The organism is Acinetobacter yuyunsongii, assembly GCF_041021915.1.
In the GTDB taxonomy this organism is placed as follows: Bacteria; Pseudomonadota; Gammaproteobacteria; order Pseudomonadales; family Moraxellaceae; genus Acinetobacter.
This window is the reverse complement of record NZ_CP157435.1, coordinates 2,133,841-2,191,511: the sequence shown is the minus strand read 5'-3', so window position 1 is coordinate 2,191,511 and position 57,671 is coordinate 2,133,841. Positions and strand designations below refer to the sequence as shown.

Annotated in this window: 50 protein-coding genes, 1 tRNA gene and 1 pseudogene (2 of these 52 only partly in view); 32 read left to right on the top strand and 20 right to left on the bottom strand. The window is 38.9% G+C overall.

What is annotated here, in order from left to right; genetic code table 11:
• The 3 genes from ABLB98_RS10480 to ABLB98_RS10470 all read left to right on the top strand — a co-directional run.
• On the top strand, window positions 1-17 hold the end of the coding sequence (locus ABLB98_RS10480) for a DUF1176 domain-containing protein (protein ID WP_348882261.1). The gene continues 1,060 nt to the left of window position 1, outside the view; the window shows 17 of its 1,077 coding nt (coding positions 1,061-1,077); the start codon falls outside the window, past its left edge; the stop codon is at window positions 15-17.
• Window positions 18-53: 36 nt separating this feature from the next.
• Complete coding sequence (locus tag ABLB98_RS10475; RefSeq protein ID WP_087543224.1) at window positions 54-824, top strand: hypothetical protein; 771 nt, start codon at window positions 54-56, stop codon at window positions 822-824.
• Window positions 825-951: 127 nt separating this feature from the next.
• The gene (locus tag ABLB98_RS10470; RefSeq protein ID WP_087548367.1) at window positions 952-1,470 is read left to right on the top strand and encodes a hypothetical protein; all 519 of its coding nucleotides are present in this window, start codon (window positions 952-954) and stop codon (window positions 1,468-1,470) included.
• Window positions 1,471-1,688: 218 nt separating this feature from the next.
• Here the strand turns inward: ABLB98_RS10470 and ABLB98_RS10465 are convergent, their stop codons facing one another.
• The 4 genes from ABLB98_RS10465 to gatC form a co-directional block, all read right to left on the bottom strand.
• A complete protein-coding gene (locus tag ABLB98_RS10465; protein WP_208727987.1) occupies window positions 1,689-2,747 on the bottom strand; it encodes a hypothetical protein in 1,059 nt (352 codons plus the stop codon).
• 82 nt (window positions 2,748-2,829) lie between these two features.
• Window positions 2,830-4,299, bottom strand: a complete 1,470-nt coding sequence (gatB, locus tag ABLB98_RS10460) for an Asp-tRNA(Asn)/Glu-tRNA(Gln) amidotransferase subunit GatB (RefSeq protein WP_348882260.1) — start codon at window positions 4,297-4,299, stop codon at window positions 2,830-2,832.
• Window positions 4,299-5,777, bottom strand: coding sequence for an Asp-tRNA(Asn)/Glu-tRNA(Gln) amidotransferase subunit GatA (gatA, locus tag ABLB98_RS10455; protein WP_348882259.1), 1,479 nt, complete (start codon window positions 5,775-5,777; stop codon window positions 4,299-4,301). Before gatA ends, gatB begins: the two co-directional genes overlap by 1 nt.
• Before the next feature lie 53 nt (window positions 5,778-5,830).
• A complete protein-coding gene (gene gatC, locus ABLB98_RS10450; RefSeq protein WP_004664595.1) occupies window positions 5,831-6,148 on the bottom strand; it encodes an Asp-tRNA(Asn)/Glu-tRNA(Gln) amidotransferase subunit GatC in 318 nt (105 codons plus the stop codon).
• Window positions 6,149-6,281: 133 nt separating this feature from the next.
• Here gatC and ABLB98_RS10445 point away from each other — a divergent pair, with 133 nt between their 5' ends.
• The 6 genes from ABLB98_RS10445 (at window position 6,282) to ABLB98_RS10420 (ending at window position 11,034) form a co-directional block, all read left to right on the top strand.
• Complete coding sequence (locus ABLB98_RS10445; RefSeq protein WP_004664594.1) at window positions 6,282-7,322, top strand: rod shape-determining protein; 1,041 nt, start codon at window positions 6,282-6,284, stop codon at window positions 7,320-7,322.
• Between the two features lie 17 nt (window positions 7,323-7,339).
• Complete coding sequence (gene mreC / locus ABLB98_RS10440; protein WP_005161943.1) at window positions 7,340-8,197, top strand: rod shape-determining protein MreC; 858 nt, start codon at window positions 7,340-7,342, stop codon at window positions 8,195-8,197.
• On the top strand, window positions 8,184-8,675 hold the full coding sequence (mreD, locus tag ABLB98_RS10435; RefSeq protein ID WP_348882257.1) for a rod shape-determining protein MreD: 492 nt from the start codon (window positions 8,184-8,186) through the stop codon (window positions 8,673-8,675). The genes mreC and mreD overlap by 14 nt, the downstream gene beginning before the upstream one ends.
• Complete coding sequence (locus tag ABLB98_RS10430) at window positions 8,663-9,223, top strand: Maf-like protein (RefSeq protein WP_348882255.1); 561 nt, start codon at window positions 8,663-8,665, stop codon at window positions 9,221-9,223. The genes mreD and ABLB98_RS10430 overlap by 13 nt, the downstream gene beginning before the upstream one ends.
• 48 nt (window positions 9,224-9,271) lie before the next feature.
• Window positions 9,272-10,726, top strand: a complete 1,455-nt coding sequence (gene rng / locus ABLB98_RS10425) for a ribonuclease G (protein ID WP_348882254.1) — start codon at window positions 9,272-9,274, stop codon at window positions 10,724-10,726.
• A gap of 134 nt (window positions 10,727-10,860) precedes the next feature.
• Window positions 10,861-11,034, top strand: a complete 174-nt coding sequence (locus ABLB98_RS10420) for a PA1571 family protein (protein WP_004664584.1) — start codon at window positions 10,861-10,863, stop codon at window positions 11,032-11,034.
• Window positions 11,035-11,074: 40 nt separating this feature from the next.
• Here ABLB98_RS10420 and ABLB98_RS10415 read toward each other — a convergent pair whose 3' ends face one another.
• Window positions 11,075-12,460 carry a wax ester/triacylglycerol synthase family O-acyltransferase gene (locus tag ABLB98_RS10415; RefSeq protein WP_348882251.1) on the bottom strand — a complete coding sequence of 462 codons (1,386 nt, stop codon included), beginning with the start codon at window positions 12,458-12,460 and terminating at the stop codon, window positions 11,075-11,077.
• Between the two features lie 183 nt (window positions 12,461-12,643).
• Window positions 12,644-13,378 (bottom strand): phosphoadenylyl-sulfate reductase, encoded by a 735-nt coding sequence (locus ABLB98_RS10410; RefSeq protein ID WP_348882249.1) that lies wholly within the window; start codon window positions 13,376-13,378, stop codon window positions 12,644-12,646.
• 172 nt (window positions 13,379-13,550) lie between these two features.
• Here ABLB98_RS10410 and thrH point away from each other — a divergent pair, with 172 nt between their 5' ends.
• Window positions 13,551-14,168 (top strand): bifunctional phosphoserine phosphatase/homoserine phosphotransferase ThrH, encoded by a 618-nt coding sequence (thrH, locus tag ABLB98_RS10405; RefSeq protein ID WP_087543234.1) that lies wholly within the window; start codon window positions 13,551-13,553, stop codon window positions 14,166-14,168.
• Between the two features lie 86 nt (window positions 14,169-14,254).
• Here the strand turns inward: thrH and ABLB98_RS10400 are convergent, their stop codons facing one another.
• Entirely contained in the window at window positions 14,255-15,529 is a 1,275-nt protein-coding gene (locus tag ABLB98_RS10400; protein WP_348882248.1) for a transporter, read from the bottom strand.
• Between the two features lie 297 nt (window positions 15,530-15,826).
• Complete coding sequence (locus tag ABLB98_RS10395; protein WP_348882247.1) at window positions 15,827-17,053, bottom strand: outer membrane protein transport protein; 1,227 nt, start codon at window positions 17,051-17,053, stop codon at window positions 15,827-15,829.
• 487 nt (window positions 17,054-17,540) lie between these two features.
• Here ABLB98_RS10395 and kdpA point away from each other — a divergent pair, with 487 nt between their 5' ends.
• Genes kdpA through ABLB98_RS10370 form a run of 5 tightly spaced genes read left to right on the top strand, consistent with a single transcriptional unit; the run spans window position 17,541 to window position 25,289 of the window.
• On the top strand, window positions 17,541-19,238 hold the full coding sequence (kdpA, locus tag ABLB98_RS10390; RefSeq protein ID WP_348882246.1) for a potassium-transporting ATPase subunit KdpA: 1,698 nt from the start codon (window positions 17,541-17,543) through the stop codon (window positions 19,236-19,238).
• A 16-nt stretch (window positions 19,239-19,254) separates the two neighbouring features.
• Window positions 19,255-21,267 (top strand): potassium-transporting ATPase subunit KdpB, encoded by a 2,013-nt coding sequence (gene kdpB, locus ABLB98_RS10385; RefSeq protein WP_348882244.1) that lies wholly within the window; start codon window positions 19,255-19,257, stop codon window positions 21,265-21,267.
• 9 nt (window positions 21,268-21,276) lie between these two features.
• On the top strand, window positions 21,277-21,912 hold the full coding sequence (kdpC, locus tag ABLB98_RS10380; RefSeq protein WP_348882242.1) for a potassium-transporting ATPase subunit KdpC: 636 nt from the start codon (window positions 21,277-21,279) through the stop codon (window positions 21,910-21,912).
• A 12-nt stretch (window positions 21,913-21,924) separates the two neighbouring features.
• Window positions 21,925-24,573: a sensor histidine kinase KdpD gene (locus tag ABLB98_RS10375; RefSeq protein ID WP_348882241.1), complete on the top strand. Its 2,649-nt coding sequence runs from the start codon at window positions 21,925-21,927 to the stop codon at window positions 24,571-24,573.
• A gap of 11 nt (window positions 24,574-24,584) precedes the next feature.
• Window positions 24,585-25,289 (top strand): response regulator transcription factor, encoded by a 705-nt coding sequence (locus tag ABLB98_RS10370; protein ID WP_348882240.1) that lies wholly within the window; start codon window positions 24,585-24,587, stop codon window positions 25,287-25,289.
• A gap of 52 nt (window positions 25,290-25,341) precedes the next feature.
• On the opposite strand, the gene ABLB98_RS10365 is transcribed toward ABLB98_RS10370, so the two are convergent.
• Window positions 25,342-26,802, bottom strand: a complete 1,461-nt coding sequence (locus ABLB98_RS10365) for a coniferyl aldehyde dehydrogenase (RefSeq protein ID WP_348882239.1) — start codon at window positions 26,800-26,802, stop codon at window positions 25,342-25,344.
• A gap of 128 nt (window positions 26,803-26,930) precedes the next feature.
• On the opposite strand from ABLB98_RS10365, the gene ABLB98_RS10360 reads away from it, so the two are divergent.
• The 4 genes and pseudogenes from ABLB98_RS10360 to ABLB98_RS10345 all read left to right on the top strand — a co-directional run bounded on the left by ABLB98_RS10360 (window position 26,931) and on the right by ABLB98_RS10345 (window position 30,866).
• Window positions 26,931-27,995 carry an AraC family transcriptional regulator gene (locus ABLB98_RS10360; RefSeq protein WP_348882238.1) on the top strand — a complete coding sequence of 355 codons (1,065 nt, stop codon included), beginning with the start codon at window positions 26,931-26,933 and terminating at the stop codon, window positions 27,993-27,995.
• 112 nt (window positions 27,996-28,107) lie between these two features.
• Complete coding sequence (locus tag ABLB98_RS10355; protein ID WP_348882237.1) at window positions 28,108-28,671, top strand: phosphatase PAP2 family protein; 564 nt, start codon at window positions 28,108-28,110, stop codon at window positions 28,669-28,671.
• 132 nt (window positions 28,672-28,803) lie between these two features.
• A complete protein-coding gene (locus ABLB98_RS10350) occupies window positions 28,804-30,216 on the top strand; it encodes a glutamine synthetase family protein (RefSeq protein WP_348882236.1) in 1,413 nt (470 codons plus the stop codon).
• Between the two features lie 291 nt (window positions 30,217-30,507).
• Window positions 30,508-30,866, top strand: a pseudogene (locus tag ABLB98_RS10345) (hypothetical protein).
• Window positions 30,867-30,952: 86 nt separating this feature from the next.
• Here ABLB98_RS10345 and ABLB98_RS10340 read toward each other — a convergent pair.
• Window positions 30,953-31,028, bottom strand: a tRNA-Arg gene (locus ABLB98_RS10340).
• Between the two features lie 70 nt (window positions 31,029-31,098).
• Complete coding sequence (locus ABLB98_RS10335) at window positions 31,099-32,457, bottom strand: amino acid permease (RefSeq protein WP_249570624.1); 1,359 nt, start codon at window positions 32,455-32,457, stop codon at window positions 31,099-31,101.
• 368 nt (window positions 32,458-32,825) lie between these two features.
• Here ABLB98_RS10335 and prpF point away from each other — a divergent pair, with 368 nt between their 5' ends.
• The 3 genes from prpF to ABLB98_RS10320 all read left to right on the top strand — a co-directional run bounded on the left by prpF (window position 32,826) and on the right by ABLB98_RS10320 (window position 35,505).
• Window positions 32,826-34,013 carry a 2-methylaconitate cis-trans isomerase PrpF gene (gene prpF, locus ABLB98_RS10330; protein ID WP_178882954.1) on the top strand — a complete coding sequence of 396 codons (1,188 nt, stop codon included), beginning with the start codon at window positions 32,826-32,828 and terminating at the stop codon, window positions 34,011-34,013.
• A gap of 163 nt (window positions 34,014-34,176) precedes the next feature.
• Window positions 34,177-35,088, top strand: coding sequence for a polyprenyl synthetase family protein (locus ABLB98_RS10325; protein ID WP_348882235.1), 912 nt, complete (start codon window positions 34,177-34,179; stop codon window positions 35,086-35,088).
• Window positions 35,089-35,196: 108 nt separating this feature from the next.
• Entirely contained in the window at window positions 35,197-35,505 is a 309-nt protein-coding gene (locus ABLB98_RS10320) for an MmcQ/YjbR family DNA-binding protein (protein ID WP_348882303.1), read from the top strand.
• Between the two features lie 47 nt (window positions 35,506-35,552).
• On the opposite strand, the gene ABLB98_RS10315 is transcribed toward ABLB98_RS10320, so the two are convergent.
• From ABLB98_RS10315 to ABLB98_RS10300, 4 genes are all read right to left on the bottom strand, one after another.
• A complete protein-coding gene (locus ABLB98_RS10315; RefSeq protein ID WP_348882234.1) occupies window positions 35,553-36,404 on the bottom strand; it encodes an SPFH domain-containing protein in 852 nt (283 codons plus the stop codon).
• Window positions 36,405-36,422: 18 nt separating this feature from the next.
• Window positions 36,423-36,884: an NfeD family protein gene (locus tag ABLB98_RS10310; RefSeq protein ID WP_004664545.1), complete on the bottom strand. Its 462-nt coding sequence runs from the start codon at window positions 36,882-36,884 to the stop codon at window positions 36,423-36,425.
• A gap of 153 nt (window positions 36,885-37,037) precedes the next feature.
• Window positions 37,038-37,955 (bottom strand): patatin-like phospholipase family protein, encoded by a 918-nt coding sequence (locus ABLB98_RS10305; protein ID WP_348882302.1) that lies wholly within the window; start codon window positions 37,953-37,955, stop codon window positions 37,038-37,040.
• Between the two features lie 62 nt (window positions 37,956-38,017).
• Window positions 38,018-38,644, bottom strand: coding sequence for a 1-acyl-sn-glycerol-3-phosphate acyltransferase (locus ABLB98_RS10300; RefSeq protein ID WP_178882957.1), 627 nt, complete (start codon window positions 38,642-38,644; stop codon window positions 38,018-38,020).
• Window positions 38,645-38,788: 144 nt separating this feature from the next.
• On the opposite strand from ABLB98_RS10300, the gene ABLB98_RS10295 reads away from it, so the two are divergent.
• The 5 genes from ABLB98_RS10295 to ABLB98_RS10275 all read left to right on the top strand — a co-directional run bounded on the left by ABLB98_RS10295 (window position 38,789) and on the right by ABLB98_RS10275 (window position 45,471).
• Window positions 38,789-40,036 carry an MFS transporter gene (locus ABLB98_RS10295; RefSeq protein ID WP_348882233.1) on the top strand — a complete coding sequence of 416 codons (1,248 nt, stop codon included), beginning with the start codon at window positions 38,789-38,791 and terminating at the stop codon, window positions 40,034-40,036.
• Between the two features lie 335 nt (window positions 40,037-40,371).
• Window positions 40,372-41,502 carry a porin gene (locus tag ABLB98_RS10290; protein ID WP_348882232.1) on the top strand — a complete coding sequence of 377 codons (1,131 nt, stop codon included), beginning with the start codon at window positions 40,372-40,374 and terminating at the stop codon, window positions 41,500-41,502.
• 304 nt (window positions 41,503-41,806) lie between these two features.
• Window positions 41,807-43,447, top strand: a complete 1,641-nt coding sequence (locus ABLB98_RS10285; protein ID WP_348882231.1) for a phosphoethanolamine--lipid A transferase — start codon at window positions 41,807-41,809, stop codon at window positions 43,445-43,447.
• Window positions 43,448-43,461: 14 nt separating this feature from the next.
• The gene (locus ABLB98_RS10280) at window positions 43,462-44,139 is read left to right on the top strand and encodes a DNA-binding response regulator PmrA (RefSeq protein ID WP_004664536.1); all 678 of its coding nucleotides are present in this window, start codon (window positions 43,462-43,464) and stop codon (window positions 44,137-44,139) included.
• Window positions 44,140-44,145: 6 nt separating this feature from the next.
• Window positions 44,146-45,471: an ATP-binding protein gene (locus tag ABLB98_RS10275; RefSeq protein ID WP_348882230.1), complete on the top strand. Its 1,326-nt coding sequence runs from the start codon at window positions 44,146-44,148 to the stop codon at window positions 45,469-45,471.
• A gap of 42 nt (window positions 45,472-45,513) precedes the next feature.
• Here ABLB98_RS10275 and ABLB98_RS10270 read toward each other — a convergent pair whose 3' ends face one another.
• From ABLB98_RS10270 to ABLB98_RS10260, 3 genes are all read right to left on the bottom strand, one after another.
• Complete coding sequence (locus ABLB98_RS10270; protein WP_348882229.1) at window positions 45,514-46,317, bottom strand: serine/threonine protein kinase; 804 nt, start codon at window positions 46,315-46,317, stop codon at window positions 45,514-45,516.
• Window positions 46,318-46,378: 61 nt separating this feature from the next.
• Window positions 46,379-47,095, bottom strand: a complete 717-nt coding sequence (locus tag ABLB98_RS10265; protein WP_178882961.1) for a phosphatase PAP2 family protein — start codon at window positions 47,093-47,095, stop codon at window positions 46,379-46,381.
• 113 nt (window positions 47,096-47,208) lie between these two features.
• Window positions 47,209-48,396, bottom strand: a complete 1,188-nt coding sequence (locus tag ABLB98_RS10260; protein WP_348882228.1) for an ammonium transporter — start codon at window positions 48,394-48,396, stop codon at window positions 47,209-47,211.
• Between the two features lie 414 nt (window positions 48,397-48,810).
• On the opposite strand from ABLB98_RS10260, the gene ABLB98_RS10255 reads away from it, so the two are divergent.
• The 3 genes from ABLB98_RS10255 to ABLB98_RS10245 all read left to right on the top strand — a co-directional run bounded on the left by ABLB98_RS10255 (window position 48,811) and on the right by ABLB98_RS10245 (window position 52,103).
• Entirely contained in the window at window positions 48,811-50,481 is a 1,671-nt protein-coding gene (locus ABLB98_RS10255; protein WP_348882227.1) for a diguanylate cyclase, read from the top strand.
• A 108-nt stretch (window positions 50,482-50,589) separates the two neighbouring features.
• Window positions 50,590-51,609, top strand: a complete 1,020-nt coding sequence (locus tag ABLB98_RS10250) for a molecular chaperone DnaJ (protein WP_348882226.1) — start codon at window positions 50,590-50,592, stop codon at window positions 51,607-51,609.
• A 128-nt stretch (window positions 51,610-51,737) separates the two neighbouring features.
• Window positions 51,738-52,103, top strand: coding sequence for an endonuclease domain-containing protein (locus ABLB98_RS10245; protein ID WP_348882301.1), 366 nt, complete (start codon window positions 51,738-51,740; stop codon window positions 52,101-52,103).
• 197 nt (window positions 52,104-52,300) lie between these two features.
• Here ABLB98_RS10245 and ABLB98_RS10240 read toward each other — a convergent pair whose 3' ends face one another.
• Window positions 52,301-53,155: a hypothetical protein gene (locus ABLB98_RS10240; RefSeq protein ID WP_348882225.1), complete on the bottom strand. Its 855-nt coding sequence runs from the start codon at window positions 53,153-53,155 to the stop codon at window positions 52,301-52,303.
• 137 nt (window positions 53,156-53,292) lie between these two features.
• Window positions 53,293-56,193, bottom strand: coding sequence for a valine--tRNA ligase (locus tag ABLB98_RS10235; RefSeq protein ID WP_348882224.1), 2,901 nt, complete (start codon window positions 56,191-56,193; stop codon window positions 53,293-53,295).
• 404 nt (window positions 56,194-56,597) lie between these two features.
• Here ABLB98_RS10235 and ABLB98_RS10230 point away from each other — a divergent pair, with 404 nt between their 5' ends.
• Window positions 56,598-57,260, top strand: a complete 663-nt coding sequence (locus ABLB98_RS10230) for a hypothetical protein (RefSeq protein ID WP_178882429.1) — start codon at window positions 56,598-56,600, stop codon at window positions 57,258-57,260.
• An 18-nt stretch (window positions 57,261-57,278) separates the two neighbouring features.
• Window positions 57,279-57,671, top strand: partial view of an SDR family NAD(P)-dependent oxidoreductase gene (locus tag ABLB98_RS10225; RefSeq protein WP_348882223.1) — the beginning only. Its footprint extends 414 nt past the window's final position; the window shows 393 of its 807 coding nt (coding positions 1-393); the start codon lies at window positions 57,279-57,281; the stop codon falls past the right edge of the window.

Below are 57,671 nucleotides of genomic sequence, written 5' to 3'. Positions count from 1 at the left end.
AAGCCGTTGTAAAATAAAGCGTTACGCCAATAAAAATAGCCTAAGGAAATATCATGCTGAATCATAAAATTCATTTACGTGGGCTGATTTTAACGGTTTCATTCAGTTGTTTTAGCACTTCAATTATTGCTGCGCCGTTGCAAATTTTAGAATTTAAAAAAGGGCAACTCAGCCAAACGGAACAGACACAGCTATGTGAACAGGTGAAAGACTTATGTCAGCAGCGTGCGCAATGGCGTAGTTTAAAAGCTACTGACCAAAGTTTATGGTTATTGTCAGATGGAAATGTTGCTCAATTTGGCATCTCGACCACTGGATTTAAATTGTTGCAACAGTGGCATATTCAATTATCTCCTGCGGATGAAATGGCAAGATCGGGGCAATATGTTTTTCCTAAGCTATTTCCTATGGATCCAAATCGTTATGCCATTGCAGTGATTGATACCTTTTCGGAAATGTATTCGGGTGGTGGAGCAGGAATTGAACGTGCCAGCTTTTACGAGTTAAAGGAATCAGGCAAAACACATCGTTTTATTGAAAATTATCCGTTTAGTTTTAATCGTATGATTCGGGCGTGTTTCTCAGAACAGGATTATGAAAGTTCTAGAGGCAAATGCCATGATGAAGATAGTTTGAGTCTGGATATTCGTCCAATTAAGCCGATGCTTTGGCAATTCCGTTATCGTTATAGTTTGGATGTATCGCCTGCATCGGATTCAGGTGAGAAATCATTTAAGGGTAGCCGAAATCTCAATATTGACTTAAACAAAGTATCAAAGCAGCCAAATATTCCTGCAAACTGGGATTATCAAGGGCAAGGCTAAGTTAATTCGGTTTTAGATTTTGCTAAAGCTTTAAGTCCGTGGACTTATGCAATTTACAGCGTCATAACAGATGATTTGTATAGTGCGTGGTACACAAAGAGACTGATTGCTTTTTGGAACTGTGCTTATGTCTCATACTATTTATACCTCATCTCGCCGTAAATTTTCTCATTTGAGCCGTTCTGTAATCATGGCTGCGGCTGTGTTGGGAACAACCCAAGTGGCAATCGCAGGGCCAACCGTTGATCAACTGAGTGATTGTTTGGTGAAAGCCACGACGGCAGCGGATAAAACCACAGTTTTACAATGGACGTTTACCGCTTTGGCAGCGCATCCTGATTTAAAGGGTTTTAGTAGCGTTACACCTGAGCAGAAAACGCAGTTGGACCAGAAGTTAGCACAGGTGTTACAGCGTGTGATTGTGGATCAGTGTTCGACACAGACTAAGTCTGTGATTCAGGCTGAGGGGATTCAAGCGGTTGGAGAGGCTTTTCAACAGTTAGGGCAAAGTGCGGGTGAGGATATTGTCAAAGATCCAGCGGTCAGACAGCAGTTGCAAGGTACCTTGCGTTATATTGATTTAAATAAATTGGTCACCACATTTTTAACGCCTGATATTTGGAATAAGTTGGGTTTGGTGAGGTAGTATCTATTCTAATGGGAAAAGTTTTTAATCACGTATAAAAGATTTAGAAAGTTGGATACATTCTAAGTCTTCGAGTTTGGTGATAGAGTGCTATCTTTGATAGTTATATTGTTAGGGGGTTAAGTATTTGAGTTAATTATGATTTTTTAAGCCCCTTACTAAAAGAAAGATAGCTAACGCCACTTTGTAAGTAAGGGGGAGATAATATGTAAAATTAGTTAATATTTAGGATTTACATTGACTTGTATTTCAATAGATTTCGCAAATTCATTTAGCTTTTCAATTAACTCAAGAATATTATCTTTCGATATGTTTAATTTTTTCCCATTAATGTCATAGCCTGCCCTATGTGCACAATCATGTCGAATTTTTACAGCATCAATCAACCAACTTAAATTTTCAGGAAGTGTGCAGTTTAAAACGTTTATAAAAAGAGGCATCACTGCTTCAATGTTATGGAATGACATTTCTTCTAATGATTTTTTTACTTTTTCCTTTAATGTATTTTGCCAATTAGGTAATTCTTCAATCTTAAATTTCGTATCCTTAACTTTGCCATCACGGGTTGCTTGTTTGAGAATAAGTTCATTATCACCTAATACTGTTTTAATAAATGTTGTTGATAAATAGTTTTCTAACGTAGCTATCAAGAATCCATGTAGCATAATAAATACATCTTCATTAAGAAAACCGTTATATTTAATAGATACTATTTTATTAGCTTGAGAGATTTGTTCTTGAAAAATTTTCATAGGGCGTGTTTGGTGATATAGCCATAAAAACTCTTCGTGAGACAAAAAACAAAATGTTCTTTGAAAGGATGATTTGAAAAAATCTTCGGTTGTAATTTTCGTTTGTAGATTATTTTTTAATGTTTCTCTAATTTTCATATAAAAATTGGTAATTAAAGCCTCATCATTTGAAAAATAGTTTTCAATATCTTGATAAAAGCTATCATATTCAGGTAAAGAAAAGAAATTATTAGGTAGTTTGTCTAATAAACGACCTTCTATATCTCGGGAAAAATATTCTGTATAAAATTGACCTGAAATTGGCGAGGATGACGGTTTTTGTCCAACAAAACCTACTTTAACTTGTCCTATAGTTCGTGCGGTAGGACTAGTTGTAGAATAATTAACAAGAGATAAATTAAAAGTTGATTTAAAACCGTAATCATCCCATTTTGTCGGTGTAAATACTGCTAAATAACCATTAAATAGTGATAGGTTTGGAAATTCTTTTTCATTTAAATCATTAAAATATAATTTGATACTCATTATTTTATTCCTTTAGTTAATATTATAAAACCCCACATTAAGTGAGGTTTTATATCATGAAATTAATTAACTAGCCAATAAATCAACCAATCAATTTCTTCATTAATTCATTCACTTGAGCTGGGTTAGCTTTACCTTTTGCAGCTTTCATGACTTGACCAACCAGACCGTTAAAGGCTTTTTCTTTACCAGACTTGTACTCTTCAACCATTTTTTCATTGGCTGCAAGCACTTCTTTGATAATCGCTTCAATCGCACCTGTATCAGTTTCTTGCTTTAAGCCTTTTTCAGCAATAATATCATCCGCAGATTTTCCTTCTGCTTCCCACATAAAGCCAAACACTTGCTTCGCGATTTTGCCGTTAATGGTGTTATCGACAATACGTGCGATCATGCCACCCAATTGCTCAGCAGAAACAGGAGAGTCTGCTAAATCTAGACCTGCTTTGTTTAAAGCACCTGAGAATTCACCCATCACCCAGTTTGCAGAAACTTTACCTTGCTTCGCACCGCCTGCGGCAGCCACAACCGCTTCGTAGAAGTCCGCCATTTCGCGTGACAGCGTCAATACATGTGCATCGTATTCAGTCACGCCGAAGTCAGCAATAAAACGGACACGACGTGCAGCAGGCAATTCTGGCAGGGCAGCGCGTGCCGCTTCGATTTGCTCATTTGAAATGATCACTGGTAACAAGTCAGGGTCAGGGAAGTAGCGATAGTCGTTCGCTTCTTCTTTTGAACGCATTGAGCGAGTTTCCATCTTGTTTGGATCGAACAAACGAGTCTCTTGATCAATTTCGCCGCCGTATTCCAAGATTTCCATTTGACGTTCAATTTCAACATTGATCGCTTGCTCAATGAAACGGAATGAGTTGAGGTTTTTCAACTCGCAGCGTGTACCAAAAGGTTGACCCGGACGACGGAGTGACACGTTACAGTCGGCACGGAATGAGCCTTCTGCCATGTTGCCGTCAGAAATACCTAACCAGCGTACAAGCGTGTGAATCGACTTGATATAAGCAACCGCTTCTTCAACCGAACGCATATCTGGTTCAGATACGATTTCAAGCAATGGCGTACCCGCACGGTTTAAGTCGATACCTGACATACCTTCGAATTGGTCGTGGATCGATTTACCTGCATCTTCTTCAAGATGGGCACGGGTCACACCAATGCGTTTGGTCGTACCATCTTCCAGTTGAATGTCGATATGCCCCAAGCCCACAATCGGATTGTCCATTTGGCTGATTTGATAGCCTTTTGGCGAATCTGGGTAGAAGTAGTTCTTACGTGCAAACACAGATGCTTGATCTATATAGGCATCAATACCTAAACCAAAGCGAATTGCAAGATCAACCACTTCAGCATTCAGTACTGGCAATACGCCCGGCATGGCTAAATCAACAAGGCTGGCCTGTGTATTTGGGTCTTGACCAAATTCAGTCGATGAACCTGAGAAGATTTTAGACTTTGTGGCAAGCTGAGTATGGATTTCGATCCCGATAACGACTTCCCAACCGTCAATTAACTTTAACTTTTGAGCTTCAGTCATTATGCATTCTCCTCAGCAATTGCCGCACGTTTGGTATGCCAGTCTGTATTTTGTTGATATTGATGCACAATCGAAAGCAATTGTGATTCTGACCAGTAGTTACCGATCAACTGTAAGCCCACAGGCAAGCTGTCTTTATCGAAACCAACAGGTGCGTTGATCGCAGGCAGACCTGCCAAGTTAACTGCAAGGGTATAGATATCACCTAAATACATTTCAGTCGGACTGAGGTTTGCACCGATCTTATAGGCTGTGGTTGGTGCAGATGGTGCAGCAATCACGTCAACATTTTCAAATGCTTTCAAGAAATCTTGCTGAATCAAACGACGTACTTTTTGTGCTTTGACATAGTAGGCATCGTAGTAACCCGCAGACAGGGCATACGTCCCGATCAGGATACGACGTTGTACTTCAGCACCAAAACCTTCTGAACGTGAGCGTTTGTACAAGTCCATTAAATCCACTGGATTTTCACAACGGTAGCCATAGCGTACACCATCAAAACGTGACAGGTTCGAAGAAGCTTCCGCAGGGGCGATCAGGTAGTAAGTCGGAACGTAGGCTTCAGTCATGTTGAGATCAATCTCAACCAAAGTCGCACCCATCTCTTCAAGTTTTTTTAATGATTCTTCAACACGTGCTTTTACATCGGCGTCTAAACCTGCCACATTGAAGTATTGCTTTGGAATACCAATGCGTAAGCCTTTGACTGCTGTGCCATTCAAGTTAGCAACGTAATCGTCAACCTCTTTATTCACCGAAGTTGAGTCTTTGGCATCATGACCTGCAATCACATTCATCAAGTAAGCACAGTCTTCCGAAGAACGTGCCATTGGACCGCCTTGATCCAGTGAGGATGCATACGCAATCATACCGAAGCGTGATACACGACCATAGGTCGGTTTTAAGCCTGTTAAGCCGCAGAATGAAGCTGGTTGGCGAATTGAACCACCAGTATCCGTACCTGTTGCAATCGGAGCTAAGTCCGCAGCAACAGCCGCAGCGGAACCACCTGATGAACCACCTGGGACATGATCTAATGCCCACGGGTTACCTGTCGCGCCAAAATATGAACTTTCAGAGGTTGAACCCATTGCGAATTCATCCATATTCACCTTACCTAAAGTCACAAGACCTGCAGCTTTGGCTTTGGCAACGACGGTCGCATCGTAAGGTGAAATGAAGTTATCCAACATTTTTGAACCGGCAGTTGTTTTAATGCCTTGGGTACAAAAAATGTCTTTGTGTGCAAGAGGAATACCTGCCAACGCATGTGCATGACCTGACTTAAGTGCAACATCAGCAGCATCAGCTTCAATAAGTGCTTGTTCTGCTGTCACCGTTACATAACTTTTTACTTTCGGGTCAATTTTGGCAATACGTTTTAAATAATGTTCGGTCAATTCGCGTGATGAAAATTGAGCTTGTTTTAGCCCTTCAGAGAGTTCACGGATTGATAAGCGATGTAAATCTGTCATATGAAAAATTTCTTTACATTCTAAATATAAAATATTGATTAATCGAATAGAAATTATTCAATTACGCGAGGTACAAGGTACAAGCCTGCTTCTGTTGCAGGAGCGACCGCTTGATATTCATCACGATGGTTGCTTTCACTTACAATATCAGCACGTAAAGGTTGCGGATTATCAAAAGGACTTTTCAAAGGCTCAACGTTATCGGTATTAATGCCTTTTAGGCTTTCCATCATGCCAAGAATTTTATTTAAACTTTGAGCATATTCAGTAGATTGCGTGTCATTTAGAGACAAGCGAGCAAGATGTGCAATCGCTGAAACGGTCTGTGCATTTAAGTCCGTTGTCTGCTGAGCATCTGATGATGTAGACATAACTTTACCTAATTCAGTATCAAAAAATTGCAAAATATCGTGCGTTATAATAAGCGATTGACTTGTTCAAAGCATCACATTTCGTTAAAGTTGCCACCTTGCATCCATACAAAGTTTAATTGAGAACGCCCCCGTGATTCTAAAACGACTAATTGGCTTGTTTTCGCCGGATTTAGCCATTGATTTAGGTACGGCAAATACACTTATTTATGCACCAGGCCGTGGCATTATATTAAATGAACCGACTGTTGTGGCGATTCGTCATAGCGGTTCGCAAAAAATTGTTGCTGCTGTTGGTCTTGATGCTAAACAAATGTTAGGTCGTACACCAGCGAATATTTCAGCGATTCGTCCGATGAAAGACGGTGTGATTGCCGATTTTGAAGTCACTGAGACCATGTTGAATCAGTTTATCGGTAAAGTACATGAAAAGCGTTTATTTCCACCAGCACCGCGTGTTGTGGTGTGTGTCCCATGTAAATCGACTCTAGTTGAACGTCGTGCGATTCGTGAGGCTGTATTTAATGCAGGCGCACGTGATGTGCGTTTGATTGAAGAGCCAATGGCGGCAGCGATTGGTGCAGGTATGCCAGTCGAACAAGCATGTGGTTCGATGGTGGTTGATGTGGGTGGCGGTACGACCGAGATTGCGATCATTTCATTACAAGGCTGTGTTTATGCCGATTCATTACGTATCGGTGGCGATGTATTTGATGAGCAAATTATCAATTATGTGCGTAAAGCGCATGGTTGCGTGATTGGGGAAACCACAGCAGAAACCATTAAGAAAGAAGTGGGTATGGCTGTGACTGATGGCAAAACCCTTCAAATCGAAGTTCGTGGTCGTAATTTGGCAGAAGGTGTGCCACGTGCGATTACCGTCACTTCTGATGAAATCTCACAAGCGATTGCTGACCCATTACAAAGCATCGTGAGTGCAGTAAAATCTGCTTTAGAACAAACTCCACCTGAACTTTCTTCGGATATTGCAGAGCGCGGTATTGTGTTGACTGGTGGCGGCGCATTATTGCGTAACCTTGATAAACTGCTGGCGCAAGAAACAGGTCTACCTGTGATTGTTGCGGATGATCCTTTAACTTGCGTCACGCGTGGTGGCGGTAAAGTCTTAGAGTTCTTTGATAATCCGAACCATGACATGCTTTTTGTTGGCTAAATCATAAGGACTAGGCGGTGCAACCGAATCTTTTTTCAAGACAACCGCCATCTTTTCGCTCATTTATTATTGCGGTTATTTCATGTTTGGTGGTGCTTTTCTTTGATTGGCGCATGCCCTATGTGATTCAACCTGCAAGAGATGTCTTGTATGCAGCGTATAATCCAATTTATGCGCTGGCAAGTTATCCTGTATTGTCGCGAGAATGGCTGAACCAACAAACCAAATCTGAAACTCAATTGCGCCGTGAAAATACCGCAATGCAGGCTGAACTCCTTCAAGCTCAAGTTCGACTCCAAAAACTTTCAGAACTCTCCGCGGAAAATAACCGTTTAAGGGGGCTTTTGGATACGCCATTGATTATTGATGGTCGTATGCAAATTGCAGAAGTGATTGGAACCGATGCCGACCCATTACGCCATATTATTATCATTAACCGTGGCTCTGTGGATCACTTAAAAGTTGGACAAACTGTTCTCGATGATAAAGGGATTATGGGACAACTGATTAATGTGTACCCGCATAGTTCTCGTATCATGTTGTTATCAGATAAAGAACATTCGCTGTCTGTGCGTTTAGAACGGACAGGAATGCGTGCGATTGTATCTGGAACAGGTGATTTAGGTCGCCTAAAAATGGAATATGTTCCGACGAGCGCCAACATCCAAGTGGGCGATAAAGTATTTAGTTCGGGTTTGGGTGAACATTTTCCTGCGGGCTATTTGGTGGGTACTGTTTCTAAGGTTAGCCGTCATACTTCAGGTGAGTTTGCAGAAATTGATGTTATTCCTGCGGCACAGCTTGCCAGTGGTCATCATGTGGTAGTGTTATTTTCAGAATCTTTAGCGCAGGAGCAACCTTATGCCGATCGCTAGATTGAGTTTTGAAAAACGTAAAGATCCACTTTGGATGATTATCATCTCAATTATTATCGGGTCAGTTCTTTTAGTTTATCCAATTGCTTACGAAGCTTCAGGATGGCGACCATCAATTATGTTGATGACAATGCTGTTCTGGATTCTTTATCAACCTAGTTGGTGCGGGGTTTGGTTCGCCTTTGGAGTGGGGATTTTCACTGATTTATTGTTAGATGCGCCTTTGGGTTTAAATGCACTAAGTTTTGTTTTGATTACGTTTGGTACGCGTTATTTTATTCGTGAACGTCGAATTTTAACTTTCGCGAACTCATGGGTAATCGCTGTACTTGCAATTATTGCACACTTAACCTTTTTGTGGATGAGTCAAACAATATCGAGTACACATTTTTCAATAGCGCGACATTGGCAACCGCTTGTTAGTAGCGTGATAGGATGGCCGATGGTTTATTACTGCTTACAAAAATGGCGCGCATAATTTTAGCTTCGAGTTCACCTCGTCGTAAAGAACTGCTACAACAGTTAGGTCTGGACTTTGAAATATATAGTCCAGATATCGATGAAAGTGTCCGAGAAAGTGAAATTGTTGAACACTATGTTGAACGATTGGCGAGAGCAAAGGCACATGCTGTTCTAGGTTTATTTCCTGATGCAATTGTGATTGCTGCGGATACCAGTTTAAGTTTTGCAGGTAAGATCATTGGAAAACCACAATCAAAGCAGCACGCATTTGAAATCTGGTCAATAATTTCTGGGCAATGGCATGATGTGTACTCTGGAATTTGTGTGGCAAGCTCTGTCCAATGCTTAAGTAAAGTGGTTAGAACTCAAGTCGAGTTGCAACAGTTAAGTCATACCGAAATGGAAAAATATTGGGCAACGGGTGAACCTGTTGGAAAAGCAGGGGCGTATGCAATCCAAGGGATCGCAGCTCAATACATTCCCCAAATTCGGGGGAGTTATAGTAATGTGGTCGGTTTACCCTTGTACGAAACAGCACTGTTATTAGAAAGCGTTAAAATTTAAAGTAGACACTTTCGGATATAAGAATTTTTATAAAATTTTGAGTGGATTATGGCAGAAGAATTGCTAATTAACGTCACACCGATGGAGTGTCGTGTGGCTTTAATTGAAAATGGTACGGTCAATGAATTATTTGTTGAGCGTACTGTAAAACGTGGTTTAGTGGGTAATATTTATAAAGGTAAAGTGGTACGTGTACTGCCGGGTATGCAAGCTGCTTTTGTTGATATTGGATTGTCTCGGACTGCTTTTTTACATATCAATGATATGGTCTGGTCACGTTCGCAACCTACCCCAAATGTTTTTGAGCTTCTACATCCGGGACAGATGTTGACGGTTCAAGTGATGAAAGACATGTTGGGAACTAAGGGTGCACGTCTAAGCACAGATCTTTCTATCCCATCGCGTTATCTAGTATTAATGCCTTATGGTAATCATATCGGTGTATCACAACGTATTGAATCAGAAGAAGAGCGTGATCGACTTCGTAGCATGATTGAACGCATTCAGACCGAACACAGCTTACCGGGTAGTGTGATCGTTCGCACCGCAGCGGAAGGTGTAGATGAAGCTGCGATTGCACAAGATATGTGTTATTTGAGTAAGCTTTGGGAGTATATTCAACGTAAGCAAAAAGAAGTTGCGACACCTGAACTTATTTTTGAAGAATTACCTTTACCACAACGAATTGTCCGTGATTTAGCCAGTGATGAAACGGCAAAAATTTATGTCGATTCTCGTGAGATTCATGCCAAGTTAAGTGAGTTTGTGCAGGAGTTTGTGCCAACGATTGAAAATCGTCTGATTCACTATCCCGGCGAAAAGCCACTTTTCGATTTGTATAACGTCGAAGAAGATATTCAAAAAGCGTTGCAGACCCGTGTCGCACTTAAGTCAGGCGGCTATCTGATGATAGATCAGACTGAAGCCATGACCACCATTGATGTGAATACAGGCTCTTATGTGGGTGGCCGTAGTTTAGAAGACACTGTATTTAAAACCAATATGGAAGCGACACAAGTCATTGCGAGACAACTTCGTCTACGTAATTTGGGTGGCATTATCATTATTGATTTTATTGACATGCAAGAGCTTGAGCATCGACAAGAGGTCATGCGTCAGTTTGAACGTATGCTTGAACGTGATCATGCCAAAACAAAAATCACCCAAGTTTCAGAGTTAGGCTTGGTTGAAATGACACGTAAACGTACACGTGAGTCTTTAGAACATTTATTATGTGAGTCATGCCCAACTTGTCAGGGACGTGGATATGTAAAGACAGCAGAGACAGTATGTTACGAGATATTTCGAGAAATTTTGCGTTATGCCCGTGCATTTGATTCCAAGAATGGCTTTACTGTCGTTGCACATCCAGCAGTGATTGATCGGCTACTCACAGCAGAAGCCCCAGCCGTGGCCGATTTGGAACATTTCATTAATCGCGTGATTAAATTTCAGGTCGAAAATCTGTATACGCAAGAGCAATACGATATCATTTTAAGCTAAAGTTGTAACAATATTTCGCTTAATCCTTGTTACAACTGAAATTTTACTTTCGATCACAAATTTTAAATACTAGAACCATAGAATGAGCCATAGGTATCTTGAGTACCTTAGCAAATAATATGAGGTATATAATTATGAATGTGAGCGAAAGATTAGTGAATCATGGTTTTAAGCATGTTTTAGACAGTAATCCAGTCAACACATGTTATATGGTTGATAGCCAAGGTAAAGAGGTCCAAATTACTACGGCAATGATCCGTTTAGCATGCCATCAACTATTACAGCGTTGTCGTACAATTAAAAAATAAGGGGCGATTTAAAGCCCCTTAATTCTTTTCAGTACGATGCTTAATTTACAACTTTCTGTTGTGGCTGATCTTGAATGACTTGCTCATAGCGTTGAATTTCATCTTCTAGATGAGCGAGAAGAGTTTGCATTTTTGGCACCGTATTACGACATGCAATCAAACCTACTTCTAACTTATCTAAATAACTTGTCATTGTAATATTTAGTGCTTGGCCATCCATGACGATTGAAGCAGGGTAGAGCGCATCCAATTTTGCGCCATTCCAATATAATGGTTCACGTGGACCTGGTACATTCGAAATCACTAGATTAAATGCCTGACGTTTCGGTAACATTCCTGAAGCGATGTTTAAACCTGCTGGTCCATAGACTAATGCACTATAGTTCAGGATTTCATTTGCAGTCATGCGGTTAAAACGCTGCTTTGAATTCTGTACGCTACGGCGAATAATTTCTAAACGTTCAATTGGGTCTGCAATATGAGTGGCTAGGTTTGCCAAAATCATGGTAATACGATTGCTGAAATCAGAATCATCGCTACGCAATGAAGCAGGAACCATCGCAATCAAAGGTTTTTTGGGCAAACTATTTTGATTAATCAAATATTCACGTAATGCACCAGAGCAAACTGCTAGTACTACGTCATTGAGTGTTACACCAAGTGTTTTAGCGATAAGGCGGAAACGTTCCAACTCAAAAGATTGTGCAGCAAAACGGCGAGAAGAACTCACACGTTGGTTTAAGATCGATGGTGGTGCTTGAAATGTTGAGACATAATCAGGATTTTTCCCGATTTCCTTAAATAAGGTTTGTGAAAGTTCGTGCATCACTTTAGGTGCAACTTCACACTGTGATTTAATCGTATCCAAGACTCCTCTGATTTTACTTGCAGTAGGGGCCTTGGGTGCCTTTAAGCGTTTAGTTCGCTTCCCTTCGACACACCATAATGGTACGACATGCTTTTCATTTGGGTCTTTGGAGAGTGATTTTTCGATCAATCGCATTCCTGCAACACCATCCACCATCGCATGGTGAATTTTGAAATACATGGCAAAACGATTACCTTCAATGCCTTCAATAATGTCGCATGTCCATAGTGGTTTAGCACGGTCAATCAAGGAACTGTGTTGCTGTGAAATATAGACCAATAGTTCACGAATACGCCCTGGATTTGGTAACGCGATATGACGGAAATGATGATCGATATCGAATTCAGGATCTTCACCCCAGAATAATCCTGTCAGTTGATTGTTAAATGGAGGAACCGGAATACTCTTCGATTGACGGATATCTTGAACAAGATCATGTACGAATGTCGGAGATGCATTTTCTGGGATTTCAAATAAAAATAATCCGCCTACATGCATAGGTTGCTGTCTTTTCTCTAATGAAAGAAAAATAAAATCAATAGGGTGTAATGGGCGCATAGCAGATATAGCCTCTCATTGCATTTTTTATAAGATACTCTTTGAGCTCTTATTAGAATTATTGAACCGTCGTGTAAAGTATATACGGTTTGGTCTGGTTAAAATATGACTTTGTACAAGGTAGTCAGAAAAAATAAAACCACTGATGAATCAGTGGTTTTTATATACCAAATCTGCTAGGAATTATTTTTTGAGATTGCCCGAGTGTAATCCGCACTCTTTATGAGTTGCTTCTTCCCACCACCAACGACCTTCACGTTCATGTTGGTTTGGTAATACAGCACGAGTACATGGTTCACAACCAATTGAAATAAAACCACGTTCGTGCAGCGGGTTATATGGAATTTCCATCATTCGAATATAACTCCATACATCTGCACTGCTCCAATTTGCAAGCGGATTATATTTAATCAATTGCTTGCCTTCACCTGAAAATCCAACATCCGTTTGAACCACGGGAATCTCATTACGTGTGCCTGGACTTTGATCTTTACGTTGACCTGTAATCCAACCATCCAAAGTCGCTAATTTTTTACGTAAAGGTTGTACTTTACGAACGCCACAGCATTCCTGATGACCATCTTCAAAAAAGCTAAATAAACCCTTTTCATTTACCAACTGCTGTACAGCAGCGGATTCAGGGAAGCAAATTTCGATCTTAATATTGTAATGTTTACGCACAGTTTCAATAAATTGATAGGTTTCTGCATGTAAACGCCCTGTATCTAAACTAAATACACGGAATGGTTTACCAAGACGCGAAGCAATATCAATTAATACAACATCTTCAGCACCAGAAAATGAAATTGCAATTTCGCCTTCTTGGCTTAAAGCAAGCTCTAAAATTTCTCGTGGTGATTTATCTGAATATTCAGCAGCGAGCGCATCTACAAGGTCAATAGTCGGAATAACAGTCATAGGTGTTCCTGGCGAAAGGCTTGGGTACAATTGTAAATCATTCTAAGCAAAGCCATTTGCTTGTCTTCGATTTTAATCTTGCAGAATAAAATCGTTTTATTTAACAACAGCGCAAAAAATGAAAATCTTAATGGTATGATACAGCAATTTTTAATCAACATTGGATGCATTCATGGAAATCGTATGCCTAGACCTTGAAGGGGTACTTGTACCAGAAATCTGGATTAACTTTGCCAAGAAAACAGGAATTAAAGAATTAGAAGCGACGACGCGCGATATTCCAGATTATGATGTTTTAATGACTCAACGTTTAAACATTTTAAAAGAGCATGGTTTGGGTTTAAATGATATTCAAGCTGTGATTGCTGATATGGGACCATTTGAAGGTGCAAAAGAATTTGTTGAATGGGTACGTACACATTTTCAACTGATTATTTTATCTGATACTTTTTATGAGTTTGCACATCCATTGATGAAACAACTGGGTTGGCCAACGATTTTCTGTCACAAACTTGAAACTGATGAAAATGGCATGATTACGGCATATAAATTACGCCAGCCTGATCAGAAGCGTCAGGCGGTGAAAGCATTACATGGTTTAAATTTCCGTGTGATTGCTGCAGGTGACTCTTATAATGATACGACCATGTTGGGTGAAGCGGATCATGGTTTCTTATTTGATGCGCCAGAAAATGTGATTGCTGAATTCCCACAGTTTCCACCTTTGCATGGCTATGAGGCACTAAAACAGGCGATTCGTGCTGTTTCACAACGCGATATTCCAGAATAATTAAAATTTCTAAGCTTTTTATGAAAGGTAAAGGAAATTTAAAAATAAAAGGCGCTTCTAAGCGCCTTTTATTTTTTTACTATTGATTAGAATTTATAACCAATTTTCAAACCATAAGCGATGGCATTATTGTCTTCGAATTCAGCAACATAACCAGGAGTGTTGAATTGAGAACCTGATTGAGCTTTAGCATCTCCTAACCAGAAATACTTTACACCACCAGCAATAAAGTAATTCGGGGCAGGGCTATATTGAACTCCTAGGCCTACATTCCAATAACCTTCTGTTGGTCCGAGTGTTGTAACTGGGTTACCTGCACCAGAATCCCAACCAACAGATACATTACCAGCCCAATGATCATTGACTTTACGGCCTACGCCAGCAGTTACAGAATATTGGTCGTCAGCATAAGCCACTAGATCAAAGCCGTCTTTTTTACCAGTTGAGTCTACAACTAGTTTTTGTTGTGATGCAAAACCAAATTTAGGAGGTCGTACTGAGAAATCTTTCCAATTGACCCAACGTAAATTAGCAAAAGCAATCGTATTTGCCATAATTCCTGTTTGGAAATCTAAATTGACCGATTGTGGTGTTGTAATGTCTGTATTCTCATTGGGTAAAGCATTTAGACCATTAAATAACCCAGCACTCTTAAAATGTTCAGTCGTTTCAGCTGAATGCTTTATTTTTGAACGATATGTTGCAGATGCTTTTAACGCAATTTCTGGAATTTGATATGCAGCACCAGCTAACCAGCCCAATTCACCATTTTCCTTAGTAATAAAATTATAGCCACCGAAGGTCGCACTACCCCCGTATGCTGTGCCTCGAAGTTGTACATCGACAGTTACGGTCTGATAGACAGGACCCGCATATAAGTTGAAATTCTTATTTGGCTGAAAACCAAAAATTAATGATAAATTTTGTGTATCAACTTTAGCGCTAGTTGTTTCAATACCATTATGGAATGTACCTTGTCCTGCTAAAGCTGCAGGTAATGTGTTTGGAAGTTTTTCTGGAGTTAGAGAATATTTTGCTTTTGAGCCAAAAGGTTGGTCGTAAATTAAACCAAATGAAAATTGATCTGTAACTTGAAGTTTGAGTGCAGCTTGGACAGTCTGGTACGATTCTGCCATCTCACCGACTGAAGCATTTGAAATTGGTGAACCAATAAATGGATAATTATCTTTGGTTTTACCTGATACATTTGGATCAAGAACTGAAATACCTGCTTCAAAATAGTTGCCTGCTTGTAAAAAAGGGGCAATAGATTGACCTGAACGGTCTAAAGCTGCTGCAAAAGCTGAAGTGGTTGGGAGTAAGCTAAGTAAAAGAGCGTGCTGAATCGCATTAATCTTCATTGGTATTTTCTCTCATATCACTCTGTAACAAGAATGTTGCGAAAAGTAACATAATTTTTATGGCTCAAAATATTTTACAAATGTCCATAAATGAACTGATAAAGTCATGAAAATTTCTTGAGAAGTGTAGTGTTATATACTATTCGGTTTATTTGTAAATTCTTATTAATACTTTGATTAATCATGTTTTTCTATATTTTAAGAATAATCCATAATAAATTTTTAACAGTATTTATTTTTAGCATAGCAATAAAAAAAGACCATCAAATGATGGTCTTTTTTTATTGGATGTGTTGATTAGAAACGGTAACCGATTTTCATACCATATGCGATTGCATGGTTATCGGTGAAGTCTGCAAGATAGTTATCGGTGTTAAATTGAGCAGCAGATTGTGCTTTAGCATCACCTAACCAGAAGTATTTCACACCACCTGCGATAAAGTAGTTGTCCGCAGGTGAGTATTGAACACCAAGACCTACGTTCCAATAACCTTCAGTTGGACCAAGGGTGGATACAGGGTTACCAGCACCAGAGTCCCAACCCACAGAGACATTACCTGCCCATTTATCATTTAGTTTGCGACCTACACCTACAGTTGCAGAAATTTGGTCATCTGTATAAGCAATTAAATCAAAGCCATTTGGTTGACCAAGAGATGGACCTGCAACACCACTAGCAACACCAAAAGCATAAGGGCGAATCGCGAAATCTTTCCAGTTTACCCAGCGTACATTTGCAAAAGCAACAGTATTTGCCATGATGCCAGTTTGTAAATCTAAATTAACAGATTGCGGTGTTGTGATATCTGTTGAGCCAGTTGCTGGTTTACCTGCTAGAGCTGGATTATTGATAATGCTAGGAACAGGATTGGCTGAAGGAATAGCACTTTCTTTAATATTAACAGAATGTTCGATTTCTGAACGGTATGTTAGGGAGGCTTTTAGGGCAATCTCTGGAATTTGGTAAGCAATACCTGCTAACCAACCAGCAGCAGAGTCTTCTGGAATATCGGCATTATAGCCACCAAAAGCATTTATCCCACCATAACCAGCACCACGTAATTGCACGCCACCTTTTACAGTTTGGTATACGCCACCTGCATAAAGATTAACGTTCTTAATCGGTTGAACACCAAAAAGCATAGAAATATTTTGTGTGTCAACTTCAACTTTTGTATTACCTGCAGCATTAGTAAATAATGTTGAATCGTGATATTCAGCATCTGCACCAAATGGTTGATCATAAATCAAACCAAATGATAAATAATCCGTTAATTGTAACTTGAGAGCAGCATTGTAAAATTGATAATCTCCACCCATGTCACTAATATTTTGACTACCAGTTGCAGCTGTAGATTGACCTTTTACTGTTGGATCTAGAACCGAAATACCAGCTTCGAAATAATTGCCTGGTTGTAGAAAAGCAGACACAGACTGACCAGAACGGTCTAATGCTGCTGCAAATACTCCAGTTGCAGGTAGCGTCGCTAAGATCATGGCAGTGCTAAGATGTTTTAATTTCATTTTAAATCTTTCCTTGAACTTCAAGATTTTTTAGGTAGAGAAGCTATCATTGATAAGCCAAATCATTTACGACACATGATTTGCTATAACTCCATGTAACAAAAATACCATAATTAAAATAAGAGTAAATGTTCTAAATGAACTACTCAGTACGATTGATTACATGAAAATGCACAAAAAAATGCTATTTAAATTTGTATGCATTTGTGTTTTGTTGGTAATATATTGATAAATATAAAGTATTGCTAATAATTTAAGGTGTTTTGTTTTTGCATTTCTTTTTAATTTTTTTTTAATAAGGTCAAAGATTTTTTGTAAAAATTAAGAAATTTTTCTCCATAATTTTTTTTAAAGCATTCTTTGGCATTACAGAGAAGAGTTTAGGAATAATTTTACGCAAAATTTACGTCTACTGGTTTTTTCAATATAGAGAATTTACGCTCTCAATTTCCATACTAATGATGACCTATTTTAAATGGCATTTGCTATGTGGGAATTTATTACTGTATTTGTCTTTTCATTGTTGTTGGCTTATCCGCTCGGACACTATCTTGCGGATGTAATGCAAGCCAAACCAATGAAAAGTGACGCTTTGTTTAAATGGATTGAGCAACCGATTTATGCGCTACTCGGTGTCAAGCGCAGTGGGATGAACTGGCGGCAATATTTAACCGCATTTGTGCTCAGTAATATTTTACTGCTTGCTGCAAGTGTCACTATTTTAATGACACAGGCATGGCTACCATTGAATCCTGATCATATCCCGAATATGAATTGGGATTTGGCTTTACATACCACCATTTCATTTCTGACCAATACCAACCAGCAGCATTACTCGGGGCAGTCTCAACTCTCTTATCTATCGCAAATGACCGTGATTGTAGGATTGCAATATTTGTCGCCACTTATGGGGCTTGCCTTATTAGTCGCAATGTTAAGAGCATTATTTTTACAATCAGCTCAACAACAAGACCTAGATCAAAACAAATGGAATCTTATTAATTTGGGTAACTACTGGATGGATATCATCCGACCATTGTTTAGATTCTTTATTCCACTTGGTTTAATTTTTTCTTTACTGCTCACTTTTCAAGGTGTGCCAGCAACCTTATCTGCGGGGTCAACAGCGCAAGTTTTAGAGCAAAGCACAGAAGTCAAAATTCAACATATTCCACTCGGCCCAGTTGCACCGATGGTGGCGATTAAACAACTAGGTAGTAACGGTGGCGGTTGGTATGGCCCAAACAGTAGTGTGCCTTTAGAAAATCCAACACCACTGTCGAATGTGATTGAGATGATCGCGATTTTACTGATTCCACTTTCTGCGGTGTTTATGGTTGGACGTTTTATTCAACGTAAAAAACTGATGTGGATGATTTTTGGCAGCATGTTGCTAATGTCTCTTTCTTCAACGCTATTGACCCTGTGGGCTGAAAAATCTTCGCTCACTCCAAATACTGCTTTGATGGAAGGGAAGGAAATGCGTTTCGGTGCTGAAGCATCGGCATTGTGGGGAAGCTTGACCACACAAGTGAATAATGGCTCAGTCAATATGATGCATGACTCTGCCTCACCCCTCACGGGATTGGTTGAACTGTGCAATATGTTGATCAATGCCATTTGGGGCGGCATAGGGTGTGGGCTATTACAGTTCTTCATTTATCTGTTTTTAGCGGTATTTATTGCAGGCTTGATGACTGGGCGTACCCCTGAATTGTTTGGTCGAAAAATTGAAGTCACTGAAATTAAGTTATTAGCACTGGTGATTCTTTTACAACCTGTGGTGATTCTTGGTTTGACTGCGATTGCTATTGCATTCCCATCCATGACAGGGAATTCCAATCTCGCATTTCACGGCATTAGCCAAGTGTTTTATGAGTATGTCTCCGCTTATGCCAACAATGGTTCGGGTTTTGAAGGTTTAGGTGATAGCACGCTTTGGTGGAACCTAAGTGCTAGTGTTGCTTTATTGGCAGGGCGTTATAGCGTGTTGATCATTCCAGTTTTAATTGCAGTCAGTTTAGCAACCAAACCGCAAGCAGCCGAAAGCAAAGGTTCTTTACAGATCGAATCTCCAACCTTTGCCCTGACTTTAATCGGGATCGTGCTGATTCTGACCTTATTGCAATTTATGCCCGTGTTGGTGATTGGGCCAATTGCTGACTATTTGTCGATAAAAGTTTAAGCGTGGAGCAAGCACAATGAAACATTCAAATGCGACACAACAGATGGATATTTTGAATAAAGAAATTATTCAGCAAACTTTCCATAAATTGCTGCCTCAACACGCGTTTAAAAATCCAGTGATGGCATGTGTGTGGGTGGGAACAGTTTTAACCCTTGTTGCCACTTTGATGGGTAATGCCAGTTTTGGTTTTGGCTTAGTCCTAAGCTTGATTTTATTGGTCACGGTCTTATTTGCTAATTATGCCGAGGCGGTTGCAGAAGCCAAAGGACGTGGACAAGCAGCATCTTTACGTCAGGCTCGTGAAAACTTAACTGCAAATCGTATTCTTGATTTAAATGCCATCCCGACAGTGATTTCTGCAAATTTACTGAAAAAGGATGATCTCGTCATCGTCAAAGCAGGTGAAATTGTTCCTGCGGATGGTGAAATTATTCAGGGTTTTGCCACGATCAATGAATCAGCGGTTACAGGTGAATCTGCGCCCGTACTGCGTGAAGCCAATACTGACCGTTCAGGTGTGATTGGCGGCACTAAGGTTTTGTCAGATGAAATTATTATTCGAGTCAGTAATGAAGCAGGGCATAGCTTCTTGGACCGTATGATTGCCTTGGTGGAAGGTGCCAACCGTCAAAAGACACCAAATGAGATCGCATTGAGTATCTTACTCAATATTATGACCATCACCTTTATTGTGGTGGTGCTGACTTTACCTGTTATGGGATCAATGGTCGGGATCAAAATCAGTCTAGTCTTGTTGATTGCCCTGTTGGTCTGTTTGATTCCAACTACGATTGGCGGCTTACTGCCTGCGATCGGGATTGCGGGAATGAATCGTGCTTTAAAAGCCAATGTCTTAGCAAAATCAGGGAAAGCGGTTGAAGTTGCAGGTGATATTGATGTGTTGCTGTTGGATAAAACAGGCACGATCACCTATGGCGACCGTCAAGCCACTGCTTTTTATCCATTGGCTGGCGTAAGTGCAAGTGAATTACGTCAAGCAGCAATGTTGACCTCTTTTGCTGACCCAACGCCTGAAGGGAAGTCGGTCATCAGCCTTGGCAAAGAATTAGGTGAAAGTATCCAAGAGCCGAAAGATGCTGAGTTCATTCAATTTAGTGCATCAACACGTCTCTCTGGAGTGAATCTCGCCACTGGGCAAACCATTCGTAAAGGTGCAGTAGATGCTATTCTTAACTTTACCAACCAAGAAATCAAAGACAACATTGAGCTTAAAACCCGTGTGGAACAAGTCGCTTCTAAAGGTGCGACACCATTGGTCGTGGCTTCGAATCATAATATTTTAGGCGTGATTGAACTGTCGGATGTGATTAAACAAGGCATTAAAGAACGCTTTGCACTGTTACGTGAGATGGGCATCAAAACCATTATGGTCACTGGAGACAATCCATTGACTGCTGCTGCGATTGCTGCCGAAGCAGGGGTGGATGACTATATTGCGGAAGCGAGACCTGAGGATAAATTGGCGTGCATTCGTAAAGAGCAAACAGCAGGAAAATTGGTCGCAATGGTCGGTGATGGTACCAATGATGCACCAGCCTTGGCACAGGCAGATATTGGTTTAGCTATGAACTCAGGTACTCAAGCAGCCAAAGAAGCGGGCAATATGGTGGATTTAGATTCTGATCCGACCAAATTGTTAGATGTGGTTGAAATTGGTAAGCAGCAACTCATCACCCGTGGAGCGTTAACCACATTCTCGTTAGCCAATGACGTGTCTAAGTATTTTGTGATTTTACCTGCATTGTTTGCGGTGGCAATTCCACAACTTGGGGTATTGAATATTTTGCAACTCAGTAGTCCAAGCAGTGCCGTGATTTCTGCATTGATCTTTAATGCCTTGATCATTCCAATGCTGATTCCATTGGCACTCAAAGGTGTTCAATTCAAACCTGCCAGTGCGCTGCAATTGTTACGCCGTAATATGCTGATTTACGGTGTAGGTGGGGTCATTTTTCCATTTATTGTGATCAAGCTCATTGACCTTGTTGTGTCTTTGTGGATTTAGGAGTGAGAAATGAATACTTTATTGAAGCATGAGCAATTGAACCAAAAAAATCTTCAATTATCGAATCCTGTTCATTCGGTTTTACGCCCAAGCCTCGGTTTGGTTACGGTTGGTTTCTTGATTGCAGGCATGTTGTACGCTACAGCAAGTGTTTCGATTGCGCAGTTGATTTTTCCGAAACAAGCCAATGGCAGTGTCATTGAACTGAATGGTAAAGTAGTGGGGTCAAGTTTGGTAGGGCAAAACTTTGTTAGTGAACCATATTTCCATGGACGACCGAGTGCGGTAAGTTACAGTGTTGATGGGATGGCGGGGAGTAATTTAGCAATCTCTAATCCTGATTTACAAACACAAATTAAAGAGCGAACAGTGCGATTTGCCCAGACTAATCATATTACTGAGCAACACGTGCCGAACGAGATGGTAACGGCATCGGGCAGCGGGATTGACCCTGATATTTCACCTGAAAGTGCTTTATTACAGGTGAAACGAGTGGCACAGCAACGTCATTTACCTGAGCAACACGTTCGTGATTTGGTACAACAACAAATTCAGCCTGCACAGTTCGGCATATATGGGCAAGCGCGAGTCAATGTGTTGCAGTTAAATTTAGCCTTAGATCAATTGTCATCGACCACACGTTGATAGAGCGTAATTATGCAGATCGACCGAAACAATAAAGCAGATGCATGGTTGGCACATAGTCAACGTGAACAATCTGGACGTTTGACCATTTTCTTGGGTGCAGCACCTGGGGTAGGGAAAACCTATGCCATGCTGACCCGAGCGCATGAACTGACGCAACAAGGGCAGCATGTGATGGTGGGCGTGGTCGAAACGCATGGTCGAGCTGATACCGAACGTTTGATTCAAGGGTTGAATGTTATTCCAAGAAAGTCTGTGGAATATCAGGGGCGAATGTTGGAAGAGATGGATCTCGACCAAATTCTTAAATTAAAGCCTCAAATTGTGCTTGTTGATGAATTGGCCCATCGCAATGTACCCAATAGTCGGCATGAATATCGTTGGCAGGATGTCAATGAGTTGTTGGATGCAGGCATTGATGTCTATAGCACCTTAAATATTCAGCATTTGGAAAGTCTGAATGATGTGGTTTTTCAAATTACGGGGATTCGGGTCACTGAAACTGTCCCCGATGCATTACTGAAACGTTTGAAAGACATTCGACTGGTTGATTTACCTGTTCCTGAATTATTAGAACGAATGAATCATGGCAAGATTTATTTCGCCGATGTTGCACCCCATGCATTACAAGGTTTTTTTAAAGTTGCGAATTTGACAGCGTTACGTGATCTGGCAATTCAAACTGTTGCAGAGCAAGTCGATATTGATTATCGAGAAAAATTTGTTGCGCAAGGGCAGATCATCCCGATTCAAAATCACGTCATGTTGGCAATTGATGGTTCTGAATTCTCTGAAGATTTGGTACGCCGTGCGCATCGAATTGCAGAAAGGCGCAATGCAACGTGGAGCGTCATTTCAATTCAAAGAAGTAAGGTTGAAACGCCCCAAGCCTTTGCAGTGACGAAGGCTTTTAATCTAGCGCGTAAGCTCGGTGCCGATACCTATTTGCTGTATAGCAATCATATTGCATCGACCATTTTAGAGGCGGCTTATGATTATGGTGCATCTAATATTTTGCTCGGAAAAAGCCCTCAAAAATCGTTATGGCAGCGCCTATTTTCAGATCATATTGCCGATCAACTCTTAGAGAAACAGCATCCTTTTGAAATCACCTTTGTTCAGCCTTTAAAAGCCAAAAATAATGAAAAGCATTTGCAGAAAGATGTGGCGCATTCATCTTGGCTGGAACAAGGCTTGGCGTTTAATCAACGTGAAGTTTTTGAAAGTATTATCATTGTATTGCTAGGATTGATTGTGGCTGCAATCAGTGATCATTTTATTGGGTATAATGATTTAGCCTTAATTTTTATTGTGACCGTATTACTGGTTGCGATACGCGCACGCATGTTGATTACAATTATCAGCGTATTCATTTGTTTTCTACTCTACAACTACTTTTTTATCGAACCTCGCTTTACCTTTATGATCAGTGCTGAACGCGGCGTGATTACCATTATCACGTTCATTATTTCAGCCTTACTGGTCGGGCGTTTAGCCAACCAATTACGTGCTCAGGTGTTGAGTTTACGCGCAGCAAATTCAGTCTCGTTACAATTACAAGAATTAGAGCGCAAGCTATCGACCTGTGTAGATATTGAACAGGTGTTAAATGTCGCCAAACAACATTTAGAAACTTCATTAAATGCCACGGTCTGGTTAAAAGTTGAAAATCAGTCCTTAGGTGATCCATCCGTCTTAAATGAAAAAGATCAAATTGCCGCAGATTGGACGCAAAAGAATGCGAAACCCTGTGGACGTTTTACCAATACCCTGACCAATTCTGAATGGTGGTTCATTCCGCTGAATTTAGTTAAAGAATATGGCGTGATTGCAATTCGGTTTCATCTAAACGCTCAAAGCATTAGTTTTGAATTGCAACGTTTAACTGAGTTGATGATTGAAGATATTGCGCAAACTGTTGCCCGGGTTCAGCTCTCTTTACAGTTAGAAAATTCTAGAGTAGTGGCTGAAACGGAAAAGCTCCGCTCCGCCTTGCTGTCTTCGGTCTCGCATGATTTACGTTCACCCTTAGCCGCGATGATTGGTTCAGCAGATACCCTTAAATATTATGGCGAACAGATGCCTGAAAGTGATCGCCATGAATTATTAGACACCATTCACATTGAAGGGGAACGATTAGATCGTTATATACAAAACCTATTGGATATGACTCGATTAGGTCATCAGGGTTTGACTTTAAGTCGTGCTTGGATCGGTGCAGATGAGCTGATTGGCTCGGCAACTCAACGACTGAAACGCTATCAGCCTGAGGTGAAAATCGAAGTTGCTTTGGCGGAAGAACTTCCGCAATTGTATGTGCATCCTGCTTTGATTGAACAAGCCATTTTTAATGTTTTGGAAAATGCAGCCAAGTTCTCACCAGAGAATGTTCCGATTGAAATAAAGATTCAGCAACAGGAACAATTTCTGCAAATTGACATTATCGACCAAGGGATTGGCATTCCCGAAGAGGAACGCCAGCAAATCTTTGATATGTTCTACACCATGCAACGCGGTGATCGAGGAAAAACGGGGACAGGTTTAGGACTGGCGATTGTCAAAGCCATTATTGGCGCTCATATGGGTAGTATTGAAGCTTTTGCTGGAACAGATGGTCAAGGCACCTTAATTCGCATACGATTACCGTTACATCAGGATTAAAATTATTATTTATGCCGCAAACAACCCATCCGAATGCATCAATTTTAATTATTGATGATGAACCGCAAATTCGAAAATTTTTGGACATTGCTTTACGTGCGCAAGGTTATCAGGTGCATGTTGCTGAAAATGGCATGAAAGGCTTAGAAATTTTGGCAACCCGTGGTGCGGATTTACTGATTTTAGATTTGGGTTTGCCAGATATGGAAGGACAGCAGGTGTTGACCGAGATGAGACTCTGGTCGGACATTCCTGTGATTGTGTTATCTGCACGCCCTGATGAAAATCAAAAAATTAAATTGCTCGATGCAGGTGCGAATGATTATGTGACCAAACCGTTTAGCATTCAGGAATTATGTGCCCGTATTCGCGTGATGTTTCGTAATAAACCACAACAGTCTGAACAGAATATTGTATTTGATGATGGTCAATTATCTGTGGATGTGGCTGAACATGTGGTGACATTTGCTCAGGAAGAAATCGTCCTCACCAAAAAAGAATTTCAACTGTTAGCACTATTGATTCGCCATCAGGGGAAGATTGTTACGCAAAAGCAAATTATGACCGAGTTATGGGGCATTAGCCATGAAGAAGATACCCATTATCTTCGAATCTTGGTGAAAAAACTCCGCAGCAAAATTGGAGATTCTGCAGTCACTCCAAAATATATTTTTACCATCGCAGGCGTGGGGTTACGTTTTCAAGGACAATCCTAAATTGAAAATAAAAAGAGAGTTTGCAAAACTCTCTTTCTGACGAATAAACCATTTATTTTAAGTTTGTGTCGCCTTTTTTCAAGAAGAAACTCAAAGCAAGTTTTTGCACCCAAGTGCCATAAGGTGGATAGAATAATTGCGTTGGGAAGAAGGGATGGCGAGCAAAAACCGTTTTCGCATGTGAAAGCTCACGGAAACCTTCTTCACCGTGATAAGTCCCCATACCAGAGTTACCAATACCACCAAATGGTGCATCATGGTTGACCACATGCCAACCCCAATCATTGATCGTGACACCACCTGAATGAGTTTGTTTTAAGATGTGGTCACGTTCAGTTGAATCATGTGTGAAACAATAGAGTGCTAGAGGTCGTTCACCTGCTTTGATATAGGCGATCGCGTCATCAAGGCTATCGTAAGCCACTACGGGCAATACTGGGCCAAACAGCTCTTCTTTGAGAATACGCATGTCGGGTGTGCAATTCAGCACAATATGTACAGGCATACGACGTGCATCTTTATCACGATCATATTCGGCACAGGCAATAATTTGAGCACCTTTGGCTTTGGCATCGTCTAGGATTTCTAATAAACGTTTGAAATGGCGATCATTGACGATAGAGGTGTAGTTAGAATTATTGCTGATGTTACTGCCATACATCGCCGTAAAATTCTTTTTACATTCTTCTGCAAACTGATTCACTTGTTCTTTGGGTACAAGTGCATAGTCAGGTGCAACACAGATTTGCCCACAATTGGTTGCCTTACCATGCAATACCCGTTTAGCTGCATCGGCTAATGGATAATGACGGCTGACAAGCGCAGGGGATTTACCGCCTAATTCTAATGTGACAGGCGTTAGGTTTTCTGCTGCTGCACGCATTACCACTCGACCAATTGCAGGTGAACCAGTAAATACAATATGGTTAAAAGGGAGTGATGTGAATTGTGCAGGATTAAGAATTTCTTCACCGAAAATACAAACTTCATCTTCAGAAAAAACTTCAGCCAGCATACGTCTCAGCACTGCATTGGTTGCAGGCGTAATCTCGGGTAGTTTAATCATGACTCGATTGCCCGCAGCGATTGCCGCAACCAATGGGCCAAGTGCTAAATAAACAGGGAAGTTCCACGGCACAATCACGCCGACCACACCTTTCGGTTGATATTGGACAGCCAGACGGTTTGATAAAAACAGTAATTCAGTACGGCGTTTACTTGGACGCATCCATTTACGTAAATGTCGAATGGCATGTTCTGCTTCCAAAACTGAGCCTAATAAATCCAATAATTTTGATTCATCTACTGATCGAGAACTAAAGTCGCTATTGATGGCAGCAGCGATAACATCTTGGTAACGAATAATTTGTTTTTTAAGTTTGAATAATTTTGTACGTCGAGCATCGAGATCAGGATATGGATGCGCATCAAAAGCAGCACGTTGTTGGGCGAATACCAAGCGCATATGTTTAGTTGCCGAGTCGCTAAATTCCTGCGAATGAGAAAGTGTCATTGTTGCTCCTTCCATGCTTATTGGTAGAAATAGACTTTATGATTGATTGAATTTTTAGTCGATGTTAAATTGAGACAACAAAAAGTAATTTAGTGCCATTATCTACTGATCGAATGGATAAAGTAAAAATGCCTAAACAGAATATTGAGCAAAATATTTATATTGAAGCTCGTTATGATCATACGCTATTCGGTCAAGGCACGCCTATACTTGGTTTAAGCAGTTTGTTTGATGAAATGCAAAAACAAGGATATTCCATCGCTCAGATGTTGGACGGTACGGGTATTGCGCATGATGCGCTGACAAGTGCGACCACAACAATATCTCAATATCAAAAGTTGAAGCTATTTCAAAATATCCAATCTTTGTCTAAAGATCCATTGATCGGGCTTAGGGCAGGGCAAAAACAAAAATTATCAGATTTTGGGGTGTACGGTTATGCACTGTACTCTTCCCGTAATTTTCAACAAGCCGTCGAACTTGGCATTCGACATATCAAACTAGCCAGTCCTGTACTGCAAAAATCATTTTATATACAAAATGATACTGCAATTTTTGAGGCTAAGGAAATTATTGCTTTAGGACATTTATTACCATTAATTTGCGAGTTTTGGTTTAGTTCAATGCAGACCTTAATTCAGTGTGTACTCGAAGCGCCATTTCAAGCTAAAAGGTTATTGCTGCCTTATCCTGCCCCTGAATATGCAGATGAATACCAAAAGGTGTTTGGTTGTGTTGTGGAATTCGATGCAGAGGTGATGCAATGGCATTTCGATTTAGCATGGTTAGATGCGCCTTGTCCAAATGCAAACCCGATTACTGCGGATATGTGCCAATCCTTTTGTGAACGGATGTTGGGAGATGAAAATGATGAGGAATCTGAACTGATCAAAACGATTCGTCTTATTTTCTTGGACAGTGTTGGGAATTTTCCAACTGCTCAACAAATGGCAGATCAATTAAATGTATCTAAAAGAACTTTATATCGCCGTTTAGCCGATCTGAACGTGAGTTACCAAGAAATATTGGATAGTACGCGAACTCGTCTTGCTGATGAATATCTGGCTGCAACGACACTGAGTATGGACGAAATTGCAGAAAGACTTGGTTTTTCAGATACTTCAAACTTTAGGAAAGCGTATTGTCACTGGACGGGAATTTCGCCTAATCAATATCGTAAAAAGTTTGCTTAGTGAAATGCAAAGAACTAGACGTTATTTAAAATTAATTTTGATAGAGATTTAATCATTCTTTCATGATTCGCTTATATATTGCAGTGAGTGAATCTAAAAAGATAAATATGCAATGATATTTGAAAGCTTAAACATGTATTTGTTTGATTGTATCAACTCGATTGCAACTCAAAGTCCTGTTTTAGATAGAATTGCCATATTCACGGCACATGATTTAAATACAGTTTTTATATGTTTTCTCTTATTTTTATTGATTTACAAATGGAAAATCTATAACTATTTATTCGCTAAGACACTTTTAATTGTGTTACTTTCTTTAATCCTGAGTGATTTGGCTGAAGTTTTCTACCATCATCCACGTCCGTTTGAAATAGGACTAGGTCATCAACTTATTGGACATGGTCCAAGTTCATCATTTCCCAGTCAGCATACCTTAACCATTGCAATCATTGCTTTTTCATATTGGTTAGCAGGCTTTAAGAAGATTGGTATATTCGGTATTTTTGCCGGTATTGTCGTTGGTTTATCAAGGATTTATGTTGGGGTTCATTTTCCATTTGATATCATTGGATCTTTTATGATTGGTTTGATGTTGGTTGTATCTGTCAATTATATCGAGAATGAATTGACTGTTAGAATTCGTAAAATTACATCGACCAGTGCTTATGATGTCTAACAAAATGCTAAATGGTTATTTGAATTTTACGATAAATTTATACTGAGCTGAGATAAGTTTATATTATCTTAACGTTACATATTTATAAGCATAAATTATTCTATTCGTAACAATATGAACTTGGTTTAATTTATGAATGCTGTCTTTGTAGAATTGAATCAGCTATTAAATTCTAATAATGTGATTAATCAATCAAATGAGCAAAAATCTGAAAATATTCTGCTCGATAAGGGATTATTTTTACAGGAAGTAGATCATTATTTAGAAAAGTATCCGAATACACAACATATTGATATTTATTTGTATGATTTGAATGGACATCTACGAGGTAAAAGAATTGATGTCAAATGCTTAACACAATTGGTGAAAGCATGTTATTTACCTATTTCTATTTATGCGATGAGTCTAAATGGAAATGTGATAGAAGAAACAGGATTGGGTAAATTTATTGGTGAACCAGATCATTTGTGTCAGCCTATCCTAGGTTCATTGCAACCTTGCGCCATTGAGCCTGAAACTAATGCTCAATTGTTATTGACGATGAAAGATGATCGCCATCAAGAATGTTTAATTGAACCTCGTAATATTTTAAAAAGAATACTCCAACAATTACATGAAAAAAACTATCACCCTTGTATTGCTGCAGAAATAGAATTTTATTTGCAGCCGTTGAATGGGGAACAGGAAGTTCAAGAATTAATAACGCAATGTTTTGATATTCATCTCTCTGATACACATCAACAAATTTTAGATGAGATTGAAGCTATCGCTAAACTACAGAATATTATAATTACAGGAATTATTTCTGAAGCATCTTTAGGGCAATATGAGCTTAATCTGCAACACACATGTGATCTTTTAAAGTTATGTGATCAGATTATGTTGTTAAAACGAACCATTAAACAAATTGCACATAAACACGGATTTCGTGCAAATTTTCTAGCAAAGCCAGATTTGTTAAAAGCGGGCAGTGGCATGCATTTTCATATGAGTTTGCTTGATCACGATCAAAACAATATTTTTAGTCCTCGGAAAGATGAGTTATCTCAAGATCTCTTAAAAGTCATCAGTGGTTTGTTATGGTTAATGCCAAGTTCGATGGCAATTTTGGCACCCAATTTAAACTCTTTTAGACGCTTTAAAAAAGGTCATCATGTTCCCTTAGAGGCGAGTTGGGGGCTAAATAATCGTAATGTGGCTATTCGAATACCGTGCTCTGATCAAGAAAATCAAAGATTGGAGTACCGTGTGGCAGGAGCAGATTGTAATCCTTATCTTACCATTGCCATGATTTTGATTGGCACACTTTATGGTTTAACACACCAGTTAGAAGTACCGAAACAAATCAATCAACTTACGTTTAAATCTAAACATTATTTATTGCCAATTGAGCAAATTGAAGCTTTAAAATTATTTAAAAATAACAAGATATTTGCAGAATATTTAGGTAAAGAATTTATGGAATTATGGTGCACAGTAAAACAAGCAGAACATCAAAGCGTTCATAGTCAAATTACATCAATTGAAAAGTCTTGGGATGTTTAGGTGTATCTACTGTTTTATCTAGTATTGATTTAGCAAATAACCGCTTTAAGGTCACAAAATATCTTTATAGGACAAATTGAGAAAATACATGAAAAACAAATTGACAGCATGAATAGTAGATTATAATTTAATCATAGTTCTAATTTGGAACTAAGTGGGAATTTATATCTAAGCTTGTTGAAGGGATGATGTAGCTCTTGTCGGTTTGCTGTTGAATATATGATTTCTTGATGGTCTTATTAACGTAGTTAAAACTGTTTGCGCTTTAGTTTTAGGGGAAGGAAAGCCAGAATGTCACATAATACAATTACGGTGCGCCAAACGCATTTTAAACCTGAGAAAATTAAAGCGCACTATATTGAATCTACGCTAATGTCACATTTTATCACAGCACTATCGATGAGCTTTCCACAGTGGGATTTATAACTAGTACGATTGTGATGACCAGTCATCTTGCCTAGCAACACCGCAAAAATACCTTGTACTCCCCAGCACAACTTTTAAAAAATGCTCAAACGCTTTTAGGGCTGACTCAAATGACATGGCGTTTACTGCCTGATGATTTAGCATTCTATAAAGCTAGTTTTCATCCGTCTGAGATAGACCAGCAAGATTTACTCACCGAAGTGAAAGGATTATTAGCGAATTAAATAGTTAAATTTATTTTTAAAAATTAATTATTTATCGATTTTTACTTTATTCAAGGATGCGAGTGTTTATATCTCAATTATCTAAATGGTGCGCTCAGCGGGACTCGAACCCACGTCGGTCGCTTAGGAGGCAACTGCTCTATCCAGTTAAGCTATAAGCGCATAATTTTATGATTATAAACAAAAAAGTGATTGCCTAAGCAATCACTTTTTGATGAATTTGATCAGATATTTAATCTTTCGCTTTAAGATTTAAAGCTTTATATAGCACAAACATCAATACAATCCAGATTGGGATCATCAGCACAGATTCTTTGAAACCTTGTTGCCACATGATGTACAGTACGACTGCAATGAAAACTAAGACTAAGTAGTTACTGATTGGTGACCATAACGCAGGGAAACTCGTTTTTAAATTCTTTTCCTTGACCATCGCTTTGAATTTTAAATGAGTTAAGCTGATCATCGCCCAGTTAAGCACTAGAGCGCCAACCACCACATACATCAAATGACCTAAGGCATCTTCTGGAACAAAATAGTTCAACAGTACGCAACCAAAAATCAATAAAGCAGATAATAAAACAGCAGGAATCGGTACACCTTGTTTATTTACTTTAGCGAAAACTTTAGGCGCATTCCCTTGTTGTGCTAAACCGAAAAGCATACGGCTATTGGCAAACATACCGCTGTTATATACAGATAAAGCTGCTGTTAAGATAATGAAGTTAAGTAAATGAGCCGCCCAACCAATTCCCATTTGACTAAAAATCATCACAAATGGACTTTTGTCTAAACCACCTAAATCCAGTTGGTTCCAAGGCACAAGTGAAAGGAGAATCGCTAATGAGCCAACATAGAAAACCAAAATACGCACAACAACTTGATTAATTGCTTTTGGAATGGTTTTCTTTGGATCATTCGCTTCTGCCGCAGCCATACCAATCAGTTCGATTCCACCGAAAGCAAACATAATAAAGGCAAGCATGTAAAACAAACCATCAAAACCGTTTGGAAAGAATCCACCATGTGACCAAAGGTTACTAAATGAGGCTGTTGAATTCGCATCTGCTGTGAAAAGTAAAAACAAACCAAATAAAATCATAGCGACAACAGCTGTGACTTTAATGATAGCTAACCAAAACTCTGATTCACCATATAATTTAACGTTAGTTAGATTAATTGCCGTAATAATGACAAAGAAAAATAACACTGATTGCCAAGCCGCAATATGAGGCCACCAGTAGTTAATGTATTTTGCAACCGCAGTCAGTTCACTCATCGCAACAAGGATATATAGTACCCAATAATTCCAACCTGATAAGAATCCTGGAAACTTCCCCCAATATTGATAAGCAAAATGACTAAATGAACCAGCGACAGGTTCTTCGACAATCATTTCACCTAATTGGCGCATGATGAGAAATGCAATCAAACCACCGATTGCGTAACCCAAAATAATTGATGGTCCAGCAGACTGGATGACTTGCGCAGAACCTAAAAATAAGCCCGTACCAATAGCTCCACCCATAGCAATGAGCTGGATATGGCGGTTTTTTAGTCCACGCTGAAGTTGAGAAGAATCGTTGTTCAAAGGACTGAGCTCGACGAGGAATAAGTGGAATATTCTAATAGATTGCAAAGTTTTAGCCTAGTAAAAGTACAGCTTGGCTATGACTGGAAAGTAGTTTTTAAAAGTTATTTAAAATCATATATTTGAACGAATGGTAAACTAAGTTGTGGTGGTATTTTAGACATTTAAATCAAAATTTTGTTTTTTAAACAGCAGTTGTTTATTTTCGTGCCATTGTTGAGTTATTCAACTTTACTCAATATATACGATGTGCTTTATCTATTCCGTTTTGCTTTAATCGTATAGTCGTATGGCATTTCAGATGACTCTACGATAATTTAAGCTCACATTCACTTGCACCAAGAACATGATAAAAGGATGAAATTGACATGAGTTCAGTACCACAAATTAAAGTCCCTGCAACCTACATGCGTGGTGGCACGAGTAAAGGTGTCTTTTTCAATCTCAATGATTTACCTGAAGCCGCACAAGTTGCAGGAAAGGCACGTGACTTGCTCTTGCTACGAGTTATAGGAAGTCCAGATCCGTATGGTAAACAGATTGATGGTATGGGCGGTGCAACTTCAAGTACCAGTAAAACTGTGATCTTGGCAAAAAGTGCCGAGCCAGAGCACGATGTCGACTATTTATTTGGACAAGTTTCAATTGATCAAGCTTTTGTAGATTGGAGTGGTAACTGTGGCAACTTGACAGCAGCAGTCGGTTCATTTGCGATTTCTAATGGTCTGGTCGATGCAGATCGTATTCCTGAAAATGGGATTTGTACGGTACGCATTTGGCAAAAGAATATTCAAAAAACCATTATTGCACATGTCCCAGTAACCAATGGTCAGGTTCAGGAAACAGGTGATTTTGAATTAGATGGAGTGACTTTCCCTGCAGCAGAGGTGCAAATTGAATTTTTAGACCCTGCTGATGATGGTGAAGAGGGTGGGGATATGTTCCCTACAGGAAATGTTGTTGATCAATTGGTTGTGCCTGATGTTGGAACATTCCAAGCAACATTTATTAACGCAGGTATTCCAACTATTTTCTTGAATGCTGAAGATATTGGCTATCAAGGAACAGAATTACAAGATCATATTAATGGGGATGCCGCAGCCTTAGCACGTTTTGAAAAAATTCGCGCATATGGTGCAGTTCAGATGGGCTTGATCAAAGATATTTCAGAAGCAGCAGCACGTCAGCATACCCCTAAAATCGCTTTTGTTTCAGAACCTAAAAGCTATACTTCTTCAAGTGGCAAAACTGTTGAAGTAACAGATGTCGATTTATTGGTACGTGCATTGTCTATGGGTAAGCTACATCATGCCATGATGGGGACAGCAGCCGTGGCGATTGGAACGGCAGCCGCAATTCCGGGTACTTTAGTGAATTTAGCAGCAGGTGGTGGCGAGCGTGAAGCAGTTCGTTTTGGTCATCCATCAGGCACTTTACGTGTCGGTGCTCAAGCCGAGTTAATCGATGGGAAGTGGGCAGTGAAGAAAGCAATCATGAGTCGTAGTGCACGTGTATTGATGGAAGGTTGGGTACGTGTGCCGGGTGATACTTTCTAAATACTGATTTGATCTTATGAATAAAGCCTTCGTTTGAAGGCTTTATTATTTTAAAGTTATTAAAAACACAAAAACAATTTCTCTAAATAAATAATGTTATGATGTTGTCATTCTGGCAAGTTTTTGTCGGTTGATCCTTTCATTAAAATTTCCCGAGGCAATCGTGTCATCTATTTCTCAAGTTAATGCGGATGTTCTACAACAATCTCAACAACGTATTCAACAAGATTTATTGACAGCATTGGCTGCATTTTCTATTCCTGAACCTTTAAAGTCAGCCGTTCATCATGCGGTAATGTTGGGCGGTAAGCGTGTTCGTCCTGCATTATGTTATGCAACAGCAGCTTTATTGCCAAATCATAATTTTGCAGCGGCCCGTCGTGCTGCCGTTGCGATTGAGTTAATACATTGTTATTCCTTGGCACATGATGATTTGCCGTGTATGGATAATGATTTGTTACGTCGAGGTCAACCAACTTGTCATGTGGCATTTGGCGAAGATACTGCACTATTGGCTGGTGATATTTTACAGTCCATGGCATTTGAGATATTGGGCAGTCGTTTGTTTGATGAACAAGGTCAAGGTACAGATGCAGCCATTGTCTTAAAACAAATGCAGATTTTGGCGACAGCAAGCTCTAAAATGGTTTGCGGACAGGTGCTTGATTTACAAGCTGAAGGTAAACAAGTTGATCAAACTGAATTAGAAAATATTCACCGTAATAAAACGGGTGCATTGATTCAAGCTGCGATCATGATGGGTGCTGTGACTATCTTTACTGGGACAGATCAAGCAATTCCTAAATTGCGTCAATTTGGGCAAAGCATTGGTTTAGCTTTTCAGGTTCAAGATGATATTTTAGATATTACAGCAAGCACTGAAATTTTAGGTAAAACTGCGGGTAAAGACGAGCAAGTGCAAAAATCTACTTATCCTGCATTGATGGGATTGGTTCAAGCTCAGGCTTATGCTCAAACTTTACACGATCAAGCTTTTGAAGCATTAGCATATTTCGGGGATGATGCTAAAGAACTTGTTGAAATTTCTCAATTCTTGTTAGCACGCCAAAGTTGATCTAAACCAAGACCATAAACGATAAGAAATAAAATAGGATACGGTTTTATGAAGGATGATCAATTAAAACAACTTGCACTCGAGTATGGACAAAAACTTGCTTTTTGAATCCAGTCGCAACGCTTTGGACCAGATTGTGAGGTGTTTAAAATTTTTGACAAAATGTTTATGTTGATTGGTGCATATTCTGGAAAGTTGCTTGTAACCATCAAATGTAAGCCTGAGAAAAGCTTGGAATATCAGGAGCTATATCCTTTAATTTCGGCAGGTTACCATTTGAATAATAAACATTGGATATCAATTGCTAGCGGTGATGAAATTACAGCAGATTTGCTGCAAGACCTAATTAAAGATTCTTATGATTTGGTGGCAGGAAAATTGCCAGTTAAAGAACGAAAACTGATTCAAAATGTATAAAAAATAAAGCAGCGATAACGCTGCTTTATTTTGATTGGAAAGGGAGTTTAATGTTTTCCCATAATTCCACGGATAGCATTAAGTACATCTGATGGGAGTACCACAGTTTTTGCATTGCTAGATTTAGATAGATCCTGCATTGCTTTCACATATTGTTCACCCAATAAATAAGCAACAGGAATTTCTTTATCACCTACAGCAGTGGTGATCATTTCAATCGCACGTTGTGAAGATTCAGCAAGGACTACCTGAGCCTCTGCATCACGACGGGAAGCTTCTAAACGACCATCCGCCTCTAAAATCGCAGCTTGTTTTTCACCATCTGCTTTCGTCACCGTTGCACGACGTTGACGTTCAGCCGCTGCTTGTGCTTCCATCGCAGCTTGCATGGTGTGAGATGGTTGAATATCTTGAATTTCAACTGTTTTAAGGGTGATGCCCCAATCTGAAATGTCATCAGAAATGGCAGCTTTTAATTTTGCCTTAATGTGGTCACGAGATGATAAAGCATCATCTAAATCCATTTCGCCGACGATCGAACGTAATGAAGTTTGCACTAGGTTTTGAATTGCCCATGTATAATTTTCAATTCCATACACGGCTTTTTCTGGAGTTGTTAGATTGATATAAGCGACTGCATTCATCACTAAAACAGCATTGTCTCGAGTAATCACTTCTTGTGATGGAATATCTAACACAATATCTTTAGTTGTAATTTTATATGCCACTTCATCGATATAAGGAATAACAAAGTTCAGACCCGGGTTTAGGGTGGTATGGTATTTACCTAGACGTTGTACAATCCATTTATACCCTTGAGGAACAATACGCACCCCTTTAAAAATAGTTATGCCAATAAAAGCTAAAAGTGCTAAGACAACAATATTACCGATATACATTGGAAACCCTCTTTATGTTTATGAGTTGCTGTGTGGTTGAACGACTAAATCATTACCTAAAATATCAATTACTCGGACACGATCACCAACTTGTACTGGAGCTGTAGAACGGCAATTCCACTCATCAGAACCTAAAAGGGGCATGGGAAAGCGTACGACGATTTGTCCATGATCAAGTCCAGTTTTAATCACCATACCCACTTGCCCTATTGTTGATTCACGCGCTAGACCTGCTTTAGTTTTATCAATTGAAAGTGGTTTGATAAACTTAAACCAAAGAATCGTACATAAAATGGATAAAATTCCCCATGTGACCACTTGGGTGGTAAAGCCCATCATTGGGAAAAGCCATAGTAAAATGCAGACCATAATTGCGGCTACGCCAAACCATAACGCAGCAAAAGCGGTCAAAATCAACTCTGAAAGGATCAGCAAAATTCCTAATACAAACCAGTGCCAAGGTTCAACTACAAACTCCATAGATTTGCTCGCATCATTAAACTGAGGTAGGTGAAAAAACATTCACTTTGGCACTGTAGCAGATCATTATGTTTATGAATATACAAAGATTGTTTTTTTAGATATTGGGGCTGATGATTATTATAAAATAGCAGCAGCCCCTGAAGATAATGATTAGAATTTAGCTTTTGCTGCAGGTTTAAATGCAGCAGGAGATTTCTTAAATGTTGCAATTGCATTTTGGATTGATGTGATTTTCGCTTGAGCCGATTTTTCACCTTCTAAAATTGCTTGATTACTCGATTTCAGATCAAGTACACCCAAATGACCGACTTTCGGTTGAATTACAACATTTGCTTGGCTCAATTCTTCATTAATACTTTGTTGCCCCATAATATTAATGGTCTGATCCAATAAACCCCACATGCTTAATGGTTTATCACCTGTTGGACGTGCAGATATATCGACTGCAATCACAATATCAGCACCCATATCTTTCGCAGTTTTCACAGGAATAGGACTGACTAAACCACCATCTACATATTTGGTATTACCAATCACAGCTGGAACAAAGACGTTGGGAATACTGCAAGAGGCCCGTACGGCTTGACCTGCATTTCCTTTAATAAACTCAGCTTTTTTACCATTGTCTAAACGAGTGGCAACCGCCGCAAAGCGAATTGGAAATTTTTCAATTGGTTTGTTACCAACTTGCGTATTGACATAGTTTTGCAGTTTTTGCCCAAGGATAATGCCTTGGCTATTGATGGTAAGATCACGCAAATCAGATTCTTGAAGTTTTAATGCGAGATTTTGCATTTGATAAGGGGTTTGCCCACTTGCATAAATACTTCCAACAAAGCTACCTGCACTTGTTCCAGTGACAATCTTAGCTTTAATACCATGAGATTCTAAAACTTTAATGACACCAATATGCGCAAAACCTTTTGCACCACCTCCACCTAAAGCCAAAGCGATAACAGGTTCACGAGCTTTAATCGAAGTCGTAGGGGGAGCATTTTTTACAGTTTGATCACAACCAAATAAAGCTAAGCTGAATAAAGCCAAGCAAGACAGTCGAGCAATTTTCATATGAAGTGGAGATAAAATAGACAAAAAGATGGGCACATCAGAGCAGATTTACCCCTAATTTTCTAGTCCTTTTTCACTAGTTTTTGTAATGGTTCTGCCAGCCAAGCAGGATTCTTTGGAGAAAAATGACCAACATAACGCTGCATAATCTGTTCAAGGTCATTTTGATAGTGACCTGTTGGTGTAAATGCTCCTAAGCTGTAAATGGTTTTGCGATCGTAGTCGAAAGCGAACATCACAATGGGTATTGCTGCTGCATGAGCTATATGATAAAAGCCACTTTTTATTTTTTCAGCTTTTTTTCGTGTTCCCTCGGGCGCCATGCCAACCCAAATTTTGTCATATTTGTGAATAGTCGCGACCACTTGTTCAGTCAGACCATTGGTACTATCGCGGTGAACAGGAATGAGTCCTGCCCAATCTAAAATTGACTTAAAAGGTGGTTTAAATAAAGTATCTTTTCCCAAAACTGTAATTTTTAAACCGAGCCCTCCAATTGCCAAGAAACCATACCAACCATCAATATTTGAAGTGTGTGGAGAAATAATAGCAACTGCTTTGGGTAAGTTTGGAATTTCTCCAACCACAGTCCAACCTTGTCCTAAAAACAGTTTTCTACACAAAGTACGACTGAAAGCCGTTCCACGTTGCGGAACTAACGGAGGTAAGTCAGGAAAATATTGTGGCATAAATCTGTAAATACGATGACAACTACAACTTATGTTAAACGCTCATGAATGGTCTAGCATTGGCAAAAACTAAGATTTTATTGCCAGATCAATGAAAGGATTGGATACTTGAGTTCTCTCTTTTGTTACTCTGGAAAACTGTAAATGCTTAATCTTCGACAGATTTACATTTTATTGTTTTCTCTATATTGGGCACAGGGATTACCTGTAGGTTTCATGACCCATGCCTTACCCGTAATTTTAAGGGCACAAGGTGTCTCTTTAGCACACATCGGTGGTTTTGGTTTACTGATGCTGCCTTGGTCGATCAAAATCTTTTGGGCAACCTATGTTGACCGTTTTGCACTCTCTCGTTTAGGGCATTACCGTAGCTGGATTATTCCAACGCAATTATCCAGTGTTTTTATTTTGATTATTTTGTCATTTTTCCCTATTCAAGCACTTGATCAACCCAGTTATTTATTTATTTTCTTTGTCTTACTTTTTTTGATGAATTTTACTGGTGCGACACAAGATATTGCCACAGATGCTTTAGCTGTCAATTTACTCAAACAGGATCAACAGCATTGGGGTAATACTTTTCAAGTGATTGGTTCACGCTTAGGATTTATTGTTGGTGGTGGAGCAGTGCTTTGGTGTTTAGATTGGTTAAATTGGCAAAAGACATTTCTTATTTTAGCCATGTTGGTCTTTTTGAATACCCTACCTATTTTGTTTTATCGAGAGCCTAGGCATGATTTTACAAATAGCGCGCAGACAACTTCTTCGATTTCATTTAGCCAATCAATTAAAAAATATCTTACGTATTTTACATCTTCTCAAGAGTTAAAAACGTGGTTGATGGTCTTATTGAGTTTTAAAGTTGCTGATGGTTTGGCAGGACCAGTATTAAAACCTTTGATGGTAGATATGGGCCTAAATTACACCCAAATAGGTGTTTTTATCACCATATTTGGTGCTATGGCAGCGCTGGTGGGAGCAGGTGTTGCAGGGCTTTTATTGAAACATTTTTCCAGAATACAATGCTTAATTACTTTCTCAATTCTGAAGATTATCAGTTTAGTTGCTTATACGGGCATTGCTTATGGCTATGAAACTAATCAGCAGATTACGCCATTTTGGTTATATATCGTCAATGCATTTGAAGATGCTTGTTCAGCAATGTTATTAGTGGTCATCTTAACTTTGATTATGCAGTACAGTCGCAAAGCATTTGCAGGTACAGATTTTACTTTTCAGGTATCGATTATGGCTACGATGAGTGGTTTACTCTACTTAGGAAGTGGAATTTTGGCTGATGCGATTGGGTATTATCGTTACTTATGTTTGATTTGTATGGTTGCTATTTTGTGTCTATTCCCGATGTTCTATTGGAAAGAAAATACAAGATGAAAACAAATTTTTATTACAAATTTCTTTTAATATTTCTTAATTTTGAAATATAAAGGATAGTTTTTATATTGCTTCATTCGCAAAGTTTATTGTTTTAACTCAAAGTCTCGTGATTGCGTATAAGTATTTTTCATGGAATAGTGTTTTTAATAGTATTATTTAATTCATTGAAATTTATTAATAAAAAAAATTTTTTATAAAATTCATAAAATGTAATTGATGTGTGTAAAAATTAAACTTTAGTCGAAAATAGAATAAATAAATAAGATTTTAATCGTTTTGTCATATAAAGTTAATGTGTAGGATTTGTTACAAATTTAGCTAGGACGTAAACAATGAAAATCAAAATTGTAACAGCAGCAGTGCTTGGTTTACTCGCAACTTCAACATTTGCAGCACCAACAATCTATGGTGAGATTGATGCCAGTGTTGATTATTTACCAGAAAAAAATGCAACGATTGGAAATAAAGATGTTTGGGAAATTAGCTCAAATAGTTCGTTCATTGGGATTAAAGGCGATGAAAAACTCACTGATCGTTTAAGCGCTGTATATGCTGCAGAATGGGGTTTAAGTGCTGATGGCGACACCACTGATTGGAGCCAACGTAACCGTTTTGTTGGCTTAAAAGACAGCAAGTTGGGTACAGTTAAAATTGGTAAACATGACACACCAGTCAAGCAACTCTCAAGTGTTGTAGATACCTTCAACAACTATGTTGCTAACAAAGCAGATGTAACAGGGATTTTTACTGGCGAAAACCGTATTGATAATGTAGTGATCTATGAGTCACCTGCAGTCAAAGTTCTTGATGGTGCATTTAAATTTAATGCTTTACTGGCAACAGGTGAGGCGACTGGGATTAAGCAAAGCAGTGGTGGTGCTAAAGTTGAAGGTCAGGGCTTAGGTGATGCTTGGTCAGCTTCGGTAACTTATGAAAACCCACTTTTTGTTGCGGGTCTTGGTTATGACAAAGCGATCCCAAGTACGTTCTTAGGTAAAGGTATTTTAAATGCATCTGATCCTGAAATTGCTGGCGGATCAGTGTTTGCTGCTGCCAATACAGTTCGTGCGATTGGCCGATTAAATCCAATTGAAGGTTTAGCGCTTAAAGCACTTTATCAAAGTTCAGAAGTTGAAGAAACTTCTTATGCTGATGCAGGTGATGCAACTAAATGGGCTGCAAAAGCTAAAAATATTGATGATGCACAAGGTTGGTTAGTTGGTGCTGAATATAACATTCCACAGTCTAAAAACTGGACAGTGAAAGCTCAATACAGCCAAAACGATACCAGTTTCAAAGACAACAGTGCAGACTTCAAAGCCAAACAAGTGATTGCTGGTGCTGACTATGCATTTAGCAAACAAGTTAAAACATACGGTTATGCAGGTTATCTAACGCTTGAACAAGCGGACAAAAAAGATAAGCAACCTGTAGCAGGATTAGGTTTAGAATTTAAATTCTAATATCTTGTATCTAAAAACACCCCCTAAGTTTGACTTAGGGGGTGTTTTTTTATTTCTATTTTATTATGTTGTAATATAATCATTTAACTGAATAAAATGATTTTCGATAATAAAACTAAGATAAATTTTAGATGGAAAGTAAATGGAATTCATTGTTTTAAAATGAATTATTTTGAAATATACTTTGATGTCTAGATATAGATCCATTGTTTTGTTAACTCTCAATTATTTAGTTTAAGTCATTTTTAAGTTTTTATTCTTATCTTAAGCAAGTTAAGAAATCTATTTTCAGACTGTGAAGATCATGTTCCTACAGAAACTCAAGACCAAATCGATATCCTTGTTTGCATTTAATCTATTGCTTGCAATATGGTTAGGTATTTTTCTTAACTTTGCTTTTTATGAAAAAATCCAATCGCTTACGCCCTATACTGGGATAAAAGCGGGAATGTTTGTCGCAGCATCCGTTATAGTCGTTGTTGCAGCTTATCATTTTATTTTTCAGCTTTTTAACTGGAAATGGACAGCAAAACCAATAGCGATTGTTTTAGTTTTTATTGGTGGCTTTGCTTCATATGCTGTGAATACGCTTGGTGTTTTAATTACATCAGAGCAAGTGCAAAATTTAATGCAAACTGATGTTGCTGAAGCACGTGATACATGGTCTTGGCATTTAGTTGTATGGACATTAGGAATGACAGTAATTCCCATCATTGCTATTTTGATGGTGAAGTTAAAGCCTGAACCAATGCTGCGTCAAATTGTAAAAAAAGTGATTGCTTCAATTGTTTCATTGGCTTTGGTTGGTGGATTATTGTTTGTTTTTTACGTTGATTTTGCAGCGATATTCCGTGAACACCGTGATTTGAAGGGAATGATCTCACCGCAAAATATGATTGCTTCATTTGCTTCATATTATAAGAAGAAAGCACCTAAAGAAAATTTACCGTTAGTGACTTATGGTGAAGATGCTTCAATGCAGAAAGCGAATATTGCTGCTTTACCTAAATTGATGGTTTTAGTGGTGGGTGAGACGGCACGTGCAGAAAACTTTTCTTTGAATGGTTACGCTAAGAATACCAATCCGAAGCTTGCGAAACAGGATTTAATTAATTTTGCTCAAGTGAGTTCTTGTGGTACAGCGACAGCTGTTTCCGTACCATGCATGTTCTCAGGTATGCCACGTAAAGAATATGATGAACGACTTGCAAGCCATCGTGAAGGTCTACTGGATATTGCAAAACGTGCAGGTTATCAAGTGACATGGATTGATAATAATTCTGGTTGTAAGGGAACTTGTGATCGAGTTGAACAATTTAAGATTCCAGAGCCAATTCAAAAGAAATGGTGTAAAGATGAAGAATGTTTTGATGATATTTTAATTGATAGCCTGAAAGCCTACCTTGCAACAATTCCTAAAGATGATACGCGTCCACGCTTAGTGGTACTACATCAAATGGGTAGTCATGGTCCAGCCTATTACAAACGTATTCCAGCAGAATTTAAAGTTTTTAAACCAACCTGTGATACCAATGCGATTCAAGGTTGTTCGCGTGATTCACTTGTGAATAGTTATGATAATACCTTGCTTTATACGGATTATGTTTTGGACTCATTGATTGAAACGTTAAAAGGTCAAACACAGCACCAAGCAGGCTTGTGGTATTTATCGGATCACGGTGAATCAACAGGTGAAAGTGGCATGTATTTACATGGAGCGCCATATGCAATTGCCCCGACTCAACAAACCCATGTTCCAATGTTTATGTGGTTCTCTGATCTTTGGAAAAAACAAGCTCCAGAACAAATGAAATGTTTAGCGAAGCAAAATAAGAGCGAATTGAGTCAAGACAATTTGTTTCCAACGATGTTAAGTTTACTTGATGTCAAAACTAAGGTGATTGACCCTAAAAATGACATGTTAGCGACATGTTCTAACCCATAAGGTGAGATAAAGTCATGACCAAAATCTTGATGATCGAAGATGATTTTATGATTGCAGAGTCAACATTGACTCTGTTGCGCTACCATCAATTCGAGGTAGAGTGGGTCAATAATGGCGTAGATGGGCTATCCTTATTAGCAAAGCATAATTTTGATTTGGTTTTGCTTGATTTGGGTTTACCCATGATGGATGGTATGCAGGTATTGAGACAAATCCGTCAACGTAGTGCACTTCCAGTATTGATCATTTCAGCCAGAGATCAACTGCAAAACCGTGTCGATGGATTGAATCAAGGTGCGGATGATTACCTAATTAAACCTTATGAGTTCGATGAGTTATTGGCACGAATTAATGCACTATTACGTCGAGGTCATGCAGAAACAGCACAACTTAAAAATCAATCGCAGTTATTGAAAAATGGTGATTTGGTTCTTGATGTCGAGCAGCATTTGGCGACCTTCAAAGGACAGCAGATTGAGTTATCAAACCGTGAATGGGCAATTTTAATTCCGCTTGTAAGCCATCCAAATAAAATCTTCTCCAAAGCAAATCTTGAAGATAAGCTTTATGATTTTGATAGTGAGGTGACCAGTAATACCATAGAGGTTTATGTACATCACTTACGTGCAAAACTAGGGAAAGATTTTATTCGAACCATCCGTGGTTTGGGTTACCGACTAGGACAATCATAAATATTTATGAAAATATCTAAGCAATATTCACTGAAAAAAAGACTGATTTGGGGAACCTCGGTCTTTAGTTTGCTGCTTGGATGTTTATTAATTTTTACAGCTTATAAAACAGCTTTACATGAAGTTGATGAAATTCTTGATACACAAATGCAATATATGGCTGAGCGTTCGACTGCTCAGCCATTAACAACTGTTGTGAGTAAAGTTGAATTACATCGCACATATCACGAAGAAGATTTGCTGGTTGATATTTGGGCTTATAAAGATCAAAGTCATTTATGGCATCAAACACACTTACTCATTCCGCCTGTAAAACAAGCGGGTTTTTATAGCCAAGACACGCCACAAGGCAAATGGCGTGTCTATGTCATTCCTTTAAAAGACTATCAAATACAAGTTAGTCAGCAGGAAGATGTTCGCCAATCATTTGCTTGGGAATTGGCAGGGAGTATGTTTGTTCCCTATATTATTTTATTGCCTTTTGCGATTTTCGTTTTAGCTTTTATCATTCGTTTGAGTTTAAAACCTCTCGACGATTTCAAAACAGAATTAAGGCGACGTGATTCAGATGGTTTAGCGCCCATTGATGGCAATGATTATCCTCAAGAGTTGATCCCAACTATTGAGGAGATGAATCATTTATTTGAACGAATTCAACATGCTCAAACCGAACAAAAGCAGTTTATAGCAGATGCTGCACATGAATTACGAACACCCGTCACTGCACTCAATTTACAGACCAAGATTCTGATTAGTCAATTTCCTGAACATGAAGCATTGCAAAATTTGAGTAAAGGCTTGGCGCGTATTCAGCATTTGGTGACGCAGCTTTTAGCTTTAGCAAAACAAGATGTTGGATTAAGTTTAATCGAACCAAATACTCACTTTCGTTTGAATGATGTCGCACTCAATTGTGTTGAACAGCTTGTTAATCTTGCAATGCAAAAAGAAATTGACTTAGGTTTTGAACGTAACGATTTGATTGAAATGCAAAGTCTTGAATCAACTGTTCATTCAATTATTTTTAATCTGATTGATAACGCGATTAAGTACACGCCAGATCAAGGTGTTATTAATATTTCGGTTTACAGTGACAGTGACGATTTTGCTTGTATTCAAATCGAAGATAGCGGTATCGGTATTGATGCTGAACAATACGATAAAGTTCTAAAACGTTTTTATCGAGTGCACCATCATTTAGAAGTGGGCAGTGGTCTAGGACTTTCAATTGTCGATAAAGCCACACAGCGGTTAGGTGGAAGCCTAGTTTTATCTCGAAGTCTTGATTTAGGTGGTTTATCGGTTTTGGTTCGTTTACCTAAAAAGCTCTAAGTTTAGCTATCGTTGATTTGATTGATTGAATTATCAAATGAGTTAAGTGATTTTTTCAGAATGCTCTTTTAAGAAACGTAAAAACAAAACACATTTCTGAATCCGTTTGCCATCATTACCCACTTTGCTAATCTTAAAATTCAGAACCCATTTTAAGCGTTTCCCAACTTTGCATACATCGCTATAAACTTGCGGTTCAGCAAGGAGGGCTTGATAAAGAATTTGACTAGCATCGGATAATTGTTCAAATTCGAAATGATAGGCTGTAGAAAAAATAAACAGCAACCAGTCACGAACAAAACAATCATGTAGACTCAGGACTTCATGCGGGTCAGTTTCAAAATCAATAAAACTAAATCGGTTATTTTGATCAACAAGAATGTTGCGAGCGAATGCTTCGCTTAAATAGCCTTGTTTAGAATGAATATACTGAATAGCTTGAATTGCTTGGCTAAATAGTAATGATTTTGAATGAATATCTTTTTGACAAGCCAATGCTTGATCTAGTTGTGAGACGCTACTTTGATGTTGTGATCCGATGTCTTCAAGCAAAATTCCTTTTTTTGAAACTGCAAGGACATTCGATGTAGAAACACCTAAAGATTTGAGTGTTTGAATCCGATGGTATTCACATTGAATTGCAGCAGAACCCCCTTGATTAGGAACAGGAGTAATTGCACCTAAATTAAATATTTTTGCTAACCACTTCAATGGAGTGTAAAGCCATAAACCGTGACGTTCAGATGCTTTCTTTAACCATACTTTTTGAGAACCTAGATCGTAGGCTTGAATGGAAGATTGTTGCTTAGTTAAAGTAGTTTCTAAGAAATTTTGAAAGTCATCCATCAGCAGCAAACAGTACCTAAGTGAATATCATGATCATGCATGAAGCCATGCGAGTAGGGCATCACTTTATCATATCAGGACTCATTTGCGTTACAGAATTAGCCGCTGCATGAGCTAAATGACGTTTATAGGTGATCATATAAATCACAACATTGATAGCAAAGCAAATCCAAGCTGTCCATAAATTATGACTGAGGAAATGTGCACCACGCATCATTTGTGCCCAGCCCATTGCGAAGCCAAGTAATACACCTGCAAATAAATAAAACCAAGCTCTTTTACGCTGATCGAGGCGATAAAGAAAATAGCCTGTAACTAAGCCAAAACCTGTACTTGCATGACCACCTGGAAAACAATGTCCAGCGGTTGCTGAAAAATCCCAAATAAAACCTGTGACAGTCTTATGGGTCATATCCCATGGGCAAGCATGAGCAGCTTGTGCTTTCATTAGACCAATAATGCATGTACATAGCATACTGACCCAGAACATATAGCCATACTGCCAACGTTTCGCTTTGAATTTTTCTATTTTAAAAGAAGCGATCCACAGTAAGAAAAAGCTTACATAGACAATAGTTAAAACTTTTTTGACATAAGTATGATTGAGCTTTGCAAGATACCAATCGCCTTTCAAAGCAAAATCGCCAAAAGTTCCTACCCATGGTTGAATCAAATATAGATCTATTGCTCCGCCGACTGGAAACACGAATAAGAGGATAAAAAAACTCACAAATAATAAGAAACTTGCGATTAAGAAAAAACGTGTTTTTAAAATCATAGAGCATGCAATTCGGCAGAATGATAGTTTTATTATTTAATAATTTGAAACTTAATTGTCTCTTAAAATGTTCATAAAAAAAGCGGCTGAATAGCCGCTTTAAAAAATTCTTTTTAGAACATTGATTCTTCTGAATTTGCTGAAATTTTATGAATTGAAAGATCCGCACCACGATATTCATCTTCTTGAGAAAGGCGAATCCCCATCGTAACTTTCAATATGCCATAAACGGTGAAACCACCGGCAAGCGCAATCACAATGCCTAAAACTGTTCCAATGATTTGAGAAATGATAGAGACACCTCCTAAACCACCTAATGCTTGTAGACCGAATATGCCTGCCGCAATCCCACCAAATGCACCACATACACCATGTAAAGGCCATACACCCAAAACATCATCTACTTTAAGTTTATTTTGTGTATAAGTGAATAAATACACAAACAAAGCACCCGCAGCCCCACCAATTACAAGTGCACCAATTGGGTGCACAATATCGGAGCCTGCACAGATTGCGACCAAACCTGCAAGAGGGCCATTATGTAAGAAACCAGGGTCACCTTTACCCATGAAGTTTGCTGACAATGTACCACCAACCATTGCCATAAGAGAGTTAATCGCAACTAATCCTGAAATAGCATCAACGCGTTGTGCGCTCATGACATTAAAGCCAAACCAACCAACAATTAAAATCCAAGAGCCTAAAGCAAGGAATGGAATCGATGAAGGTGGATGCGCACTCACACGACCATCATGTTTATAACGACCATGACGCGCGCCAAGTAAGATCACTGCTGCTAATGCAATCCAGCCACCCATTGCATGCACAACGACTGAACCTGCAAAGTCATGAAAGCTCGCACCAAAAGAGGTTTCTAACCATTTTTGAAAGCCGTAGTTACCATTCCAAATCATGCCTTCGAAGAAAGGATAGATTAAAGCAACCAGAATTAAAGTGGCGATTGCTTGTGAACGCATTTTGGCGCGTTCTGCGATGCCGCCAGAAATAATTGCTGGAATCGCTGCTGCGAAGGTGAGTAAGAAAAAGCAACGCATTAAGTTAAACCCATGGTCAGCCGCTAAAGTGCTTCCTGCATGGAAAAAGTTTTGTCCGTATGCAATCCAGTAACCGACAAAGAAATAAGCGATTGCTGAAATCGCAAAATCGGTCAGAATTTTACTGAGCGCATTGACTTGGTTTTTGTGGCGGACTGTACCAAGCTCAAGAAATGCAAAACCTGCATGCATTGCCAATACGAGTACTGCACCAAGCAGTAAGAAAAATAGATCTACGTTTTGCATAGTGGTGCTCAAAAAAAGTGCTAAATTTAATTTCGATGCAAACATTTGATTCGTTTTTTGCACCAAAATAGATTTAGTAAATCTAAAAACTTAAGCTGTCGTTGAACAACTCAATTTGATAAAAAATATAATGCAAAAAACGCACCAATTTAGAAAGTAAATTGTAATTTTGGTGAAAAGTGGTGCATTTTGCTTAAAAATAGCACCATTTATTATACTTTGAGAACTAAATTTTTAAATATGAATGCGTTATTGCAACCGAAAATTACCGCTTAAGCTTGAGTAATATAACTTGAGTCTATTTTCATCGGATTTAGTATTTTTCCAAGTACATTCGTTACTTTGACTTAATAATTCATAAAAGATCTTTGATATATTGCTGAGTTTAAAAAGTGATTTGCTATTAGGATGCAAATGAATATATTTCGCATAGATTCCTTTCGTAATCGACTACTGGTCCTGTTCGCAGGGATGTCTTTTATGTTTGGACTATGTATTACTTTATATATTGGTAAGACTGCTTCGGCGCAAATAAGTCAAACCAGCGGTCAGACCTTATATATTGCAGCGAAAAGTATCAGCAATACCTTGGCAAACTCGCTTACAGAACGTGAGCGAGAAATGGTGTTATTAAGCCAATCTCCATTTTTTGCTGAAGCTGATTTTCATAACCCGCGAGTACAACAACAACTTGAGCAAGTCAAAAAGTCTTATAAATATTATGCTTGGTTAGGAATCGCCAATACTCAGGGGCAAGTGGTCGTTGCAGCTAATCATTTACTAGAAGGGGCAGATGTTTCAGAACGCCCGTGGTTTATTCATGGTGTAAATCAAGTCTATCTAGGCGATGTACATAAAGCTGTTTTACTGGCCAAGAAAATTAAAGCGATTAATCCTAATGAACCATTACGTTTTATTGATTTCGCTACGCCAATTTATGATCCATCGACACAGAAAATTAAAGGTGTTTTGGCTGCACATGCAGATTGGAGTTGGGCGAGTCATGTATTAAGCAGTTCATTATCGGAAAATGCTGCACAACGAGGTATTGAGGTATTTATTGTCAATCAGCATGGTGAAATTCTATATCCCTTTAAAAGCATTGGACAAGTTCAGCCTCCTGCATTTCAGGCAAATCGTGGACATCATTTTTTGCATAATTGGAATGAAAAACAACAGTATTTAACTACAGATGTCCCTGTGCTTTCGCAAACTAAGAGCAATTTAGGTTGGCACGTGATTATTCGTCAGCCTATTTCGATTGCTTTAGCAGAAGTGAAATCACTGCAACATAAAATATTAGCTCTGGGCTTTATTTTGTCATTATTGCTCTTGCTACTTACTTATAAATTGGCGAATAAGTTTAGTCGTCCGATTGAATTATTAGCAGATTCAGCGCATGCCGTGGAAAAAGGGCAAGAAGATATTCAATTTGAAGCTCAAACCAGTATTCGTGAGATTCGGGGCTTATCTCAGTCGTTGCAAAGCATGACCGATACCTTGCTTACTCAAAAGCATCAACTTCAAGATGCCAATGCCACACTTGAGCAAAAAGTTGCAGAACGTACGCACGAACTACAAGTTGCCAATGTCGAGTTAGCTCATATTGCGCGTTATGACGCACTTACAGGTTTACATAATCGCCGTGCTTTCAATGATTATTTATCCTATCTATTTAGTCAAATGTCGCGTACACAACAGACTTATGCAGTGCTATTAATGGATATCGATTTCTTTAAAAAGGTGAATGATACCTTTGGACATGAAACAGGTGATCAGGTATTGCAGCGTGTTGCAGAAATTCTTCCAACTGCTTTACGGATTACTGATTTCGTTGCACGCTTAGGTGGCGAAGAGTTTATTGCCTTGTTGCCTGCTACTTCATTGGACGGAGCTGCGATATTGGCAGAGAAAATCCGATCTACGATTGAGGAAGAACAAATTATTGTAAATCACGCCATCAGTTTAAGTATTGGTGTAAGTGTAGTCCTGTTAGATGATACTGATATGAATGATGCGATTCGTCGTGCAGATAAAAATTTATATATGGCGAAGCAGCAAGGACGTAATCGAGTGATTTCTTGACTGCTATTGCCATAGTGGATTAGAAAGTTGATTTAAATAGCTTTGGCAAAGCACTACTTTTAATATTTGATTATTGCTAGGGTTTTTAAAATTTTTAGGTGAATGAGCATGTCCTTTGATCTCAAAGTTAGTTTACAACAAAGGGCTGAGCCGTCTGCGCAGCAGAAAAAGCTGAACCGCCTGATTGATAAAATTGAACAGCAAAAAATTAGCCTTAGCATGTGGCAAAATGCCCAAGCTGGAATTCAGCAACATACACGGCAAAAACTTTTACCCGTGTATAGCGAACTCTATGAAATATTATTTCAGCAGTTAGAGCAACTTTGGAATATGTTACACAGCCATGAGTTTTCCAAAGCTAATCTACAGCAACTAGATGAAAAAATTGCCCAACTTGCGCACATGTTAAAACGTTCCAAAATGTTGAATGATGAACAGTTAACACTGGTCAAGCAGATCGAAACTTTTTATCAGCAACATGTCCAACAATCGACTAAAAAGAATAAAAAAGTACAGTCAGTTAAGTTCGAACTTAATGAAAACTTTGATCAAAATATAGAATTAGAAGAAGATGACTTTGAACAATATGCTGCTGAGCAGCAACAAGCACGTGAGCAGGCCAAACAACTTAGACAACAACAAAAACGTGAACAAGCTGAGCAGATGGCAGCACAGTCACTCAAAACAGTATATTTAAAGATTGCTGCGATGATTCATCCTGACCGTGAGCGAGATGAAACTAAGAAAGCAGAAAAAACTGAGTTATTTCAACAGGCAAGTCAGGCTTATGAACAGCAGGATTTATTTTATTTGCTCAAATTCCAGTTACAGCTTGAACAGAATAACGGTGTAGGGGCGAAAGAGTTATCTGCGGAGCAAGTGAAGTTTTATAAATTGGCTTTGGATGCGCAAAGTCAGCAGCTTGAAAGTCAAATTAGTGAGATATTAGATTCTTTTCAGTTGGCGAAGAAGGTGAAAGCGGAGCATGTGCATATTAGCGATGTGTATAAAGCCATAGATGCCGATTGTGCTGAGTTAAAGCAGCAGTTGAAGTGGGAAAAAGAGCGTTTAAAGCATATGAAAAAGGTGAGTGGGGTGGAGATGTTGTTGGGGCATGGGGCACTCTAACCTCTCCCTAACCCTCTCCTGAAAGGAGAGGGAACGTTGTGTACGAATAACTATCAAATTCACAAAGGATACTCCCTCTCCCTATGGGAGAGGGTTGGGGTGAGGGTAGTCAAAATGGAAAATAAAAAATTAAATTAGACCCACAATTATTAGAATTCGCCAAAACCATGCGAAGCAATGCTACAGATGCAGAAAATTTAATGTGGCAACTACTTCGTGCTAAACGATTTATGAATCTCAAATTTCGCAGACAGCATGTGATTGCACCGTATATTGTGGATTTTTACTGCCATGAGTTGGGATTAGTGATTGAGCTAGATGGTAGTCAGCATGGCACAGGTGATGTAATTGAATATGATGCTGAACGAACCAAGTTTTTAGAGGCTTTGGGTTTAACGGTAGTGAGGTATTGGAATCATGATGTGTTGAGTAGGATGGATATGGTTTTAGAAAACTTATGGCAAGTTTGTTGTGCGTTGAAAGAAAATCAATAATGGAAAATTCCCTCTCCCTATGGGATGAGTAGCACTGCTACGCAAAGGGATGAGGGTGAATTTATAATGGTAAAAAATTAAAAGCACCTCTCCCTAACCCTCTCCTGAGAGGAGAGGGAACATTCATTGAGCGTCAAACAACAGTGAAATTCACAAAGGTTACTGCCTCTCCCTATGGGAGAGAGCTGGGGTGAGGGTTATCTCTTAAAATTAATAATATCTTTTAAAGCTTGAACTGTACTATTTGAACTTTGAGCCTCAATTCTATTTTTTTCTAGTTCGATAGTAGTTTCGTCTTTTTTAAGAACGAAGTTTCTTTCAGTTTTAAGTAGAGTGTCTAACGCATTGGACAATAACTTGAAGTTTCCAGATTGCCTTGCTAAGTACAATGCTAAATATTTACCTTCTAAATTCGTCATTTCATTTTGAAAATACTTTATTTCATCTAAACTCCTTTTATAAAGATTTAGAAAGAAAAATGAAAAGAACTCAATAAAAATTACGATTAAAACTCTTGGTAAGAAGTAATAAATTAGACTTGGATAGTCTGTGTATAAAGTAATATTTGGGATAGTGGCAATTAGATAAAAAACTCCTAATATACTTAGGGTGATTCCAATGAATAAGTTAACAGTTCCACGTCTAGCTAGGCTGGATATTTCTTGTCTAATCCGATCAAGAGAAGGCTGTGTTAAGGTATAGATGTCTTTAATTTTTAATCTTTCTTCTAATTTTATTAAGTATTCATTAGTAATATTTGATTCTAGCTGATCGTTCAATTTACTTAATATTAGAGACTTTTCTTGATCAGAGATCTTTAGCATTGATTCAAGATTATGATTTTTAAAATTTTCAAAATCATTTTCTAAATATTGAAGTCTTTTAGGTATTGAATGTTCATTAGAGTTATTTTGTTGTGCATTATTTAAATAATTTGCAAATAATGGGAATATTACAGTTAAAAACGTAATAAAAATTAACAACCAAAAAACAGGTGTAAAAGGAATATTTTTTTCATAGCTGAAACCGAAAAAATCAAAGATTTCTGGCATAAAAAATTTATGTACAGAGTAAACTATAACTGTAGAAAATATTAAGAGAAGCCAGATTGTCTTATAATTTTTCATAAAATAATAAAGGGCTGAATAATCAGCCCTTTATACACAAATTAGATTAAATTAACAACACCTTAAAGCGCAGCAATCTGCTCCATATTCGCTTTAATCTTCACTAACTGGTCAGCAAACTCAGCCAATTTCGCTTTCTCACCTTCAACCACTGCGGCAGGTGCTTTCGCTACGAAACCTTCATTTGCAAGTTTAGTTGCAATTTGGTCATGCTGCTTTTGCACTTTGTCTAAGTCTTTTTGTAGGCGCCCCAATTCCGCTTTCGGGTCAATTAAACCCTTCATTGGAACGAATACAGATACGTGACCAACGACAGAAGAAGAGGACAACGGTGGTTGTTCAGCATCTGCCAAGAAGGTAATGCTTTCAACTTTTGCTAAAGCTTTAAACAATGCTTCGATACGTGTGATCTGTGCTTTTTCAGTTTCCGTTGTGTTTTGAAGCAATACTGGTAATAAACGTGCATTACCTAAGCCCATTTCACCACGAATATTACGTACTGCACCAATCAAACCTTGTAACCATTGCATGTCCGCTTCAGCTTGCTCATTGATTTTCTCTTGAGCAGGCACAGGGTATGCCGCAGTCATAATGGTTTCGCCTTGAATGCCGAGCATTGGCGCAAGGGTTTGCCAAATTTCTTCAGTCAAGTACGGCATAATTGGGTGAGCTAAACGTAAAGATGCTTCCATCACAGCCAATAACACACGACGAACTTCAGCTTTACGCTCTTCCGATACTTCAGCATCGTTCAATACTGGCTTGGTGAGTTCTACATACCAGTCACAGTATTCATTCCAAATAAAGTCGTAGATCGCTTGTGCAGCTAAATCTAAACGATAGGTTGCAAAGGCTTGTTGAACCGCAGCTTCAGCTTTTTGTAGACGGCTGATAATCCATTGCTCAGGTAATTCCCAAAGATCAGGACGAGCAGTTTGCCCCACGGTTTGACCTTCAACATTCATCAATACGAAACGGGTTGCGTTCCAAATCTTGTTACAGAAGTTACGGTAACCTTCAACACGCTTCATATCGAATTTGATGTCACGACCTGTGTTGGCAAGCGCACAGAAAGTGAAACGAACGGCATCTGTACCATACGCTTGAATACCTTCTGGGAATTCTTTACGAGTCGATTTTTCAATCTTCGCTGCTTGTTTCGGGTTCATCAAACCCGTCGTACGTTTTTGTACTAAAGTTTCAAGGTCTACACCATCAATCAAGTCGAGTGGGTCAAGTACGTTACCTTTCGACTTAGACATCTTCTGACCTTCGCCATCACGAACTAAACCATGTACATACACAGTTTTGAACGGAACTTGAGACGTACCATCTTCATTTTTCATGAAGTGCATGGTCATCATGATCATGCGTGCAACCCAGAAGAAGATAATATCAAAACCAGTCACCAACACATCAGTCGGGTGGAAGGTATTGAGGAAATAGTTTTCAGCATCTTTTGCTTTGTCGCCAGTCCAACCTAAAGTTGAGAATGTCCAAAGCGCAGAAGAGAACCATGTATCCAATACATCTTCATCTTGACTCAATACAACATCAGCAGGAATGTTGTTGTTAGCACGGACTTCAGCTTCGTTACGACCGACAAAGACATTGCCTTGTGCATCGTACCAAGCTGGAATACGGTGACCCCACCAAAGCTGACGTGAAATACACCAGTCTTGAATGTTGTTCATCCATGCCATGTACATGTTGCTGTACTGCTCTGGTACGAACTTGATGCGACCATCTTTCACCGCTTCAATCGCAGGTTCTGCAAGAGGTGCAATTTTCACATACCATTGGTCGGTCAATAATGGCTCAACAATCACACCTGAACGGTCACCGCGTGGTGGCTTCAAAGTATATGGTTGAATTTGGTCTAACCAGCCTTCCGCTTCGGCTTGTTCAACCAATTTTTTACGTGCAGCAAAACGCTCTAAACCAACGTAGTCTGCTGGTGCAGCGATGGTTTTAGAAATTTGCTCACCAGCTTTTGCGATGTATTCAAACTCAGCCAATACTTCCGCATTTTTGTTAAAGATGTTGATAATCGGCAATTCACAACGCTTACCGACTTCATAGTCATTGAAGTCATGTGCAGGCGTAATTTTTACGCAGCCTGTACCGAATTCTTTATCTACATATTCATCTTTAACGATTGGAACTGCACGACCTGTAATTGGCAGGATAATGTTCTGACCAACAAGGTGTGAATAACGCTCATCATCAAGTGCAACAGCAACGGCAGTATCACCTAACAATGTTTCAGGACGAGTCGTAGCGACAACAATGTGATCTTTACCATCGTGTGTACGAAGCGATTTGTCTTCAAAGAAGTATTTGAAGTGCCACAATGAACCTGCTTCTTCTTTGTCTGACTCAACTTCAAGATCAGAAAGGGCAGTTTGCAGTTTCGGATCCCAGTTTACGAGGCGTTTACCGCGGTAAATTAAGCCATCTTCATGTAGTTTAACGAAGACTTCTTTCACCGCATTCGATAAACCTTCATCCATGGTGAAACGTTCACGCGACCAGTCCACTGAAGAACCTAAACGGCGGATCTGACGAGTAATCGTACCACCAGATTGTTCTTTCCATTCCCAAATCTTTTCAATGAACTTTTCACGACCTAAGTCATGACGGCTGATGTTTTGTGCGCCAAGCTGACGTTCTACGACCATTTGTGTTGCAATACCGGCATGGTCAGTACCTGGTTGCCATAAGGTATTTTTACCAGACATACGGTTGTAGCGAGTCAAGGCATCCATGATGGCATTGTTAAAACCATGACCCATGTGCAAGCTGCCCGTGACGTTTGGTGGTGGAATCATGATACAGAATGATTCACCTTGACCTGAGGGTTTGAAATAACCTTGTTGTTCCCAGATTTGATACCATTTCTTTTCGATCTCGGTTGGATCGTAAGTAGTTGCAATATTTTGAGCAGATTGAGCGTCAGTCATAGTATAGAAGATTAAAATTGAATAAAAAATTAGATCTATTGTAGCAAAAAAATGATGAATATTTTCATCAAAAAAAGTCGATGAAAACAGTTGGTTTTTTTCTTGAAAAAGTTAGATTTATGTATGTTACATCACACAATTAAAAATGTTTAAGCATAAAACAAAGATATAAAAATATTAAAACTTAAAAAAGGACGGTTACGATGAGTTATTCAATTCTATTAAAAATTAATGAAGCAACACACGGTCAACCATTTTTGGCATTTATGCATGTTGATCGTGAATAGAATGTGGTAAATTCAGCATTTGAAAAGCCAAAAATGAAAGAAAAACAGAATCTAAGGATGAATAAGGGCTTATTGAATAAGCCCTTATTTTATGGAATCTAGAATAGGGTGATTAGAATGAACACTGCCGTTTTTTTAAATATTCATGCCGATACATACGCGCGATTTGCTCATATCCGTACGCAGCTCTTACAGGGTAGTAAAGAAAGCCAAGCAAATGCATTGGGGGCAGTTTTATCTGAAATTGCATGTGAAGTGATAGAACAAGTTTTTATGGTGCTATTGCAAGACAATCAACATCATTCACTCACAGGTGAATCTGAAAAAGTGATTCAGCAGATTTTAGAAGCAATCCGAAAATATATGCCATGGTCAGTGTCATTCTTTGGGAATGATCGTCTAGTTCCATTGGTCGAACATTTATCTAAAACAATTCGAGTTGAAGATGAGTCGGTATATATGACTTATCCGATTGAGCAACAGTTGACTCAACAGGTTAAAGCTTCGAGTCAAAAATTAGCTGAAGGGGAAAGTCGGGAAATTGCCAATTCACTGAAGTTGCTCACAGAAGTGATTGATGTAGGTGTCACTCATTTAATTCGTGAGCCGAAAAAGAGCCTAAAATTTAATTTTGTAGTCGATAAAACCTTAAATGGCGTCATTAATATGACGACACATTTAGGGTATAAGCGTTTAGAAAAATTAGGTACTCAACTTGATCAACAAGTTGCGGCAACTTATGTAGATCACTTTCTTAAATTTATGCGTCACCCTGCATAAATAAAGGAGATATATGACATGGCGAAACTTAAAAGTCTTGAAAATAAAGTCGTATGGATTACAGGTGCATCTTCGGGCTTAGGTAAAGCTTTGGCACGAGAGTGCGCTTTACAAGGTGCTCAAGTTGTACTGACTTCACGTCGTTATGATGAGTTGGAATCGGTTCGAGTGGGTTTACTTAAGCCTGAACAGCATCTTTCAATCGCTGCTGATATTACCGATGAAGCTCAAGTCCGCCATGCACATGAACAAGTTCTCGCAACCAAAGGACGTATTGATTGGCTGATTAATAATGCAGGCTTAAGTCAGCGTGCGTTGATTGAAGAAACGAGTATGCACACTGAACGTGCCATCATGGAAGTGGATTATTTCTCCCAAGTGTTCTTTACCAAAACCGTATTACCCACTTTG

Coding starts and splice junctions, on each gene's coding strand:
- gatC (WP_004664595.1), bottom strand. CDS start 6,148: ATGTCTACATCATCAGATGCTCAGCAGACAACGGACTTAAATGCACAG.
- ABLB98_RS10315 (WP_348882234.1), bottom strand. CDS start 36,404: ATGTATATCGGTAATATTGTTGTCTTAGCACTTTTAGCTTTTATTGGC.
- kdpB (WP_348882244.1), top strand. CDS start 19,255: ATGAAACATTCAAATGCGACACAACAGATGGATATTTTGAATAAAGAA.
- ABLB98_RS10235 (WP_348882224.1), bottom strand. CDS start 56,193: ATGACTGACGCTCAATCTGCTCAAAATATTGCAACTACTTACGATCCA.
- ABLB98_RS10475 (WP_087543224.1), top strand. CDS start 54: ATGCTGAATCATAAAATTCATTTACGTGGGCTGATTTTAACGGTTTCA.
- rng (WP_348882254.1), top strand. CDS start 9,272: ATGGCAGAAGAATTGCTAATTAACGTCACACCGATGGAGTGTCGTGTG.
- ABLB98_RS10360 (WP_348882238.1), top strand. CDS start 26,931: ATGCCTAAACAGAATATTGAGCAAAATATTTATATTGAAGCTCGTTAT.
- ABLB98_RS10280 (WP_004664536.1), top strand. CDS start 43,462: ATGACCAAAATCTTGATGATCGAAGATGATTTTATGATTGCAGAGTCA.
- ABLB98_RS10470 (WP_087548367.1), top strand. CDS start 952: ATGTCTCATACTATTTATACCTCATCTCGCCGTAAATTTTCTCATTTG.
- gatA (WP_348882259.1), bottom strand. CDS start 5,777: ATGACAGATTTACATCGCTTATCAATCCGTGAACTCTCTGAAGGGCTA.
- ABLB98_RS10365 (WP_348882239.1), bottom strand. CDS start 26,802: ATGACACTTTCTCATTCGCAGGAATTTAGCGACTCGGCAACTAAACAT.
- ABLB98_RS10370 (WP_348882240.1), top strand. CDS start 24,585: ATGCCGCAAACAACCCATCCGAATGCATCAATTTTAATTATTGATGAT.
- prpF (WP_178882954.1), top strand. CDS start 32,826: ATGAGTTCAGTACCACAAATTAAAGTCCCTGCAACCTACATGCGTGGT.
- ABLB98_RS10355 (WP_348882237.1), top strand. CDS start 28,108: ATGATATTTGAAAGCTTAAACATGTATTTGTTTGATTGTATCAACTCG.
- ABLB98_RS10275 (WP_348882230.1), top strand. CDS start 44,146: ATGAAAATATCTAAGCAATATTCACTGAAAAAAAGACTGATTTGGGGA.
- ABLB98_RS10295 (WP_348882233.1), top strand. CDS start 38,789: ATGCTTAATCTTCGACAGATTTACATTTTATTGTTTTCTCTATATTGG.
- ABLB98_RS10395 (WP_348882247.1), bottom strand. CDS start 17,053: ATGAAATTAAAACATCTTAGCACTGCCATGATCTTAGCGACGCTACCT.
- ABLB98_RS10420 (WP_004664584.1), top strand. CDS start 10,861: ATGAATGTGAGCGAAAGATTAGTGAATCATGGTTTTAAGCATGTTTTA.
- kdpA (WP_348882246.1), top strand. CDS start 17,541: ATGTGGGAATTTATTACTGTATTTGTCTTTTCATTGTTGTTGGCTTAT.
- thrH (WP_087543234.1), top strand. CDS start 13,551: ATGGAAATCGTATGCCTAGACCTTGAAGGGGTACTTGTACCAGAAATC.
- ABLB98_RS10410 (WP_348882249.1), bottom strand. CDS start 13,378: ATGACTGTTATTCCGACTATTGACCTTGTAGATGCGCTCGCTGCTGAA.
- ABLB98_RS10375 (WP_348882241.1), top strand. CDS start 21,925: ATGCAGATCGACCGAAACAATAAAGCAGATGCATGGTTGGCACATAGT.
- ABLB98_RS10230 (WP_178882429.1), top strand. CDS start 56,598: ATGAACACTGCCGTTTTTTTAAATATTCATGCCGATACATACGCGCGA.
- ABLB98_RS10265 (WP_178882961.1), bottom strand. CDS start 47,095: ATGATTTTAAAAACACGTTTTTTCTTAATCGCAAGTTTCTTATTATTT.
- ABLB98_RS10305 (WP_348882302.1), bottom strand. CDS start 37,955: ATGAAAATTGCTCGACTGTCTTGCTTGGCTTTATTCAGCTTAGCTTTA.
- ABLB98_RS10240 (WP_348882225.1), bottom strand. CDS start 53,155: ATGCCAGAAATCTTTGATTTTTTCGGTTTCAGCTATGAAAAAAATATT.
- ABLB98_RS10290 (WP_348882232.1), top strand. CDS start 40,372: ATGAAAATCAAAATTGTAACAGCAGCAGTGCTTGGTTTACTCGCAACT.
- ABLB98_RS10415 (WP_348882251.1), bottom strand. CDS start 12,460: ATGCGCCCATTACACCCTATTGATTTTATTTTTCTTTCATTAGAGAAA.
- ABLB98_RS10255 (WP_348882227.1), top strand. CDS start 48,811: ATGAATATATTTCGCATAGATTCCTTTCGTAATCGACTACTGGTCCTG.
- mreD (WP_348882257.1), top strand. CDS start 8,184: ATGCCGATCGCTAGATTGAGTTTTGAAAAACGTAAAGATCCACTTTGG.
- ABLB98_RS10260 (WP_348882228.1), bottom strand. CDS start 48,396: ATGCAAAACGTAGATCTATTTTTCTTACTGCTTGGTGCAGTACTCGTA.
- ABLB98_RS10465 (WP_208727987.1), bottom strand. CDS start 2,747: ATGAGTATCAAATTATATTTTAATGATTTAAATGAAAAAGAATTTCCA.
- ABLB98_RS10250 (WP_348882226.1), top strand. CDS start 50,590: ATGTCCTTTGATCTCAAAGTTAGTTTACAACAAAGGGCTGAGCCGTCT.
- ABLB98_RS10270 (WP_348882229.1), bottom strand. CDS start 46,317: ATGGATGACTTTCAAAATTTCTTAGAAACTACTTTAACTAAGCAACAA.
- ABLB98_RS10350 (WP_348882236.1), top strand. CDS start 28,804: ATGAATGCTGTCTTTGTAGAATTGAATCAGCTATTAAATTCTAATAAT.
- gatB (WP_348882260.1), bottom strand. CDS start 4,299: ATGACTGAAGCTCAAAAGTTAAAGTTAATTGACGGTTGGGAAGTCGTT.
- ABLB98_RS10310 (WP_004664545.1), bottom strand. CDS start 36,884: ATGGAGTTTGTAGTTGAACCTTGGCACTGGTTTGTATTAGGAATTTTG.
- ABLB98_RS10300 (WP_178882957.1), bottom strand. CDS start 38,644: ATGCCACAATATTTTCCTGACTTACCTCCGTTAGTTCCGCAACGTGGA.
- kdpC (WP_348882242.1), top strand. CDS start 21,277: ATGAATACTTTATTGAAGCATGAGCAATTGAACCAAAAAAATCTTCAA.
- ABLB98_RS10285 (WP_348882231.1), top strand. CDS start 41,807: ATGTTCCTACAGAAACTCAAGACCAAATCGATATCCTTGTTTGCATTT.
- ABLB98_RS10430 (WP_348882255.1), top strand. CDS start 8,663: ATGGCGCGCATAATTTTAGCTTCGAGTTCACCTCGTCGTAAAGAACTG.
- ABLB98_RS10400 (WP_348882248.1), bottom strand. CDS start 15,529: ATGAAGATTAATGCGATTCAGCACGCTCTTTTACTTAGCTTACTCCCA.